Source organism: Erythrobacter sanguineus, assembly GCF_900143235.1.
Taxonomy (GTDB): Bacteria; Pseudomonadota; Alphaproteobacteria; order Sphingomonadales; family Sphingomonadaceae; genus Erythrobacter; species Erythrobacter sanguineus.
In genome coordinates this window covers 1-56466 of sequence record NZ_FRDF01000001.1, presented here as the reverse complement: position 1 = coordinate 56466, position 56466 = coordinate 1, and the positions used below count along the sequence as shown (strand labels likewise).

The window sequence follows — 56466 nt, the reverse complement described above, 5'->3', positions numbered from 1 at the left end:
CGGCCGGCCCTGCAATCCGCCTTGCCATCGGGCTGGAGGACGCGGACGACCTGATCGCCGATCTTGCCGAGGCGCTCGCCGGGAAGGAGACTCCATGATCATCGCCGCCGTCTCCCAGTCCGCCTCCCAGGCCATCATGCCGGACAGCGATGCGGATCCCGCCGCCGCCGAAGCGACACCTTCGCCCACGCCCGACCCGTCACCTTCACCTTCACCCCAGCCTGCCGCGACCGAGCCGGTCGAAGCGGTCGAAGCCGCCGACAAGCTGAGGGAAGGCGTAGCCGCGCAAAGCCAGACGGCCGGGGCGTTCCTCGAACAGCTCGATGGAATCGCGGTCGAAGTCGGACAGATCCGCGTGTCGCTGTTCGATTCGCTGCTGGTGGTCGCGGTCATCCTGCTGACCATCGCCGCCGCGATACTGCTGAACCGCCTCGGGCGCCGGGTGATCCGCAGCGTCGACCGGTTCGACAGCACCCAGAAGCTGCTGTCGGAAAAGATCCTGTCGATCATCATCTGGGCCGCCGCCTTCTTCATCGGGATTGACCTGCTCGGTATCGATCTGACCGCGCTCGCTTTTTTCGGCGGCGCCTTTGGCCTTGCGATCGGCTTCGGCTTGCAGAAAACCTTCGGCAACCTGATCGCCGGGATCATCCTGCTGATGGACAAGTCGATCAAGCCCGGCGACGTCATCGCGGTGGCTGACATGGCTGGCAACCAGACCTTCGGCCAGATCCGCAAGATCGGCATCCGGGCCGTATCGGTCACCACCCGTGACGAACGCGAATACCTGATTCCCAACGAAAACCTGATGATAAATCAGGTCGAAAACTGGTCCTACTCCTCCAAGAAGGTGCGGATGCAGGTGCATGTCGGGGTCAGCTATAATGCCGATATGGACCTCGCCGAGGAACTGATGCTCAAGGCCGCGACGCAGGCACAGCGCGTGCTCAACACGCCCCCGCCAACGGTGTGGATGAGCGAGTATGGCGACAACTCGGTCAATTTCACCATCCATTGCTGGATCGTCGATCCCGAAGAAGGGGTCGGCAATGTCCGCAGCGCGGTGCTCAAGAACCTGTGGTGGCTGTTCAAGGAACACGGGATCGAGATCCCGTTCCCGCAACGCGACATCAACCTGCGCGACAATGCGCAGGTTCAGGCGCTAATCGCGGCGCTTGATCGCGACGGGTCACGCTAACGCATGGAGCAGCCACTGTGCCGGTTCGCCCCGGCGAAGCGCCAACAGCCAAGGCGCAATAGTTCCGCTTGTGACAAGGCAAAGCATTCTCGCTGGCACGGGCGGGCGGCTTGGCCCATCTGCCCGGTCATGCAGCAGACTGGCACCATTTTTCTCGTCGGCGCAGGGCCGGGTCCGGCAGACCTGCTGACCTTGCGCGCCGCCCGCCTGATCGAGCGCGCCGAAGTCATCGTGCATGATGGGCTGGTCGGTCCCGATATCCTCGCCCTCGCCCGTCCGGATGCGCGGCTGATCTCGGTCGCCAAGCAACGCGCGCGCCACACCCTGCCGCAGGATGATATCAATGCGCTGCTGGTGCGCGAAGCCTTGGCCGGCCGTGATGTCGTGCGGCTGAAGGGCGGCGATCCGTTTATCTTCGGGCGCGGCGGCGAGGAGGCCGAGGCTGCGCGCGCGGCGGGCGTTCCGGTCAATATCGTCCCCGGCATCAGCGCCGCCAATGGCGCAGCTGCGGCAAGCGGCATTGCGCTGACCCACCGCGACGCGTCGAGCATCGTCAGCTTTGTCGCCGGGCAGTGCAAGGGGCTCGCCGAACAGGACTGGTCGGGCCTTGCGGGCAAGGGGCGCACGCTGGTGATCTACATGGGCGTGTCCACCGCGCCGCAGATTGCCGATAAGCTGATGGCCGATGGCCTTGCACCCGACATGCCCATCGCCGTGATCGAGAACGCCGCCCGCCCGGAAATGCGGGTGCTGCGCGGATTGCTCGCGGGCCTGCCCGATCTGGTCGCGCGTGAGGCGGTCAAGAGCCCCGCGCTGATCGTGATCGGCGAAGTGACCGCACGCCTCCAGCGTCATCCTGACGCAAGTCAGGATCGGGTCGAGCTTGGTGCCTTGTTGGCAGCGGTCCCGGGTCAAGCCCGGGATGACGGAGTTATCGGACGATGAAAATCCTTACCGGCAATGACCTGCGTTCGGGTGCGGTAACATGGTGGAACGGCACCGGCTGGTCGCTGTTCGTCGATGATGCCGTTGATGTGGGCGACGAGGTTGAAGAAATCCTCGCCCGCGAAGTCGCCACGCGCCGCGTCAACGTGCCTTACGCGATCGAAGCCAGCATCGACGCAAGCGGCCATGTGCGGCCTGCACATATCAAGGACCGGGTGCGTGCACTCGGCCCGACCGTGCGGCGCGATCTTGCCGTGCCGACTGCCGACAAGACCGGCTGGGACTGGGTGATCTGATGTATCAATACGACCAATATGACCAAGCCATGGTCGATGCGCGGGTGGAAGAATTCCGCGATCAGGCCCGCCGCCGACTTGAAGGCAAGCTGACCGAGGACCAGTTCAAGCCGCTGCGGCTGATGAACGGCCTCTACCTCCAGCTTCATGCCTATATGCTGCGCGTGGCGATCCCCTATGGCACGCTCAACGCGCGCCAGATGGAGACGCTGGCCGACATCGCCGAGAAATATGATCGCGGCTATGGTCATTTCACCACCCGCCAGAACATCCAGTACAACTGGATCAAGCTGGAGGATGCCGCCGATATCCTCGCCGACCTCGCCAAGGTCGAGATGCACGCGATCCAGACCAGCGGCAATTGCATCCGCAACATCAGTAGCGATCACTTTGCAGGCGCGGCCGCCGATGAGGTGGTGGACCCCCGCCCTTATGCCGAACTGCTGCGCCAGTGGTCGAGCTTTCACCCCGAATTCACCTATCTGCCGCGCAAGTTCAAGATCGCGGTGATTGCTTCGGCAAATGACCGCGCAGCGATGCGGCTGCACGATATCGGCATCCGGATCGTTTCGCGTGAGGGAAAAATCGGCGCGGAATTCTACGCCGGGGGCGGCATGGGGCGCACCCCGATGATAGCGCCCATGATCCGCGACTTCGTGCCGCTGGATCAACTGATCACCTATGCCGAGGCCGCATTGCGGGTCTACAACCGCTATGGTCGGCGCGACAACAAGTACAAGGCGCGGATCAAGATCCTCGTCCATGAACTGGGCGCAGCGGAATATACCCGCCAGGTCGAGGAAGAATTCGCCCATATGCTGAGCGTGGGGGTGGAACCGCCGCTTGCCGAGCTGGAGCGCATCCGGACCCATTTCAGCGATCCGGCATTCGTCGATGGCCCCAAGACGATCGACCGTTCCAACCCCGATTTCGCCTTGTGGGTGGATCGCAACACCCATCGCCACAAGCATGATGCCCATGTTTCCGCCGTCATCAGCCTGAAGCCGGTTGGCGGCATTCCCGGCGATGCGACCGCCGACCAGATGCGGCTGGTGGCACGGCTCGCGAAGCAATACAGCTTTGACGAACTGCGCGTGATGCACACCCAGAACCTGTTGCTGCCGCATGTCCGCATTGCCGATCTTCACGCCCTGTGGAGTGCACTCGACGCAGCGGGCCTCGGTGCGCCCAACACGGACACGATCGAGGATATCATCGCCTGCCCCGGGCTGGATTACTGCAGCTTGGCCAATGCCCGCTCGATCCCGCTTGCCCAGCGCATTTCGGAACGCTTCGCACAGGCGGGCCGCACCGAAGTGGTGGGCGAATTGAAGCTGAAAATCTCCGGCTGCATCAATGCCTGCGGTCACCACCACGCGGGCCATATCGGCATCCTTGGCGTCGACAAGAAAGGCACCGAGAATTACCAGCTTTCATTGGGCGGGTCGGAGGCCGAGGACGTCAGCCTCGCCAAGATCACCGGCCCCGGCTTTGACGAGGACGGCGTAATCGCCGCGGTCGAGAAGGTCACCGACGTCTACCTCGCCACCCGCGCCGATGGCGAGCGCTTCCTCGACACCTATCGCCGCATCGGCATGGAGCCGTTCAAGGAGGCATTGTATGGTTGAAACCGGCCTCAGGACCGCCGCCCGCACGACGATGGTTCTACTTTTCAACAACATGGCCGCAGGCAACAATGGCCTGCAAGGAGGCCGAAATGGCGGATAATCTCGGCACGTCGCCCGACGAGGTGCAGTTCCGCTTTCGCGATGACGAACCCGTCGATCACGGCACGGTAACGGTCGATGCCGCGCTCGATCAGACCAACGCGACCGCCGTTCGTATCGAACCGGGCGATGATGCGCGGGCGTTGCTGCCCTTTCTTGAACGGCTGGCGCTGGTCGAGGTCAATTTCCCGGCCTTTGGCGACGGGCGCGGATATTCCTCCGCCCGGATCCTGCGCGAAGCGGGCTATGTTGGCGAATTGCGCGCGGTGGGCGATGTGCTGATCGATCAATTGAACCACATGCGCCGCTGCGGCTTTGATAGCTTCGCCCCCGACAACCGCCTCGATGAAGAAGACGCGCTGCGCGCCTTTGCCACCTGGGACAATGTCTATCAGCGGGCCGCAGATCCCGGTCAGTCTGGGCGCCGCACCATCGCAGAGCAGCGCCATGAAGCCTGAAGCGACCAAGACGACAGGCGATCGCACCCGCGATGCGCTCGACCTCGCGCCGCGTTTTACCGAGCATGACGCCTTGCGGCTCAACCGCATGTTCCGCGGTTCTTCGACGCAGGAAATGCTCGAAGCGGTGATCAGGGGCGATCTGGCGGGCGATCTGGCCGTGGTTTCCAGCTTCGGGGCCGAAAGCGCGGTGCTGCTGCATCTGGTTGCCAGCGTCGACCCCGCGATCCCCGTGCTGTTCCTCGACACAGGCAAGCATTTTGCCGAAACCATGGCCTATCGCGACACGCTGGCGCGCCGGCTGGGCCTCAATCTGGTGGTGCTGACCCCTGATGCCGATGATCTGGCGAAGCGGGACGAAAACGGCCTCAGGTGGTCCTTTGACCCCGATGGTTGCTGCGACCTGCGCAAGGTCAAACCGCTCGAAAAGGCGCTGGCAAGCTATGATGCCAGCTTTACCGGGCGCAAGGCGTTCCAGTCGTCGACCCGTGCCAACCTGCCGCGCTTCGAGGTCGATACCTCGGACACGCAGGGGCGGCTGAAAATCAACCCGCTGATCGATTGGTCGGCGGGCGATATCAACGCCTGGTTCGAAGCTCATGATCTGCCGCGCCACCCGCTGATCGCAGCGGGCTATCCCTCGATCGGCTGTTCGCCCTGCACCACGCAGGTCGCACCCGGAGAAGACCCGCGTTCGGGCCGGTGGAAAGGCTGGGACAAGACCGAATGCGGTATCCACAAGCCGGGCGAGGAGCCGTTCCTCTAGGCCGTGCGCGCTCCTGCGAAAGCACGATCCCAAGGGCCGCGCGAGAAATCCTGCTGTCGCAGGAAATCCTGATCACGGCATTCTGGAGCGGCTTCTGCCGATTCTGAGCCATCCCGACGGAGCCGATTTTGGTCTACTGCAAGAAGGCGAAGCGCAGGAATATGTCGATATTTCCAGCTTCGCTGACGCGGCAGTGGGCCAAAAGCGGCCCGCCCCGCAGAGATTGCAGGGCAATCGGGATGGCTCAGAATCGGCGGAAACCGCTCTAAAGCCACCCTTCGCGCCGGTACCATTCGGCGGTGGCCTTCAGACCATCCTCGCCTGCGATGACCGGTTGCCAGATGCCCGGCGGTACCTTGCGATCAAAGCGCGACACCCAGTTGGGGTGGCACATATAACCAACCCGGTCGGCGGTGAGCCTGGCCTCGTTACCGCGCAGCAGCCGGTCGGCGCCGGCGGCGGCATCGAGCACTGCGCGCGGCAGGTGCGGAGCGAAGACGCCCCGCCTGCCCACCGCACGGCCGATTGCCTGTGCCAGTTCCTTGTGACCCCACCCGCCTTCGCGCCCATCGTCAGGCTCGTAGATCTGCTTGCGCATGGGTGCAGCATTGCTTGTCATGGCGATCAGCAGATCGGCAAGATCGGCAGCATGGATGATGGATGTCGCTCCGCCCGGCGGCAGCGGCACCACGCCCCATTTCGCGGCGCGGAACAGGTCGAGCATGTCGACATCGCGCGGCCCATAAACCGCTGGCGGTCGCACCATCGTCCAGTCGAGCCCGCTGGCTTCAACCACGGTCTCAGCGCGGGCCTTGGAGGCGCCATAGGCCGACAGCTTCGGTTCACGCGCGGAAAGCGAGGAGACGAAGACCAGCCGCCGCGCGCCGCCCGATCGCATCGCCTCAACCACCCGCGCCGTGCCGGTGACATTGGCGCCTTCGAACTGCGCCGGGTCAGGCGTGTTGGTGAGCCCCGCGATATGCACCACCGCATCCGCGCCCGCGCACAAGGCTTTCAGCGCAAGCCCGTCGGCCAGATCTCCGCGCATCCATTCGACACCTTCGCGCGGCGCCTGATCGCGCCGCGCCAGCGCGCGCACGTCATGCCCCGCTGCCAAGGCCGCATCCAGCACCGCGCTGCCGACAAAGCCGGTCGCCCCGGTGATCGCCAACAGGCTCACAGCAGCACCAGGTGATCCCGGTGAATCACGCAGGCGCGCGGCAGGTGGCCAAGCCGTTCTGCCACTTCGTCACTGCGCAATCCCTTGATCGCATCGCATTCGTCCCAGTCATATTCGATCATGCCCTTGGCGATCATCTTGCCATCCGGCCCTTCAACCTTGATCACATCGCCGCGCTCGAACTCGCCAAAGACCCCGATGATTCCGGCCGCGAGGATGCTCTTGCCGTCATGCAGCGCGGTGACGCAGCCTTGATCGACCCGGATCGAACCGTTGAAGCGAAGGCGCCCTCCGATCCAGCTTTTCCACGCATTATCATCGCGCTTGGGCAGGAACAGGGTGCCCCGGTTGGCGGCCATTGCACAGGCAATCGGCAGGTCGTCCACCCCCTTGATGATGGCCAGCGCAATGCCCGCGCGCTCGGCAATCTCGGCGGCAAGAAGTTTCGAGGTCATCCCGCCCGAACCCTTGCCCGAAGACGACTTGCCGCTTGCCATCTGGTGGATTTCCTCGGTCACGCCGCGCACTTCGGGCAGGAATTCGGCCTCGGGGTGAGCGGGATCACGATCATACAGGCCCTCGACATCAGTCAGCAACAGAATGCCTTGCGCCGAGGCGGCCTGCGCCACCCGGGCGGCCAGCCGGTCATTATCGCCGAAGCGGATCTCGGATGTGGCGATCGAATCATTCTCGTTGATGATCGGCACCGCCCCGCGCGCAAGCAATTCGCGCAGCGTCTCCGAAGCGTTGAGATAGCGCCTGCGTCCTTCGAGATCGTCAAGCGTCAACAGCATCTGTCCGGCAACAAGACCATGTTCGGCCAGCAGCTGCGCCCAGGTGGCGATCAGGAACACCTGCCCGACCGAGGCCGCCGCCTGCGCATGGGCAAGCGACTCACGCCCGCCGCCCGGCAGGCCCAGCATCGCGGCGCCAAGCGCCACCGAACCTGAACACACGACGATAATTTCCTGCCCGCGTTCGCGCGCACCGGCGACCTCGCTGGCCACGCTGCGCAGCCAGTCGTGGCGCAGTTCGCCATCACCATGGACAAGCAGCGCCGATCCCAGCTTGATGACAAGGCGCGGGCATTTTTCGATATCGCGGAAGTCGAGCAGATTCTCGATTTTCATGGGTATCCCCGGGTGTTTCTCGTGTTGGTGCGGCGATCACCACACGCCATCGCGCGTCACTCAGCCGCGCGTCAGAGCGGTGACCACTCGCCCGCGCCACCGTCCTTTTCGTCCACGTCCTCGACGGCGGCAGCCTTGGTTTCGGTGGACGTGCGATCCGGTAGATAAGCGAGCACGGCGTCAAGAAGTTCCGGAATGCCAGCCCCGGTCGCGCCCGACACGGCGAAGACCTTGTCGGCGCCGGCAGCAAGCAGTTCCTCGCGGAAGCCTTCGACCAGTTCCGCATCGGCCAGATCGAGCTTGTTGAGCGCCACCAACCGCGGCTTGTGTTCCAGGTCGGCCCCGTAGGCCGCGAGCTCTTCCTCGACGACGCGCATGGCTTCGGCGGGATCGGCATCCTCGGTGCCGGTGATGTCGACCAGATGGATCAACACCCGGCAACGTTCGATATGGCCGAGGAAACGGTCCCCGATCCCTGCGCCTTCAGCCGCGCCTTCGATCAGGCCGGGAATGTCGGCCAGCACGAATTCGCGGCCCTTGTGGCGCACCACGCCGAGCTTTGGCACCAGCGTGGTGAAGGCATAATCCCCGACCTTGGCCTGGGCATTGCTGACCGCGTTGATGAAGGTTGATTTGCCGGCATTGGGCAGGCCGACAAGGCCCACGTCGGCAAGCAGTTTAAGCCGCAGCCACACCCACAGCTCTTCGCCTGGCAGGCCCGGCTGGTGCTGCCGCGGAGCGCGGTTGGTCGAGGTTTTGTAGGACGCATTGCCGCGCCCGCCCATCCCGCCTTCAAGGAACACGATCCGCTGGCCGACTTCGGTGAAATCGGCGAGCACCTCTTCCTTGTCGTCCGACAGGATCTGCGTGCCGACCGGCACCTTGATGACTAGCGGCTTGGCCGATGCACCGGTGCGGTCCTTGCCCATGCCGTGGCCGCCGCGCGGGGCCTTGAAATGCTGGGTATAGCGGAAATCGATCAGGGTGTTGAGGCCGGGGACGGCTTCGAACACGATATCGCCGCCGCGCCCGCCATTGCCGCCGTCAGGGCCGCCGTATTCCACGTACATCTCACGCCGGAAGCTGACGGCCCCGGGGCCACCTCCGCCGGACTTCAGATAGATCTTGGCTTGGTCGAGGAAATGCATGAGCGCCGCTTAGGCAATTCCGCGCCCAAAGGCGAGCCTTTGCGCATTACAACTGCGCGATGAAAGGAGCGAGGTGATCCGGCACGGCGTCAGGTGAGTGGAGAATGGCGGCCAGGACCGCTGCGGATTCGACCAGCCGGGGGCCGGGGCGGTTGAACAGATGGTGGCCATCCACCGCAAACACCCTTGCTTCGCGCACCGCGCGCAGGCCCCGCCATGCCGGGCTGGCCAGCAGCGTACGCGCCTCGGGCAGGGTCTGGGCAAGCTGATAGCCACACGGCATCAACGCGATCACATCGGGATCAGCGGCCTCCACGGCCCCGGCCTCGATCCAGTGCGAATGCACACCGCGCGCGGCCAGCAGCGGCTTGCCGCCTGCCGCCGTCACCAGTTCGGGCACCCAGTTGCCCGCGACCATCAGCGGATCAATCCACTCGACCGCCAGCAAGCTTGGGGCGCGGCCAGCGGGCGGCGCCAGCGCGGCGAGACCCGCGCGCATCGCCTCCGCGGCAGGCGCGGCACGGTCTGGCACGCCGGCCGCTTCGGCCACCCGCGCAAGATCGCCCAGCACGTCAGCCAGATCGTCCGGCGCGAGCGAGACCAGCCGGGGCGGCGTGCCGACCCATTGGGCCAGCGCCTCTTCAAGATCTCCGGGCGTCACCGCGCAGACGGCGCACTGCGCCTGCGTCAGGATGACATCGGGCCTGAGCGCGCGCAGCAGCGCGGCGTCGACATCATAGACCGACAGGCCGTTTTCGACGATGGCCTTCACCCGGTCCTCGATCGCGCGCGACGACAGGCCCTTTTCAAGCTTGGTCGAGGTGCAAACCGGCAGCTGCGCGACAGAGGGCGGGAAGTCGCATTCATGCGAGCGCCCGACCAGATTGCCCTCCAGCCCCAGCGCCACCGCGATTTCGGTGGCGCTGGGGAGCAGGGAGACGATCCGCAAATCCGCGCTCATGGCGTCTTTGCCGATGCCGCAAGGGCCACGGTGCGCTCAAGCACCTGCCAGCCGAGCCACAGCCCGGCGAACCACAGCGCATCATTGATCGCCACCAGCGCGACAATGCCGGGCGCGAACATGGCAAGGTCGCCAAAGGCCAGCGCATAGGCAAAAATGCTCAACTCAAAGGCGGCAAAGCCAGCAAGGAAGGCCAGCAGCGGCCCGCCTCCGCTTGCCACCCGTCGCGCGGCGACGCAGGCGGCAAGGCTGCCCGCCAGCAGTGACAGCCCGGCGGCGAAAGTCGGCGCGTCCCTCGCAAAGCCCATGACGCCAAAGCCCAGCACCTGATTGCCGAGCCAGCACAGCACCAACGCCAGCAGCGCACGCCGTATCGGTAAAGCCAGTACGGCGATGGTGGCAATGGCGGCAAACGGCATCATGCAAGCAAGCACCAGCGTACCGCTCAGCGTGGTTGCGGCCAGCACCGCTGGCAGCGCGCGCTGCGCGGGTGAGTTGGATTGATCTGTCATCATGTGTCCTCCCCTCAGAACCGCGCCTCGACACCCACAACCGCGCTGCGGCCGGGGGAGACAAAGCTGAACACCTGCTCGTATTCCTTGCCCAGCAGGTTCTCGACCCGGGCGAAGGCGCTGATCCCCTCGGCCAGCCTTGCGCGGGCATTGAGGTTGACCAGCGTGTAGTCGTTCAACTGCACCCTGACCGGCACGAAGCTGGGATCGGTGAAGGCATCGTCCAGCGCTGCGCCATTATGACGCACCACCAGCGTCGCCGAGGCCGCATCGTCCGGCGCCGACCACGTCAGCGCCATGCTGGCGATATGTTCGGGGCGGCGCACTTCCTCGCGGTCGTCTTCCTCGGCATCGAGGTAGGAATAGGCCGCATCAAGGCTCCACTGTGGGCCGATCCGGGCCGCCAGCGACACTTCGATCCCGCGCTGCTGGCTGGTCGTGGCGCGGTTGCCCGGAGTGGCGATGAAAGCAGGCGGCGGGAAGGCGGTGAAGATCTCGCCCTCCAGTTCGCTGTCGAACCAGGTGACGGAAAGACGCGCGGCGTCGCCGATGTCCTGATCGATACCCACTTCCCAGCCTGTGGACTTCTCCGGCCGCAACGCGTCATTGCCGATGAAGCGGCCATCGACAAAGCCGAACAGTTCGAAAAAGCCGGGGTTCTTGACGCCCGATCCCGCCGCAGCGCGCAGCCGGGTGGTGTCGGTAACGCGGTAACCAGCACCAAACCGGAAGGTGGTGGCATCGGCAAAGCGATCATTGATATCGTGGCGCAGCGCCGCCGACAGGTCGAAAACTTCGCCGGAATAGCGATATTCCCCGACGAAGCCGACCTGCTCGATCTCCCGCCGTCCGGTAAAGGCAAAGCCGCCCGGCGTGGTGTTGCGGAAGCCCTCCTGCTCGTAATCGGTGGCAAAGGTCAGGTTGTGCGCATCAGCGAGGCGGAAAGCGGTGACGTAGGAGGCCTTGATCCGGTTCCCCTCGCTGCTGTTCGAAGGGCCAAAAGCGCCGAAGGTGTCGCGGGTGATATCGGCAACCTGTGCTGAAAGATCATGCGTCCAGCGTCCTTCCAGCGTCTCCGCCCGGACGCCAATCAGCGCATAGGCCGCGTCGTTGACGAAGCGCGAGCCGGGGCTGTCGATCACGAAGCCGAAGGTGGGATTGGCGGCGTTGAAATCCTGATCGTTGAACTGCCCCTCGGTGCGGATGAAGCGGGCGGCGGCGCGCAGGGTAAGACCATCTGCCACCTCGATATTGCCCTTGCCCGAAAGGGTGTAGCTGTCGCGGCCAATGTCGCGCACGCCGCCGCGCGCATTGGGCTGGCCGTCTGTGCTGACGGCGACGGCAGAAAGCGCCGCGTCCCACGTGTCACCCGCCGCGCCATAACGCAGTGCGCCGTTGATGGTGCCTTGCGTGCCGCCCTCGATCCGCGCGGCAAAGCCGGGAACGCTGCGCCCGCTGGCGCTTTCATAGACGATCACACCGCCGATTGCATCGGGGCCGTAAAGCGCCGATTGCGGCCCCCGCAGCACTTCCACCCGCGCGCCGACCTCGGCCTGCAGCGTGCCGATGTCGAACTCGCCCGCAAACGGATCGGACACCTCGATCCCGTCGACCAGCACCAGCACGTGATTGGCCTCGCTCCCGCGCAGGCGGATCTGGGTTTGCCCGGCTACGCCTGCCACCGCCACGCCGGGGACATCGCGCAATACATCGGCGATGTCGCGGGTCTGGCGCTGTTCGAGCTGTTCGGCGGTGATGACCAGCGCCGATCCGGTATAATCGGCCAGCCTGATCGAAGGCGCACGGCTGGCGGCGACCAGGATCCCGTTCTCGTTCTCGGGCGCACGGCTATCCTCGGCATGGGCCTGCGCGTGCGCCATCAGCGCCGCACCCGCGACGCTGTACCACAATGTCAAATTTCTCACGGATTCCTCTCGTCATCAGCAACATGATGGCCGCGTGGGAAATGTCCCCCACAGCCCAGCGATGTCGCTCACAACGAAAGTCTGTTTCCGCGCCTGACCAATCCCTGAGCCAAGCAAAGAGCGACACGCCCCGGTCGGTCTCCTGGCTCACGGATCAGCGCATGTGGTGCTCACCTTCCCAGAGCGTCGCCGCCCCAGTGGCTGCCCCCTTTGGAGGGGCGCACACCGCATACTCACCGCTTACAGTTGCAGGGACAGCTGCGGAATCAAACCGCATTCCCGTTACCTTGGCGCGTTTTGTGGTTAGGCGCTCGCGTCGGCGAGCGCAATATCGCGGATTTTTTGTTTTCGCCATCAGACGCCGGGCGCAGCGCGTCCGCGCTGCTTGGCTTTCGCGCCATAAGGCGGGGCGGCCAGTCGGCCTTGCGACCCTGCGGGCCGAACATCTTTTCTCACGTCTCGCGCTGTAACGGCCCGCAGGGCCGCAAGCGCGACCGCGCGTCGCCGCTTATTCGGCGAAGCCAAGCGGGCCGGATGGCCCGCGCATGGCGTCTGAAGGCGAAAACAAGAAAACGTCTGGTGGAGCCGAGGGGGATCGAACCCCTGACCTCGTCATTGCGAACGACGCGCTCTCCCATCTGAGCTACGGCCCCGTTCCAGGTTGGCCCGCACCGCGCGCCGACCGAACGAGGCCGCGCATTAGCGAGAAGCGCGAACCCGTGCAACGGGGATTTTGCGCGCGCGGCACGCTCGCCCCGCCCGCACCTTTTGGCCTATTGTTGCCCCGGTTCGGGGTCGGGCTGTTCGGCAAGCGGCTGCAACACCGGCTGCGAGGTCACGTTCTCGTTCACCGGGATCACCGGCACGGCCACGCCCGTTTCGGGGTCGATGACGGTCTGCACATCACTCCCCTGCGCGGCCATATCCATCACGCTGGGCACCGGCATGCCGCTGGCGCGGGCCTGCTGCACCACCACCCAGCCGGGCTGCGAGGAACCGTACATCGTGCCCCATTTGGCGTCCCATTCGGCCGAGGCCTGCTGATAGGCTTCGTATTCGTCGAAGAAGGTCTCGAACGGCATAAGCAACCCGTCGAAACTGGTCCTTGCGAAGCTCAGCGGATCGGCCGGCGGCGCGGCCAGTGAACGGTTCGACATGTCGAGCGCGGCGCGGCAGAACCCGGCGCGCGCAGCGGGCAGCGCAAAGAAATTATAGACCTGCGTGGTCAACGCGTCGCGCGCGACGATGGCCTCGCGCCGGGTTTTGAAGCGGCGCGAATATTCGCGCTCGATGCGATCATTGACCGCATTCAAAGGCCGCACATTATTGGTCAGGAAGGCACGATAGCCATCCAGGATCGGCTCGTATTCCGGCGCAAGACAATTGAGCGCGGCAACATTCCAAGCCGAGCGCAGGTGCCACACCAGATGATCATCGCTGAGGCCGGTATTGACAGTCAGGCGCCGTCCGTCTGGCCCGCGTTCGGGCACTTGCATGACATAATGCGCCCCGCCCGGAGGCAGCGGCCGATAGGGGACGGCTTCGACCACGGGCGGCGGCGGCGGCGGAGGGGGCGGCGGAGGGGGCGGCGGAGGTGTTGCGCAGGCCGCAAGCAGCGCCGATCCCATCGCAACCGCAGTGATCGTCAGGCCAAAAGGCGTGCGCCGCATCGTCAGGTCATCGGGTATGCCATCGGGCGCAATGACCGCGGAAGATGATGATTGTTGCGGTGGTGCCACGCTCATGATGGTGTCAATCTCTCCTGCTAGGGATATCTGTTGGCTGAAGCGGTTCGGCATAGCCCCCACCGGATTGCTCCAGCCTGAAGCCTGCTCGATAGCTGTGTCGGATGACAAAGCAAATGCCCGGAGCCTGTGGATAGGCCCCGGGCATCCGACATTTCAACACCTGCGTAAGGCCGATGGCCTTGCGGCAGCGCGATGACCCGCGCCGCTTACTCCCGGTTTCCGAGGAACTGGAGCAGGAACATGAACATGTTGATGAAGTCGAGATACAGGCTCAGCGCGCCCATGATTACGGCCTTGCCCATGAACTCGGTCCCGCGCAGTTGGTCATACTGCATCTTCAGCCGCTGCGTGTCATAGGCGGTCAGGCCGGCAAAGATCAGCACGCCGAGGCCGCTGATTACGAAGGCCATCGCGCCCGACTGCAAGAACAGGTTGACCACACTGGCGATGATCAGGCCGATCACCCCCATGATCAGGAAGCTGCCCATGCCCGACAGGTCCTTCTTGGTGGTGTAGCCCCACAGGCTCAGCCCGGCAAAGGCGCCCGCTGTCGCGAAGAAGGTCACCGCAATCGATTCGCCCGTGTAAACGAGGAAGATCGTGGACAGCGACAGGCCCATAACGATGGCATAGGCCCAGAAAAGGATGTTCAGCGTGGACTGGCTCATCTTGTGCAAGCCAAAGCTCATCGCCAACACGAAGCCGAGCGGCGCGAGCATCACCAGCCAGATCAGCGGGCTGCCTGCCATCGCCGCAGCAAAACCGCTGCTGGCAGCAACCAGCGCGACGATCCCGGTCAGCAACACCGCCGAAGCCATGTAATTGTAGATCGAGAGCATGTACTTGCGCAGGCCCTCGTCATAACGGCCGGCGACATCGCCCCCGGCGCGCGGCACGGAGCCGAAGCGCTGCGCATTGCGCGAAGTGTCTTTCCAGTCAGCCATTGTGAAACCCTTAGTCTCAAGAAAGGAACGCGAAACGCCGCGTTCTCCATGGATGGGAATATCGGGCTTTCGGACGAGCTTTTCAAGCGAAACCGGATTGCAAAGCGCGCATCCCGTTAAGTTTTTATCACGTTAAGATTAACGCGCGTTCAGATTAGGCGCCTTTTGCCAGTTCCGCACCCTTGTCACGCGTGGCGCGCAGGGTTTCCACCAGCAGGCGGTGGAGCGCTGCGCCCTCGTCAAGCACGTTCAATCCTTCGCGGGTCATGCCGCCGGGGCTGGCCACGCGATCGGCCAGATCGCCGGGGCCCGCGTCCGATGCCGCCGCCAGCGACGAAGCACCATCGACCGTGGCAAGCGCCAGCTGTTCGGCGGCCGCGCGATCCAGCCCGAGTTCGGTCGCAGCTCCCGCCAGCGCGTCGATGAAGCGATAGACAAAGCCCGGCCCCGATCCGGCCAGCGCGGTGACAAGATCGAAGCGCGCCTCGTCATCGAGCCAGATCGCGGTACCGAGAATGTCGTAAAGCGTCAGACAATCATTGCGCGCGCCTTCATCAAGCCCGGCCTCTTGCAGGATCACCGGCGATTTGTTGATGCGCGCGGCAAGATTGGGCATCACCCGCACATGGCCTCTGGCTTGCGGAAATGCAGCGGCAAGCTGCGCGCAGGTAATGCCGGCCAGCAGCGAACACACCGTCACGCTCTCTCCCGTCAGCCCCTGAAGACCGGGTGCAAGGCTGCGCAACTGCTGCGGTTTGAAGCCCAGCATCACCGCATCATGCGCACCCGCCGCCTCGGCCTCGGCGGCCTCGCGGTAGAGAATGACCCCCGCCGGTGCTTCAGGCAATGCAGGATCGAGAATGGCGAAGCGCGCCGGATCCTCGCCCGCTGCCAGCCATCCGGCGAGCATCGCTCCGCCCATATTGCCGCAACCGATAATGAGAAGCTGATTGATCATGAAAATCCACCCGTCCGGGCTGAGCCTGTCGCAGCCCCGTCCTCACTTGCGACCTGCGGAAACAGAAAAGGGCAGCCCGGCGATTGCACCGCCTGCGCGGCACCCGGGTGGACGGGATAGCAGATGTTGGGCCTTAGCCTTTCAGGCCTCGCCCGCCGCGTCAACCATCGCCGCTTCCAGCGCGGCGCGCGGGGTCTTGTCACCCCACAGCACGAACTGGAAGGCCGGGTAGAAGCGGTCGCATTCGTCGATCGCGCATTCGACCAGTGCCTGCGCCATGTCGAGCGAGAGCCGCCCGTCCTCGCCCAGCAGCGCGCCGTGGCGGTAAAGCAGCACATCGCCATTCGACCAGATGTCGAAATGGCCGAGCCACATCTGTTCGTTGACAAGACACAGCAGTTCATAGGCCGCGCCGCGCTTGTCCTCGGTCACGCGGATATCGGGCAGGCACAGGAATTGCAGCACCCGGTCCTCGGCCCGCCAGATCGCGCGCAGCTGGTAATTGGCCCAACTGCCCTGAACCTCGCCGCTCATTTCGTCGTCCGAGACCATCTCGCACGGCCAGCCGCGCGCCTCGAACAGAGCCGCGAGCATCTCTACCGGTGCGGCATCGTCCTCGGCGGAATAATCCATCGGGCGCGGCTTCATCGACCGGGAGCCCGGCAGAGGAGCCGGAGGACGAAGCGGGGGGGCAGGGATGCAATCATCGGCGGCACGAATGGACGCCCAAGGGGCGGCTTGGCAATGCAAGGCAAAAGGGCAATTGGGGAGAACCTGCCTTGCTTGTTCAAAGCCTGTGCAAAGAAAGTGGTGGAGAGCCGCGAGAAATTATTTAACAATCTGTATTTCTTCACCTTCCGGGCTAACATAAAGGAAGGTATCGACCCCCTTGCCCTTCAGCTCGCGGACCATTGCCTGGGCCTTCTCCCGGCTGTCTACCGGCCCTGCCAACAGGCGATGCGCTTCGCCCCAGGGGGTGGTGTGGGGCTTGAACCGGGTCAGCAGATCGCCGCCGCTGCGCGACAGGCGGCGCCAATCGAAGCCTAGCGCGTCAACCTTCCTGCCGGTCGCCACTTGCACCCACACGCGGCTGGGATGCACCGGTTTCGCAGGCTCCTTCGGCTTGGGAGGTGGCGGCGGTGCCTCGCGCTTGATGGCGATTCGCGACAGGTCGACCGCATCCGCGCCGATCCGTGGACCGGGCAAGGCATCATCGCCCAGATCGGCGAAGGCATCGGCGACACGCAGCGGCGCGGACACGGGCTGCGATGGGACAGGAACGGGCGGAGGCGGCGGCGCAGCGGTAACCGTGGCCACGACCGGCAGCGGGACCGGGGCAGGCATCACGGCAGGCGTGGAAGCAGGCACCGATGCGGGAACGGGAGCAGGCGTGGGAGTGGGAGTGAGTGTGGGCGCGGGTGCTGGATTGTCGTTCCTGCCCAGCGGTTCGCCGGCAGGCTCAAGCCGGCGGTCAACCTTTGATTCGGCGGCAAGGCGCGCGAGTCGCGGATCGTCACGCCCGATATCGGCGGCACGCGGAAATATCCCGAGATTGGCCGCCGCTGCCTGCTGCGCCGGCGTGAGGCGCGGCATATAGGCCAGATAGGGCGTGATCCGGCTCGACAGGTCGCGCGGCATCACCTGATCAGTGATCGCCGCAGCGCGTTCCTGATCGCCAAGAATCGCCAGACCGAAAGCGCGCGCGCGAAACGCGGCCACGTCGCGCTTGTCCAGCAGCGGGCGCAAGGCCTCTTCAAAGCGCACCCGATTGCCCGAAATCGCATGGCTTACCGCAAGCCTGCGACGCGCCTCCTCATTGCCGGGATCGAGTTCCATCACGCGGGCATAGGCGGCCTGGGCCGCCGGCTGATCGCCGACCAGATCGAAGGCGAGCGCCTGATCGGACAGCACCTCACGATCGGGAACGCCTGCTGCACGCGCCCGGTCGAACTGCGGAATGGCTTCAGCCGGACGGCCCGAGCGCAAATAGACCGTGCCAAGTCCGAGCGCGACCCGCGGATGACCCGGTTCGATATCTGCCGCCCGCCCGAAGAAACCGACCGCCGCTTCCAGATCATCGACGCCCATCGCAGCGGTGCCGGCCTCGACCAGTGCATCGAGTTCGCGCGGCGTCCGGGCCAGCGCCACCAGCGCGCGGTTCAACCGCTGGACTTCCTCGCTCGGCAACGGCTGCACGACCTCGCGTGAGACCATTTCCTGCGCGGCGGCCGGGAACGGGACGAATGCGGTCGCAGCGCAGGCGGCGAACAAGGACGACAGGGCAAGACGGGCGCGCTTCACATCGCGTGACCTAGCGCGCCACAGCGGCATTGCCAGAGGCGCACGGTCCAGAGCGCGGCGAACAGCACCGCAAGCGCGCCGGGCCGCGACACGGACGAAACCGGACGGGTTTACTGGTTGCGGTTGCGATCGAGGAAGCGCGGGATGCTGAGCGCGGGGCTATCATCGCCCTCGCCATCATCGTCGTCCTCATCATCACTGCGCGCAGTGCTGCGCGAAAGATTGGCCATGCGCTCGAACAGGGTGCTGCCGCCGCCGGCCGCGCCGCCTGCGCCGCCGCCATCACCATCGGCTCCACCGCCAAGCAACGCCCGGCGACGATTCCCGCCGAGCCGCGCCTCGACCGGGCGATCGTCCGCAGCAAGCCTGTCGGCGCTGGCAAGCAGATCATCCTGCACCGGATCAGATTCGGGTGCAGGCTCAGGCTCAGGGGCACTGGCATCCTCGTAATCGGCATATTCGCTGGTCAGGTCGAGCGCGTCCTCGTCGTCGCCCTCCGCCGCTTCAGCATTTCCGAAACCGCCATCATCGGAGATGCGCAGCCCTGCCAGCGGATCGACGATCCCGTCGACGTCGTCCTCATATTCGTCGCCCATTTCGTCTCCGGCCTGCATGCCGGTAAGATCGAACGGCGCCGAAGCATCATACTCTTCCTCGTCCGCCTCATCACCGGCTTCGTCCGAGCCGTCCATCTCCGGTGGCGTAAGCGTGAAGCCGGCGGAACCTAGCGAAGCGAGGCCAAGCGACGGGGAATCGGACGCTTCAGCGCCGGGTTCGGGCGCCGGCTCGGCGAGTGGCGCGGCGTCCACCGCATCTTCAGGCGCAAGTTCGCTCAGGCCGTCATCTTCGGACAATTCCAGCACCGGACGCTTGGGCGCGCGCGACAAGCCGAGCGATGCAGACTGCGGACGCTCGGCTGCACCCACCGCGCTCTGATCGATGCCGGTGGCCACCACCGAAACGCGGATCTTGCCCTTGAGATCAGGGTTGAAGGCGCTGCCCCAGATGATGTTGGCGTCTTCGTCCACCAGTTCGCGGATGTGATTGGCGGCTTCGTCGACTTCGAGCAGGCGCATGTCCTCGCCGCCGATGATCGAGATGATCACGCCCTTGGCCCCCGCCATCGACACGCCATCAAGCAGCGGGTTGGCGATTGCCTGTTCGGCAGCATCAAGCGCGCGGTTCTCGCCCTCGCCCTCGCCGGTGCCCATCATGGCCTTGCCCATTTCGCTCATGACCGAGCGCACGTCGGCAAAGTCGAGATTGATCAGGCCCGGCATCACCATCAGATCGGTGATCGATCGCACGCCCTGCTGCAGCACTTCGTCGGCCAGCTGGAACGCTTCCTTGAAGGTGGTTTCGGCCTTGGCCACCAGGAACAGGTTCTGGTTGGGAATGACGATCAGCGTATCGACATGGTTCTGGAGTTCGGCGATCCCGGATTCGGCGGCACGCATGCGCCGCGTGCCTTCGAACAGGAACGGCTTGGTGACGACGCCGACGGTCAGAACGCCCATCCGGCGCGCGGCCTCGGCGATGACGGGCGCAGCGCCCGTGCCGGTGCCCCCGCCCATGCCGGCGGCGATGAAGCACATGTTGACGCCTTCAAGCGCCTTTTCGATGTCGGCCACGGTTTCTTCCGCCGCGCCCTTGCCCACTTCGGGTCGCGCCCCCGCGCCCAGCCCGCCGGTAATGTCCGGGCCAAGCTGGATGCGCTTTTCCGCTGGCGATGTGCTCAGCGCCTGCGCATCGGTGTTGGCGACGATGAATTCGACGCCCTCGATCTCGGCCTCGATCATGTTGGCGATCGCGTTGCCGCCCGCCCCGCCGACGCCGATCACGGTAATGCGCGGACGCAGGTCATCCGTGGCGGCAGGTCCGATATTGATGCTCATCAGCTTGTCCTCCAGCGCGGGATTTCAGGCTTTCAGCCCTTCTCCTGCCGTCTTCTTACCTCTGTGACATAATCATCGGCCACATTTTATAGGGCATGAGTCCTTATCCACAGGCCTTGCCCCGTCAGAAATTCTCCTTGAGCGCCCGGAACAGCCGCGTGGCAAGCGCCATCGCCCCGCCTTCGCGCGATGCGCTGCGATAACGCGCCGTCTGCCCGCCGCCAACGGCGCGGATATCAACCGGGTCTTCGGCCGCATAAAGGCACAGGCCCGCCAGCGTTGCAAAGCCGGGCGCGTGGTGTGCCTCGGGCATTCCGGGAAGCTGTGGCGGGCGGCCAAGCCGAACGGGTTGCCCCAGCGCGCCCTGCATGAAATCGGCCAGCCCGGCCAGCTCTGCGCCCCCTCCGGTCAGCACCACCTGACCGGCGCTGGAACCGGAAAAACCCATTTCCTTCAAAGCCTTGCCGATTTGTCCGGTAAGCACCGCGAGTTGCTGGGTCACCACCGAGACCAGTTCAGCCCGAACGATGCGGTTCTTGTCATCCGCCCCGCGCGCCAAGGGGCCGGTGGCGGCATCTTCGGGGGCATCATTGGGGCCATTGACCGGGATCAGCTCGCGGTGATCGGCCGGGCTGGCAATCGCCGAACCCGCCACGCATTTCAGCCGCTCGGCCTGCGAACGGCGGATCCCGAAACCGCTGGCGATTGCATCGGTGATGTCGGCCGAGCCCATCGGCACCGCCTGCAAGCCCAGCAGCATCCCGCCCGCGAAGACGGCGACATTGGTAACGTCGGCGCCGATTTCGACCAGCGCAACGCCCAGTTCGCGCTCTTCGAGCGTCAGGCAGGCATGGCCCGCTGCCAGCGGCGCTGCGACCACGCCCTCAACCGAAAGGTGCGCGTTCTGTACTGCCTCGGTCAGATTGCGCACCGGCGCGCCATCGGCCAGCATGACATGGATATCCACGCCCAGTCGTTCGGCATGGAGCCCGCGCGGATTGGCCACGCCATGCGCCCCGTCGAGCGTGTAATGCGCAGGCTGGGCGTGCAGCACGGTGCGCCCGTCGGGCTGGATCATGGCCTGCGCCTCGATCAGCAGCTGCTCGACATCCTCGTCCTCGATCCGCCGCCCGCCGATCTCGATGTCGACCGAGGCGACATTGCTGGCGAGGCCTGCCCCGGCGCAGGCGATCCAAACGCTGCGCACGCTGGTGTTCGCGCTCTTCTCAGCGCGTTCGACCGCGTCGCGGATGGCATGGCTCGCCGCGTCCATGTCGGTAACATAGCCGCGCTTGATCCCGGCGCTCTTGCGATGGCCGGACCCCAGCACCTCCAGCTCACCAGCCTCGGTCTCGCCCATGATCATCGCCGAGATGCGGAACGAGCCGATATTGACCGCGCCGAAGGTCCGCGCAAAGCGGCGGGGAGCGGCACCGCGCGAGGCCATTACAGCGCGCCTCCGGCCCTGGCCGCAGCCTTGGCCGCGGCACCGCCATCATCGGGCAGTCGCATGTAAAGCCGCGGGGGTGATCGCATGTCGAACGCCAGCACCTTGCCCCCCAGCAGCCGGTTCTGGCCGTCGAGCTGGGCGAACTTGACCAGCGCGGTCGCCGCCTCGATCTCGCCTTCGGGCAAGGCCAGCAATTGTGCGGTGCGGAAGGTCAGGTTCCAGCGGCGGTTGCCGACCCATTCGGCGCTTTCGACCTGCGGGCTCAGGGCCGGCGCGGCGGCGAGCAGCTTTTCAAGCTGCCGGGCCTGCTGGCCGGCACCCGGCCCGGCAAGCCGCAGCATCCCCTTGGCCTTGTCCGGGGCGACAGTTTCCAGCTCCTCCCCGCCGGCATCGATCAGCACCAGCCGATCGGGCTTTTCCAGCACGGCATGGGGCGTGCGCTCAACAATATCGATGGCCAGCGTGTGCGGCAGCTGGATCGAAACCCGCGCATCCTTGACCCAGGGCAAGGTCATCAGCTCGGCGCGCAGGGCGGTGACATCGACGTCGGGCATGGCCCGTTCGCGCTGCGAGAGGACGCGGGCATAGACCAGCCGTTCGTCCATGCGATTGGTGCCGGTGACGCGCACATTGCGCACTTCGAACCCGGCGTCGGCGGCAATCCGCGCGACCTGCGCTTCGGCCATGGCCGGCACGCCTGCAAGGCTGGCGATGATGAAGGCCAGCCCCACCGCCCCGCCGATGATGATGGCAAGCCAGATGCGGCTCCACTGTTCCTCGGTGAACGGGAGCAGGCCCATCAGCCAGTCAATGAAACCGCTGGCGCGCCCCTGCGCCTTGCGAGCGGTAACCGCGCGGCTCTGCGCCTTGGTGGCGCGGCGCACGCCGGTGGTGGAGCTACGCCTGATCTGCTGCGCCATGCGCGCCCCCTTTCGCCTGTTTGCCTGCGTGAACCCTGAGCGCCTCTGCCACCAGCATTTCGACCAGATCGGCATAGGCAATGCCGCAAGCCGCCGCCTGTTCGGGCACGAGACTGAGCGGGGTCATGCCTGGCTGGGTGTTGGTTTCCAGCACGAACAACCCGGCCTCGCCCGCTTCATCATCCCAGCGGAAGTCTGTGCGGCTGGTGCCGTGGCAGCCCAGCACCTGATGCGCCTTGACCGCATATTGTTCGCACAAGGCCGTAATTTCGGGCGGGAGCTTGGCCGGAAAGACGTGGAGCGTGCGGCCTTCGGTATATTTGTGCTCGTAATCGTAGAAACCGTTGTCGATCACCAGTTCAGTGACCCCGAGCGCGCGCGGGCCATCAGCGCCGTCGATTACGGCGGTGGTGAGTTCGCGGCCCCTGATGAAGGGTTCGGCCAGCAGTTCGGCAAATTCCTGCCACGGACCTTTGGCATCGGGGCTGATCGGGTTGCCGACATTGCCGTTCTCGGTGACGATGGCGACACCGACGGAAGAACCTTCGTTAACCGGCTTCAGCACATAGGGGCGCGGCAGGGGGTCGCGTTCGTAGAGTTCTGCGCGGGTCACAATCCGCCCACCGGGCATCGGGATACCGTGGGGCACCAGCGCCTGCTTGGTCAGTTGCTTGTCAATCGCGATCACCGAGGTGGCGAGGCCCGAATGGGTATAGGCCAGCCCCATCAGGTCGAGCATCCCCTGCACTGTCCCGTCCTCTCCCGGAACGCCGTGAAGCGCGTTGAACACGACATCGGGCTTGGCCTCATGCAGACGCAGCGCCACATCGCGGGTCATGTCGATCCGGGTGACGCGGTGGCCCTTGCTTTCCAGCGCATCGGCTACGCCTGTGCCGCTGGAAAGCGACACTGCGCGCTCATTCGCCCAGCCGCCCATCAGGACCGCGACGTGGAGGGCTTTGCGATCAGTCATTGAATTTTCCGTCTGTGCACCCCTGCGAAAGCAGGAATCCATTCCCCTGCGCTGCGATCCGGGCTCCTGCTAGCGCCGGAGCGCACGGAAGGTCGATAGGCATCACGGCCGCCCCACCCGCTGGATTTCCCATTCGAGGCTGACGCCGGTCGCGGCATAGACCTTGTCGCGCACCAGTTCGCCCAGCCCTTCGATATCGGCGCTGGTGGCGGTGCCAGTGTTGATCAGGAAATTGGTGTGTTTCTCGCTAACCTGCGCCCCGCCCAGTGTCAGCCCGCGGCAACCGGCGGCGTCCACCAATTCCCACGCCTTCTTGCCCTCAGGGTTCTTGAAGGTCGATCCGCCGGTCTTGGTGCGCAGCGGCTGGCTGACTTCGCGCGCGGCGGCGATGCGGTCCATTTCCGCGCCGATGTCCGCCGGATCACCGGGATGCCCCACGAAGCGTGCGGACACCACAATAGCCCCTTCGGGCAGGGCGGAATGGCGATAGCTGAATTCCAGTTCCGCCGCCGACAGCGTGACCAGCGCGCCTTCGGGCAGGATCACAGCGCAGTCGATCAGCACATCGGCCACCTCGCGCCCGTAAGCCCCGCCGTTCATCCGCACGAACCCGCCGACCGTGCCGGGAATGCCGCGCAGGAATTCCAGCCCCGCAATGCCATTGTCGCGCGCGACCGAGGCGACCAGAATGCCGCTCGCCCCGCCGCCGCAGGTGATTTCGTTCTCGCCGGTGATTGCGACGCCCGAAAATGCCTTGCCCAGCCGCACCACCACGCCCGGCACCCCGCCATCGCGCACGATCATGTTCGAGCCAAGGCCCAGCGCCATCACCGGGATTTCCCCGCCGAGCCGTTCAAGGAACGCCTTGAGGTCTTCCAGATCGGCCGGTTCGAACAGCCAGTCGGCCGGGCCGCCGGTCTTGAACCAGGTATAGGGCGCAAGCGGCGCCTTGCAGGTCAGTTTGCCGCGAATGCCTTCAAGCGGGATTGGCGCGGATACGGCCCCTTCGACCGCGCAGGTCGGGGCCGCGCCATCATCGAATGCGTAACCATCGCCGGGCTGATCCATGGCCTTCACGCCCCCCGTTGCCCGGCAATCGCCTGCCCAAGGCCGGCCGCCCAGCGGGTGATATCGCCCGCGCCGAGGCACACCACCATATCGCCCGCTTCCAGTTCGCTCGCCAGCACCTCTGCCAGCGCTTCGGCGCCCGCGATCTCGCGCGCTGCGCGGTGCCCGCGCGCCTTCATGCCCGCCACCAACGCAGCGTGATCAACGCCCGGCAGCGGATCTTCGCCCGCTGAATAGACCGGCGCGACATAGGCGATGTCGGCATCGTCAAAGCACGACTGGAAGGCATCCATCAGATCATTGAGGCGTGAATAGCGGTGCGGCTGGGCAACCGCGATCACCCTGCCCTGCGACCCGGCGACCGCCTCGCGCGCCGCTGAAAGCACGGCGCGGATTTCAACCGGGTGATGGGCGTAATCATCAATGATGGTTGCCTCACCCCCATCCAGCGCGACCGTGCCGACCTTGGTGAAGCGCCGCCGCACACCGCCAAAGCGCGCAAAGCCGGTGCGGATCACCGCATCGCTGCAACCCATCTCCACCGCCACGGCAATTGCCGCGAGCGCATTCTGGACATTGTGGCGCCCCGGCATCGGCAGGTGCACGCCTTCGATCCGGCGATCTTCAAGTCCCCGCTGGCGCACGATCACATCGAAGGTGTTGCCGCCTTCGCCGCTGCGGACGTTGACCCCGCAGATATCGGCCTGCAACGAGAAGCCGTAGGTCACCACCTTGCGATCACGCACCTGGCAGATCACGGCCTGCACTTCCGCGTGATCGATGCACAATATCGCCGCGCCGTAGAACGGGACGTTGTGGATGAATTCCACGAACGCTTTCTTCACCCCGTCGAAATCGCCGTAGTGATCGAGGTGTTCGGGATCAATATTGGTGACCACCGCGATGGTGCCGTCGAGCCTCAGGAAGCTGCCGTCGCTTTCGTCTGCTTCGACCACCATCCAGTCGGAATCGCCCAGCCGCGCGTTCGAGCCATATTGTTCGATGATCCCGCCATTGATGACGGTGGGATCAATCCCGCCGGCATCGAGCAGCGTCGCGATCATGCTGGTGGTGGTGGTCTTGCCATGGGTGCCTGCCACCGCGACGGTGGATTTGAGCCGCATCAGTTCGGCCAGCATCTCGGCCCGGCGCACCACGGGAATGCGGGCCTCCAAGGCGGCGGCGACTTCGGGATTGGTGCGGCGCACGGCGGTGGAGGTGACGACCACGGCGGTGCCTTCGACATTCTCGCGCGCGTGGCCGATATGCACCGTGATCCCGCGCGCGCGCAGGCGTTCGACGCTCGGACTTTCGGCGATGTCGGACCCTTGCACCGTGTAGCCGAGATTGCGCATCACCTCGGCAATGCCGGACATGCCGATCCCGCCGATGCCGACGAAGTGGATCGTGCCGATATCGGTGCCGACACCTTTCATGCGCCCACCTGATCCTCGGCAACCATGCCGCGGGCAGCCTTGCGGGTCGAGGTTTGCGGACGAGCAGCGGTCTGGGCGACGCGCGGGCTTGCCTCGCCCACGCGGATCACGTCCATCAGATCGATCCCGCTCATGCTCTCGACCAGATCGGCCAGATCCTTCGCCGCATCGGGCCGTCCGCAATTGAAGGCGCAATGCGCGGCATTGGCAAGGCTGCCCGGGTTCATCGCCATTGCCTGGATCTGCTTGGCGAGTTCCTTGGGCTGGAACGCGTCCTGCCGGATCATCCGCGCGCCGCCCGCCTTGACCATCTCGCGCGTGTTGACCGCCTGATGATCGTCGGTCGCAATCGGCAGCGGGATCAGGATTGCCGGACGGCCAACAGCGGTCAGTTCGGCAATGGTCGAAGCGCCTGCGCGCCCGATGAACAGGTGCGCGTCCGCCAGCCGTTCGTGCATGTCTTCAAAATAGGTGCCGAGTTCGGCCGGAATATCATGTTCGGCATAGCGCTGACGCACGGAATCCAGATCTTCGGCGCGGCATTGCTGGGTCACCTGCAACCGCTGGCGCAGTGCGGGCGGCAGCATGGCGAGACCATCCGGGACAACTTCCGACAACACCCGCGCGCCCTGACTGCCGCCGGTTACCAGCACGCGCAGCAGGCCTTCCTCGGTAAAGGCGGGGAAATCCTGTTCGCGCAGGGTCAGAACCTCGGGCCGCACGGGATTGCCGGTAAGATGCAGCTTGGCCGCGTGCCTGGGTTTCAGCCGGTCAACCTTGGCATAGGAGGTCGCAATCGCATCAACCCTTCCGCTGAGCAGCCGGTTGACCCGGCCCAGCACCGCGTTCTGTTCATGGATCACGCTGGGCAAGCCCGCAGATGTCGCCGCCAGCAACGCGGGCAACGCGGGATAGCCGCCAAAGCCGATGATGGCGCTGGGCTCGAACGCGTCGAACAGGCGCAGCGCCATGCGCCGCCCTTCCACGACGGCGGCCATCCCTTTGGGCCAGCCGAGCGGGTTCTTGCCGAACCGTCCGGCGGGCAGGACATGGGCGGTGAGAAAATCGGGCTTGCCCGGAATATTGGCGCCGCGATCATCTGTGATCAGCGCCACATGATGCCCGCGTGCATGCAGTTCTACCGCCAGCGCAAAGGCCGGGATCAGGTGACCGCCGGTGCCGCCTGCGGCCAGCACATAATGGCGCGAGGCGCCGGTGCGGGTCTCGCTGGTCATGGGCGTTCCTCCTTGCGTTCGATCAGGTCGCGCAATCCCCCCGCCTCGCGGGCGAGGAACGGATTACGCCGCGTGATCGCCAGCAATAGCCCAAGCGTGAAGCACACCGCCAGTGTCGATGATCCGCCATAGGAGATCAACGGCAAGGTCATCCCCTTGGACGGGAACAGCTTGAGGTTGACGAGGATGTTGATGAAGGCCTGCCCGCCGAACTGGGTGATTAGACCGACGCCCGCCAACAGCGCGAACAGATTGTCTTCGCCCACCATCCGCATCAAGGCGCGGATCACCACCGCGCCGTAAAGCACCACGATCAGCGCGCAGACCATCAGGCCGAATTCCTCACCGATGACCGAGAAGATGTAATCCGTGTGCGCCTCGGGCAGGTTCATCTTGCGGATGCCGAGCCACAGCCCGCTGCCAGTCCACCCGCCCGCAAGCAGGGTGCGCTGGGCGAGATCGACCTGATCGAAGGCGGTGCCGCCGCCCAGAAAGCTGTCGATCCGGTGGCGGGCATTGTCATAGAACATGTAAGCCAGCGCCAGCGCCGCGCCCCCCGCCGCCGCCAGCCCCGCGATGCGCTGCCACGCCATGCCCGCTAGCAACACCATCACCAGCCAGATCCCGCCGAACAGGATCGCATCGCCAAGGTTCGGCTGAAGCATCAACAACCCCGCCACCAACGCCATCAGGCCGGTGACCAAAGCAATCACCGGGAGGTTGGAATCGCGCAGCTTCCAGCTCAGCACCCAGGCGCAGATGATCGCGAAGCCAGGTTTCAGGAATTCGGACGGCTGCAACGACGTGCCGACATTGATCCAGCGCCGCGCGCCGTTCTTCTCCTCGCCGATGATCGGCACCACGAACAATAGCGCCAGCATGATCGCGCCCACCAGAATGCCCAGCCGCCGGGCAGAATCGCGCGACAGGAACGAAATCCCCACCATCACGGCAAGGCCCATCACCTGAAACACGATATGCCGCTTGAAGAACATGAATTCATCAAGCTGGACCTTGGTCGTGGAAAGCTGATCAGCGCTGGCGGGTGATGCGGCCGCGACAGCCAGCATCCCTATCGCCATCAGCAGCACGATCAGCCCCAACAACACCTTGTCGATCTCGCGCCACCAGATCCGCACGCTGTCCTGCCAGCGGCGCTGGATTGTCGCAGGCGGGAGATAGGTGCCCGAAGCAGCGCGCGCAGGGGTCCAGACCGAGCTCATGGCAGGATGCTCCGGCCAGTCACGTCAGTGTCACAGCCGGTCATTGCGCCGACCATCTGGCGGAAATGGGTGCCGCGCTTTTCGTAATCGCGGAACTGGTCGTAGCTGGCGCAGGCCGGTGAAAGCAGCACGATATCACCCGGGCGGGCCGCATCGCGCGCACGGCGCACCGCCTCGCTGATCAATTCGCAGCGTTCGGTGCGCACCTGCCCTTCGAGCAGATCGGCAAACATCGGACCGGCCTCGCCCACGGTATAGGCAGCCGCAACATTGCCGAGGTGATCCGCGCAGGCACCCAGGCCTTCCTCCTTGGGCAGCCCGCCGCAGATCCAGTGGATGCGCGCTGCGCCGTGATTGATTGCCGGATCAGGCGGAAAGGCGGCCAGCGCAGGGGCTGCAGAGGCGGTGTTGGTGGCCTTGCTGTCATTGATATAGATAACCCCGGCCGCCTCGCAGATGCGTTCCATCCGGTGCGGCAGACCGGGATAGCTCGCAAGCCCGCGTGCGATCTGATCATCGGAAAGCCCGAGTTGGCGGCAGATTGCCGCCGCAACCGCAGCATTCTGGGCATTATGCGGCCCGGCAAGCGAGGGCGATCGCCCATCGGCCAGCCCTGCCCCGGCGAGATCAGCAGTCCTTACCCGCGCCACAGGCCTGCCCTCGTCTTCCAGCCGCGCGGCGATGGTGCGGGTCGGCGCGTCCTCGTCGCAGATCAGCGCCAGCCCGTTTTGCTGCATCGCGAACAACCGCGTCTTGGCGGCGGCATAGGCATCAAAGCTGGCATAGCGATCAAGGTGGTCAGCGGTAATATTGGTCAGCGCCGCAATGTCGCAATCGAGCGTGAAGGTGAGATCGATCTGGAAGCTCGACAGTTCGAGCACATAAACGCCCCCTTCGGGCAAAGGCTCCTGCGCAAGGATCGGATCGCCGATATTGCCGCCCATCACGCTCGGCACGCCCGCAGTCTGGAGGATGTGATGCACCAGCGCGGTGGTGGTCGATTTCCCGTTGGTGCCGGTAATCCCGACCACCCGGTGCGCAGGCAGATCGGCGCGGGCCATGGCGAACAGCTCGATATCGCCGATCATCGGCAGGCCATATTGCCATGTGTGCGGTGCGATGGGATGGGTGTTGAGCGGCACGCCGGGGGAGACGACGACACCGGCAAATCCCGTCAGATCAAGCTCCAGTGGGTCGATCAGGCGGCACCGCCCTTCGAACGGCGCGCGCGCGACATCCTGCCGATCCCACGCGATCACTTCCGCCCCGCTTGCCAGCAGCGCCTCAGCCGCAGCCGCGCCCGAACGGGCCAGCCCCAGCACCGCAAAGAGTTTCCCGGCAAAGGCGGAGGAGGTAATCATCCGCTAAAGCCTACCTCAGCTTCAGCGTGGCAAGGCCGATCAGCGCCAGCACCATGGCGATGATCCAGAACCGGATCACGACCTTGCTCTCGCTCCAGCCGAGCTGTTCGAAATGGTGGTGGATCGGGGCCATGCGGAACACCCGCCTGCCCGTCCGCTTGAACCAGAACACCTGCACGATCACGCTGACCGCTTCCAGCACGAACAATCCACCGACAATCGCCAGCACGACTTCGTGATGGCTCGCGACCGCAATCGCACCCAGTGCACCGCCCAGCGCCAGCGACCCGGTATCGCCCATGAACACAGCGGCAGGCGGCGCGTTGAACCACAGGAAGGCCAGCCCTGCCCCCATGATCGCTCCGCAGAAGATCGCCAGTTCCCCCGCCCCGCGGACATGCGGAATGCCGAGATATTCGCTGAAATCCGCGCGCCCCACCAGATAGGCGATGATTGCAAACGTGCCCGCCGCAATGATCACCGGCATGATCGCAAGCCCATCAAGCCCGTCGGTCAGGTTCACCGCATTGCCCGCGCCCACGATCACGAAGGCGGCAAAGACATAATAGAACGGCCCCAGCGGGATGCTGACACCCGACAGGAAGGGGAGATAGAGATTGGTGTTGATCTGGCTGACGATCAGCCACGCGGCGATGCCCGCCACCACGAACTCCAGCGCGAGCCGCACCCGGCCCGGAACGCCTGCATGGCTGTTCTTCGAAACCTTGTCATAATCATCAAGGAAACCGATGAAACCAAATCCGATTGTCACCGCAAGGCAAGCCCAGACGAAGGGGCTCGACAGGTCCATCCACAACAGCAGCGACAGTGTCAGCGCGGTCAGGATCATCAACCCGCCCATGGTCGGCGTGCCGCGTTTGGCAAAGTGCGATTGCGGCCCGTCCTCGCGTATCGGCTGGCCCTTGCCCTGCCGCACGCGCAACAGGTTGATGAAGCGCGGCCCGATCAGAAGGCCGATGACGAGCGCCGTCATCAGCGTCGCGCCCGCACGGAAGGTCTGGTAGCGAACCAGATTGAGGGCGCCCTCGAAGCCCAGCCATTCGGCAAGCAGATAGAGCATTCAGTCGTTCCTCGCTCCGGCCTCAGCCTCCCGCTGCGGCAGGACCGTTTTCAGTAAAATGTGACACCAGCCTGCCCAGACCGACCGAATTGGAGCCTTTGACCAGCACCGCATCCCCCATGGCAAGACCGAATTGCCCGAGCAATGCGATGGCTTCGGCAGGTGTTCCGCAATGCGCGAAGGTGATGGCCTTGCCAAGCGGATTGCCCGACGCTTTCCCCAGTTCCTCGGCCAGCGCTTCCATCTCCGCGCCGACCAGAATCGCATAGCTCACCCCTGCCTCGGCGAGCGGTTCGACCAGCTGGCGGTGGAAGGCATCGGAAAAATCGCCCAGTTCCTTCATGCTGCCCAGCACCGCGATGCGGCGGATCGCACTGGTCGCGGCCAGCGCCTTCAGCGTGGCGCGCATTGATGCAGGGTTGGCGTTGTAGCTTTCATCGATCAGCAAGGCCTCACCACCTGCCACCGCAATCCGGTGGCGCGCGCCGCGGCCCTTGAGCCCGCCCATTTCGGCAAGCGCCAGTCCGGCGCTGGCCAGATCGCCACCTGCCGCGCGCACCGCTGCCATCACGCCCAGCGAATTGACGATCCAGTGCTCACCCGGCTCGGCGACATGGTAGCAGATGCGCCGATCGCCGAGATCGGCGGTGACCAGCGCCCCGCCATCTGCCGCCGGGATCGCATCAAGCAGCCGCACATCGGCGCCCGCGCTGCGCCCGAAAGTGACGATCCTTGCGCCGCAATCCTGCGCATGGCCGATCAACCGCTCGGCCCATTCGCTGTCGGCGGGTATGATCGCGGTGCCGCCCGGCACGAGGCCCGTGAAGATCCGCGCCTTTTCATCCGCAATCGCCTCAAGGCTGCCGAGGTTCTCGATATGCGCGGGCGCGATGGTGGTGATCAGCGCGACATGCGGGCGCGCATGCTGGCTGAGCGGGGCGATTTCGCCCTGATGGTTCATCCCCATCTCGAACACGCCGAACTTCGCCCGCGCCGGCATCCGTGCAAGGCTCAGCGGCACGCCGACATGGTTGTTGTAGCTGCGCACCGAACGATGCGCCGCGCCGCGGCTGGCACGGTCAAGACAGGCAAAGATCGCCTCTTTCACGCCGGTCTTGCCGACCGATCCGGTGATCCCGATGCGCACCGCCTCAGACCGGTCGCGCGCCGCATGGGCAAGGTCGTGCAGCGCCTGCGTGGTATCGGCGACCAACACGTGCGGGTAATCGACCGGGCGATCGACAATCGCGGCAACCGCCCCCTTTTCAAAGGCCTGGGCGATGAACTTGTGACCATCCATCGCCTCGCCCTGCAATGCGATGAAGACATCGCCGGGCTTCACATCGCGCGAATCCATCTCGATGCCGGAGGCCTGGAAATCATGGCTGGCCGTACCTTGGCACGCCGCAGAGATCGCAGCCGCGCTCCACAGCGCCAGCGGCAAGCTGTCGCGCGCGGTGACGGGCCATGCGCGCAGCAAAGGGTGCATGAAGGGGTTCGGGGCGTTCATGAAGGGGTGCTCCCGGCGCATTGACGCGCCACTTCGACGTCATCGAAAGCTTCGATCCGCATGGTGTCTCCTGCGCCAGAAATCTGGCCCTGTTCGTGGCCCTTGCCGGCGATCAGCACGATATCCCTTGTGCCCGCTTCGGCAATGGCAGCGGCGATGGCTTTGCGCCGGTCGCCGATTTCACGCGCCTTCCCGCCTGCGCCGGCAAGGATCGCGGCGCGGATGGCAGCCGGATCCTCACTGCGCGGGTTGTCATCCGTGATGATGACGATATCGGCAGCGCGCGCTGCGACTTCGCCCATCTGCGACCGCTTGCCGGTGTCGCGGTCCCCGCCCGCGCCGAAAACCGCGATCAGCCGGCCACCTGCCGCCACATGCGGGCGCAAGGCGGCAATCGCGGCCTCCAGCGCGTCAGGCGTGTGGGCATAATCGACATAGGCGGGCGCTCCGGTCGGATTGATCGCCGCGCGTTCGAGCCGCCCGCGCACCGGCTGGAGCCGGGTGAGCGCATCGAACACCGCGCCTGTCCCCACCCCCGTTACCATCGCAAGGCCTGCCGCAACCAGTGCATTGGCGGCCTGATAGGCCCCGATCAGCGGCAGGTTCACCTTGCGAACCTGCCCGTCATATTCGATCGTCAAGGTCTGGCCGAGCTGGCCCGGCTCGCGCGCGGCGAGACGCAGGAAGCTGCCGCCTTCGCCTACGGTCAGCACCTTCAATCCGCGCGCATCGGCCTCGGCGATGGCGCGCGCTGTCCATTGCGACCCGTCGCCCCCGTCCCAGATCACCGCCGGGCTGCCGGGCGCCACCACTTCGGTGAACAGCCGCATCTTGGCCGCGAAATAGGCCTCCATCGTGCCGTGATAGTCGAGGTGATCGCGGCTGAAATTGGTGAAGGCGCTGGCCGCGACCTTCAGCCCTTCATTGCGATATTGCGACAGGCCATGGCTGGAAGCCTCATAGGCGACATGCGTCACGCCCTCGCGCGCCAGCCCGCTCATATTGGCCAGAAAGGTCACGATATCGGGCGTGGTGAGCCCGGTCGAAACGCTGCCATCGGGCGTGGTCACGCCAAGCGTGCCGATGCTGGCCGCACGCTCGCCGCCCATGCGCCAGATCTGGCGGGTCATCTCGACGGTCGAGGTCTTGCCATTGGTGCCGGTGACCGCGACGATGATCGGCGGGACAGGGCTGAAGAACCCGGCCGCCGCCCTTGCGAAGGCCTGACGGGGCTCGGCATCGGCGATATGCAGTGCGCCTTCGACCCTCGCCTCGGGCCGCGCCACCACCGCGACAGCCCCTGCATCCACAGCCGCGGCAATAAAGTCCTCGCCGTTGAACCTTGCGCCCCTGAACGCGCCGAACACCGTGCCGGGGGCGACCTTGCGGTGATCGATCGCAAAGCCGGTCACCGCAACCTCGCCAGCCCCCTCAATCGCAAGGCCCGCACGCTCCAGCAGATCGGCGAGCCGCATCAGTGCTTGTCCACCAGGTAGCGCAGGTCGGAAATGTCGACATCGCGGCGTTCGTCGGGGTGGATGCCCAGCATCGGGCCGATGCGCGGCACCAGCCGGCCCACCACCGGCGCGGCGGTAAATGCGGCGGTGCGCTGATAGGAACTGGCAACCGTGCCCTTGGGTTCGTCCACCACGATAACCACAACATAGCGCGGCGCATCAAGCGGGAAGGCAGCGGCAAAGGACGACACTAGCGTGGTCTTCTTGTACACGCCGCCCGCGTTCTTTTCGGCCGACCCGGTCTTGCCGCCGACGCGGTAGCCGGGGGCATCGGCGCTGCGCCCGGTGCCGTAGAGCGAGATCATCCGCAGCATCTGGCGCATCCGCGACGAGGTCGATTCCTTGAACACCCGCCGCCCGCGCGGAACATCGGCCGGTTCAAGCTTCATCAAGGTGGCCGGACGCCAGATCCCGCCATTGACCATCGCCGCATAGGCGCTGGCGAGATGCAGCGGGGTAACCGCAAGACCGTGGCCGTAGCTTACCGTCATGTTGGTGATGCGGCTCCAATTGCCACGTGGAAACAGCGGCTTGCCGCGCGCGGGCAATTCGATGAAGGGGCGGGCATCCATGCCCAGATCAATCATGGCGCGGCGCAGACGTTCCGGGCCGAGTTCGTCGGCCACCCGCGCGGTGACGGTGTTGGAGGAATAGACCAGCGCCTGCGGCACGTTGAGCGTGGCCCCCTTGGGCTTCAGATCCTTGATCGTGGCGCGCCCGATCTGCACCGGTTCGGCGTTCCACGCCCGGCCCAGATCGCGCACCACGCCTGCATCCATCGCCGCCGCCACGCTCAGCGGTTTGAAGGTCGATCCGAGTTCATAGACCCCGTTGGTGACGCGGTTGAAGACGTTCTTCGCACCGCTCGCGCCTGCGACATTGGGATCGAATTCGGGCAGGCTGGCCATCGCCATCACTTCGCCGCTATCGACATCGAGCACAATGCCAGCCGCGCCGATGGCGTTGGTTTCCAGCATCCCGCGGCGCAATTCATCCTCAAGCGCGCCCTGCACCCGCACATCGAGCGAGAGCGCCACTGGCTCACCGCGCAGATCGGGGTCGGACAGCCGCGCATCGAGCACCTGTTCCATGCCCAGCTTGCCGCCCTCGTCCTCGACCACATAGCCCAGCGCATGGGCGGCCAGCGTGCCTTGCGGATAGTGGCGGTCGGTCTCGCGCGGGATTTCCAGCGCAACCTCGCCCAGGGCGAACACCTTGTTGGCCTCTTCAGGCAGGATGCGGCGGCGCAGGTAGCCCGCTCGGCCCGAGGCAAGGCGGGCCGCCATGCGGGTTTCGTCGATATCGGGGAAAATCGCCTTCAAATCGCGCGCCACATTCTCGGGCGAACGCACCAGCGGCGAGCCCTTGTCGCCCATCGCGGAGGGATCGAACCACAGCGCATAGGCCGGAAAGGCCCGCGCTAGCGGCACGCCGTTGCGATCGGTGATCTCCCCGCGCGGAGGCAGTAGGGCGTCGGCAAGGCTGGTGCGTTCGGGCGCGTTGCCGACCAGCCCGAGCGAGGCGATCCGGACCAGCGCGATGAGGATCAGCAGCACAAAGCCGAGCGCAATCCACAGCACCCGGAAACGGGCGGTCCACAACATCTGCGCGCGCAGGTTGATGCGCTGGACCCGCCCAGCAGGGATGGAGGTGGCAGGGATGGAGGGGACGGCCGCAGCGGCAGCCATCATGCTCATTCGCCCATAGCCTTGGCGCTGACCGCCTTGGCGCTCATGGTCTGGGCCTGCGCGGTGCGGATCGGCGAAGCTTCAATCAGAAAATCGCCAAAGGCTTCGGTGAAGACTTGCCCTGCATCCTGCTCGCTGACGGCCGAAGCGAGCGTGACCGGCACGCCTGAAAGCGGCGAGCGCATCGGCCCGGCATCGGCGCGTGGGCTGTCGCCGTCCGCGGCAATATCGGCGCGGGCCAGGCGGATCGGCGCGGGCGCATCGGGGGCACGACGCTGGCCGAGGCTGGCAAGCTGGCGTTCCCCATCAAGGAACTGATCGGCGCGCGGAGCCTGATAGCCGAATTCGACCGCGTTCCACGCAGCCAGCTGGCGCTGGCTGCCACGGGTTTCGAATTCTGTTTCAAGCAATAGCGTCTCGCGCTCAAGCGCGAGGATCTGACGTTCGGCCAGCAGCACCTGGCTTTTCACCGCGTGAACCTTGAAACTGAGGATCGTCACCAGCGCAAGGCACACCGCCAGCACCGCCATCCACCCCAGCGAACGCGCCTGAATGCCGGTAATCATGCCGCCATGCTCCTTGTCGGGGCGCCGGTGCGGATCGCATGACGCAGGGTGGAAGACCGCGCGCGCGGGTTGCGCAGCGTCTCGGCCTCGGACGGGCGAACACCCTTCGAGACCCGGGTGAAGGTCGGCGGCGGACCGGGGATTTCGCCCGGCAGGTGGCGCGATACAGAGCGCCCCGCGCCCGAGGCTTCGCGCAGGAAATGCTTGACGATGCGGTCTTCAAGGCTGTGGAAACTGACCACCGCCAGCACGCCCTCAGGAGCCAGCAGCGCCTCGGCGGCGGCCAGCCCGGCTTCAAGTTCGCCCAACTCGTCGTTCACATGGATGCGCACCGCCTGAAAGGTGCGGGTGGCCGGGTCTTTCTTGTCGTGCGGTTTATAGCCCAATGCGCGGCGCACCACGCGGGCGAGTTCCCCCGTGGTCACCAGCGGACGCGCGGCGATGATGGCGCGGGCGACACGGCGCGACTGGCGTTCCTCGCCATAGCGGTACAGCACGTTGGCAATCGCTTCTTCTTCGGCGGTGTTGAGGAAATCGGCGGCGCTTTCACCCGACTGGCTCATCCGCATGTCGAGCGGGCCGTCATGCATGAAGGCAAAGCCCCGCTCACCTTGGTCAAGCTGCATCGAGGAAACCCCGATATCCATCACCACCGCATCGACCTGCGTAATGCCGAACGCGGCCAGTTCGTCGCGCATCTGCGAAAAACGCGCCGGGTGGAGCGCAAGGCGGCCATCGAAACGCGCCACCATGGCCTGCCCGGCCGCAATCGCATCGGGATCGCGGTCAAAGGCGTGAACGCTCGCGCCCGCTTCAAGCAGCGCAGCGGTATAACCGCCCGCGCCGAAGGTGGCATCGATGATGATCATGCCGGGGCGCGGGGCGATGGCGGCGATGACTTCATCCAGCAACACCGGGATATGGGGCGCATCCTGCATCACGCCGCCCCTTTGTTTGCGGCGGCGACCAGCTTGGCACAGCTGGCCTGCGCGCCCTTCCATTCCGGGCCCATCCGCATCAGTTCTTCCGGGTTCCAGACGAAGAAGAAATCGCCCGCACCCTGAAAATACAAGCCTTCGCCAACCTTGCCGAGATCGCGCAGGTGTTCAGGCATGACGAAGCGTCCCGAATCGTCGAACGGCATCTGCTCAAAGCCGAACAATTGCTGGGCGCGCACTTCGCGGTCGAATTCGTTGAGGCCAAGGCGGATCGCGCGCTCTTCCTCGCGGTCGAGCTGGGCGTGAAGCTGCGCCTTGCGCGACAGGCCGAAGCCGACAAGGCAATCAAAGCGGTCATGCGCGGCAAGGCACAGGATGCGGTTGCCTTCGGAGCTTTCCTTCACCGCCTTGCGCAAGGCAGAAGGCAGGACAAAGCGGCCCTTGTCGCCAGCGGGCGAGTAGGCTTGGCCACTATATCCTCCAAAACCCGACACCTGGCCGATCCCCTCCTTGCCCCAGCGCGGCCAGCTCTGCGCGAGACCGACGCCATCCCCCGACATGCCTTCCCCGTCACCGCAAGCGCACGAGCGCCAGCGGCGCGCCGGCTCCACCAGCCGAACACGTTGCAAACAGGCATGTTTGATGGATTGCGGTATTATCGGGGAAGCAAGCGGGATGGAAGGGATTTTTACGGGAAATCGCGGGAAAAATTGGCAATCATCTGTTTTTTAATAATTTAACTTTCTTCAGAACCATTCTGATTCCCGCGAACCTGCGCAAGCAGCCCTCCGAAATGGCCGGATTTATGCGCATTCCCGCGATTTTCCCGGCTCTGCCCGGCCCGAATCCGGCCCCGAATCCCCGCTATCCCGTGATTTCCCCGGATGGCGCCTGATCGAAAGCGGCGCCCAGCAGTCGCGCAAGCGCCGCGCCGTCCTCGCCCGCCAGTTCGGCATGTTCGAATAGCGCTGCATCGGCGATCAGCGTGACCTGCCCCTTGCCCACCCGGCAGGTGGCGATGGCATCCTGCGCGGCGAGCACGCAATCCGCCCTTGCCGGATCTGCGATGGCGATGCGCCCCGGCAATGCCAGCGGTATCTCATCACCCGCAAAAGGCGCAGCGATGACCGCCAGCGGCTGCGCCTCGTGAAACCGGATCGCCAGCCCCCAGCGTTCGACCACCGGCGGGATCAGCGCGCTATCGACCGGGCGGCGCGGATCACCCAGTGGCAGATCGTAATCGCCCGTCAGCGCCGGATCGAGCGCCAGCAGCAATCGTCCGCCCGCGCGCACCCAGTCGTCAAGCGCGACATTATCGGCGGGCGACAGCCCCCGTGGCTGGATCACCGCAAGCCGCGTGATACCCGCCAGCGGATCGGTTTCCGGCGCATTCGGGGCCAGCGCGGGAATGGCCGAAAGCGTGTCGAGCGGGACCAGAACGTGACGGGTCTCGATCAGTTGGCGCTGCCACGGCGGGGGTGACTGGCCTGCGGCAATATCCGCCATCGCGGCATCGGCTTGCCAGTAAAGCGGCAGGCTGGTCATCAGCCCCAGGTCCGGCCGCGCAGCCGCAGCGGTTTCGGCAGGAGCGCCGCAGCCTGCCAGCATCAGCAGCGCGCCAGCCAGCAGCGCGCAGGCCCTATTGCAGCGGCGCATCGTCCGGCGCTGGGTTCGGCGGCGGCACATCAAGCGGCACCGCTGGCGCAGCGCTCGGCTCAGCGGCGATATCAGGCACCACCCCGGCATCGGCGAGCGGATTGGCCTTGGTCGGTGCAGGGGTGGGCTCGGTGGTGGGCGCGGCTTCGGGAACGGCGGCTTCCTCGGTGATGTCGGCCTGACTGCCGATGATGCTGGCAAGGCCGACCAGCAGCACCATCGCCGCAATCCCGAAAACTCCGACCTGCAGGCGCTGGATCGCTTCCTGCCGGGCCTGTTTGGCCGGGGTCGCGCCCTGCGGCTCGGCCAGCATGTCGACCGGACCGGAATCCTCGCTGCGCGCGACCGAGTACAGACTGCGCTGGGCCATGAAACGCAGCCTCGCCAGCATCGACGCGGCTGTCATGCTGTGCCAGCCTGTTGCCGTTCGAGCCAGTCGAACACCGGCAGATCACGGGCGCTGAGCCATTCGGGATTGTAGAGCGTGGAAAGATAACGAAAGCCGGTATCGCACAGGATCGTGGCGACCTGCGGATTGGTCCGCCCTTCGGCCACCAACTCCTTGCCCAGCGTCACCGCGCCCGCCACATTGATGCCCGATGACAGGCCAAGGCACAGGCCTTCTTCCTTGAGCAGCCGGGCGACCCACATCATCCCTTCTTCATCGCTGATGCGATATTGCGTATCGATCGGCGCACCCTCGAGATTGGCGGTGATGCGCCCCTGCCCGATCCCTTCGGCGACCGAGGAACCTTCGGCCTTCAATTCGCCGTGGGCGTAGTAATTGTACAGCGCCGCACCGTGCGGATCGGTCAGCGCGATGCGGATATTGTCGTCCATCGCCTTGAGGCCCAGACCCACGCCAGCAATCGTCCCGCCGGTGCCGGCCGCGCAGGTGAAGCCATCAACCTTGCCGCCCAGCTGTTCCCAGATTTCGGGCGCGGTGCCTTCGATATGGGCGCGGCGGTTGGCGATATTGTCGAACTGGTTGGCCCACACGGCACCCGGCGTTTCCTCGGCCAGCCGGCGCGAGGTGTGGACGAAGTGGCCGGGATTGGCGAATTTGGTCGGCGGCACCAGCACCAGCTCCGCGCCCAGCGCGCGCAGCGTGTCCATCTTCTCCTTGGACTGGTTGTCGGGCATGACGATGATGGTCTTGTAACCCCGCGCATTCGCCACCAGCGCGATGCCGATACCGGTGTTGCCCGCGGTGCCTTCAACCACCGTGCCGCCGGGGAGCAATTCGCCGCGGTCTTCCGCATCGCGGATGATCCACAGGGCCGCGCGGTCTTTCACCGATGATCCGGGGTTGGCGAATTCGCACTTGCCCCAGATGTCGCAGCCAGCCGCCGCGCTTGGCCCTGCAAGGCGCACGATCGGGGTATTGCCGATAAGCGCGAGCGTGTCGCCAAAAGGCCGGGTAATGTTCATGAGCACAGAGTTAGGCGCTCACGCGCCGCGCCGCAATGTCCAAGACGCACCCACCCCCGCCCTCCAGCGAACGGGGGGAGTCACAAATCAATCTTCCGGAGCGATGGTGACGTGCAGTCCGTCAAGATCGGCGGTCAAGGGAATCTGGCACGACAGGCGGCTGGTCGGGGCGCGATGATCGGAGGATTCGAGCAGATCATCCTCGTCCTCGCTCATGGCCGGCAGCTTGTCGGCAAAGGCGGCATCGACGTGGATGTGGCAGGTCGCGCACGAACAGCACCCGCCGCACAGCGCCAGCAGCTCGTCAAAGCCATTGTCGCGGATCGCTTCCATCACGGTCAGGCCGTCATCGACGCTGATCTCGCTGGTTTCGCCTTCGCGATTGGTGACGACCATTCTGGGCATGGGCTCGGCTTCCTTTTTGGCTGTTGCGCGCAAGAACCTGCGCTGGGAGAGTGGTTGTCGCGCTGCTAAGGCACTCTGCGTGCCAAGGCAAGTTAAGGAAAGTGGCAGTGGGCCTGACGGCGAAAAAATTGCGCGAAGACCTCGATGCGCTCAGCCGCCGCGAACCGCGGCTGGTGCAGGAACTGGCGCGCATCGGCTATCCGGAGCCGCGCATCCGCCCGCCCGGCTTCAAGACGCTGCTGCGCACCATCATCGGCCAGCAGGTCTCGGTCGCGGCGGCCTCGTCGATGTGGGCCAGGCTTGAGGCGGAACTGGGCGCCGACTTCACCCCCGCCTGCCTGCTGGCCCGCGATTTCGACACCCTGCGCGCCTGCGGGCTCTCACGCCAGAAACAGGGCTATGCCCGGTCCTTGTGCGAGTTGGTCGAGGCAGAGGCGCTGGATTTCGATACCCTGCCCGCCGACGACGAGGCCGCGATCGCGCTGCTCACCCGGATCAAGGGCATCGGGCGCTGGTCGGCGGAAATCTACCTGCTGTTTGCCGAAGGCCGCCCCGATATCTGGCCTGCGGGCGATCTGGCGGTTCAGGAAGGGGTGAAGCGGTTGCTCGAACTGCCCGAACGCCCGGCAGAAAAGGCCACCCGCGCGTTGGCAGAACCGTGGGCCCCGCAGCGCGGCAGCATGGCGATATTTGCGTGGCACTACTACGCCAACCCGGCGCTGTAAGCTGGCCCGTGGCTTGAATGGCGCAATCTGGTGTCTTAAGTGCGCAATACAGAAATCCGGACCGCAAAGGCCCGACAGGAGAGACACCATGGTTACCCCCAATATGGTCACCCCCAACCGTTTCATCCGCCTGCTGGGCTGCGGCGTTGCTGCCGCCGCACTTGCCCTGCCGGGGCTGACGACTGCAAAACCCGCCACCGCCCAAACCACCACCAACGGAGCTGCAATGACCACACAAGCCGAGGCCGCCCCTCTGATCCCGCGCGATGCGCTGTTCGGCAACCCGACCCGCGCGGCGGGCCAGATCAGCCCGAATGGCGAGTGGCTGAGCTGGCTCGCGCCGAGGGACGGCGTGCTCAACATCTGGATCGCACCGGCAGGCAACCCCGATGCCGCCCGCGCAATGACCAGTGCCACCGACCGCCCGATCCGCCAGCATTTCTGGTCGCCGGATTCTCGCGCGGTGATGTATATTCAGGACAAGGGCGGGGATGAGAATTACCTGCTTTACCGCGTCGACGTGACAAGCGGCGAGGAAACCACCGTCACCCCGTTCGAAAACACCCGGATCGAAATCGTCGGATCATCGAACACGATCAAGGACAAGCTGCTGCTGGGCATCAACAATCGTGACCCCCAGTGGCACGATGTCCACCTGCTCGATCTGGCCACGGGCGAACTGACGCTGGTGCTGGAAAACAACGCCTATGCCGGGTTCATGGCCGATGACAGCCTGACCTTGCGCATGGCGATGCAGCAGAACGAAGCTGGCGGGACGGACTATTTCCGCGTGGAGGATGGCACGGTCGAGGGCGAGCCGTTCGAAACCACGGACATGGAGGATTCGCTGACCACCGCCCCTGCCGGCTACACCACCGACGGCGACACGCTTTACTGGATCGACAGCCGCGGGCGCAACACTGCGGCGCTGTTCGCCCAGGACACCGCGACAGGCGAAAGGCGCCTGATCGCCGAGGATGACAAGGCCGATATCGGCAACACCTTGCGCGATCCCCAGACCGGCGAGATCGAGGCCTATGCGGTCAATTACCTCAAGACCGAATGGACCGCGACCGATCCCGCAACCCGCGCCTCGCTCGGCTGGCTGGGCGAGCGGCTTGATGGCGAATTCGGCATCAACAGCCGCACCGATGATGACAGCGTCTGGATCATCTGGAACGACCCGCTGACAAAGCCGACAGCGACCTACATCTACGACCGCAAGGCGCAGACGCTCTCCCCGTTCTATGTCTCGCGGCCTGAGCTTGAAGGCATGCCGCTGCAACCGATGCACGGGATCGAGATCGCCAGCCGCGACGGGTTGACCCTGCCATCCTACCTGACCTTGCCGCCCGGCAGCGATGCGGATGGCGATGCGCGCCCGGACAGCCCCGTGCCGATGGTGCTGCTGGTGCATGGCGGGCCATGGGCGCGCGATGGTTACGGCTTCAATTCGATCCACCAGATGCTCGCCAACCGCGGCTACGGCGTGCTCAGCGTGAATTTCCGCGGCTCGACCGGGTTCGGCAAGGACTTCCTCAATGCCGCCAACAAGCAATGGGGTCTGAAGATGCACGACGACCTGATCGATGCGGTCGACTGGGCCGTCGATCAGGGCATCGCGCAAGCCGACAAGGTGGCGATCATGGGCGGATCATACGGCGGCTATGCCACGCTGGCGGGCCTCACCTTCACGCCCGAAACCTTCGCTTGCGGGGTGGATATCGTCGGGCCTTCCAACCTCGAAACCCTGCTTTCCACGATCCCGCCCTACTGGGCGCCGATGGTGAAGATCTTCCACGAACGCATGGGCGATCCGGGCACAGAAGAAGGCCGCGCGCTGCTGCAGGCGGCCAGCCCGCTCTACAAGGCAGACAGGATCACCAAGCCGCTGCTGATCGCACAAGGGGCCAATGATCCGCGGGTGAAGCAGGCCGAAAGCGACCAGATCGTCGGCGCGATGAAATCGGCAGGGATCCCGGTGACCTATGTGCTTTATCCCGATGAAGGCCACGGCTTTGCCAAGCCGGCCAACAACATCGCCTTTTTTGCGATTGCCGAAAACTTCCTGGCCGAATGCATCGGCGGGCGGGCCGAACCGCTGGGCGATGCGCTGGAGTCTTCGAGCGCACAGATCATCGAGGGCGATGAATATGTGAAAGGGATGGAAGCGGCGGCGGGCGGATAGGCCCGCCCACCCTCATTCTGCCTGCTGACAAGTGCGTCCGCCCGCTCTAGACGGGTTTCAAATCGCAATCGAGAGAGGGGATCACATGGTTCAGCACGGGACAGATCGGCGCAGCATCTTCATCACCGGCGGCGCGTCCGGCATCGGGCGCGCGGTCGCCCGCCATTTCGCGACACAGGGCTGGTTCGTCGGCATTGCCGATGTCAATGTCGAAGGGATGGAGGATACCCTTGGCCTGATCGAGGGCGGGTTCAAATACATGCACCGATTGGATGTGCGCGACCGAAAGGCATGGGACGAGGCGCTGGCCGCGTTCCACACCGCTGCGGGCGCGCGGATCGATGCCGTGGTGAACAATGCGGGGATCGGCACCGGCGGTTCGCTTTCGGAACTCGACCCCGAAGAGATCGACCGCTGCCTCGATATCAATCTGAAAGGCGTGCTCTATGGCGCGCAGGCGGCCTATCCCTATCTGCAAAAGACCGCGCCGGGATCGGCGCTGATCAACATCGCAAGCGCCGCAGGGATAGCCGGGTCGGCGGGGATGAGCGTCTATTGCGCCACCAAGTTCGGGGTGCGGGCCGTGTCCGAAAGCCTTGATGCAGAATGGGCGCCCGACAAGATCACCGTCGCCTCTATCTGCCCCTCCTTCATCGAGACCCCGCTGCTGGACGGCATGGGAAATCGCAAATCGAACGAACAGATCCGCGACCGGGTGCGCGCTGCCGGGCTGGAAATCACGCCGGTCGAGGAAGTCGCCAAAGCGGTGTGGGACGCGGTCCACGGCGACAAGCTCGACTATTTCGTCGGCAAGACGTCAAAATCGATGGCCTTTGCCAAGCGCTGGATGCCGGGCAAGGTGCGCAAGCAATTGCGCGGCAGTTCAGGGCCTTTGGGGCGGTAAGATAAGTGTCTTTGTCCGCATCGCATCCGCGATGCGAAATCCTTGCTCATGCTGGCTGCGCCAGCGTCGCTGCGGGCGGCCGGTCGGCCTTGCGGCGCTTCGGGCCGTACCTGCGCGACTGGCTGAAACGGTCGCACAAGCGACCGCAAGCGCGACCGCGCGCCCGCAGCGAAGCGGCCTTCAGGCCGCGTGAGCGAGGATACCGCAGGCCGGAGGGCGTGCGAAATCACTAAAGCGCATCAATCGCGCGCGCCAGCTTGGCGTCGCGGTGGGACAAGCCGCCGTTGCTTCCGGCGTCATGCGTGGTCAGCGTGACTTCGACCTTGGCATAGACGTTGAACCATTCGGGGTGGTGATCCTGCGCCTCGGCCTGCAGGGCGACCCGGCTCATGAAGCCCCAGGCTTCGGAGAAATCCTTGAACTGGAAGGTACGGGTGATCGCCTTGCCATCGCGCGCGAGGCTCCAGTCGGGATGATCGGCCAGCAGCTGGTCGATTTCCTTCGCGTCGAGTTCGGGGACGGCCATGGGGGATTTCCTTCCGGTTGAGAGGTGCGTCGGATCGCTTGTTTGCGCGGCCCCTTTTCCCTAACGCTGCGGGCCAATGCAAGCCTTGTCCCCCGTCCTGTCTGCGCATGATCTCGCCTGCCGGCGGGGCGACCGGCTGCTGTTCCGGCGGTTGTCCTTCACGCTTGGGGCGGGCGCGGCGTGCCATGTCACCGGGGCGAACGGTGCGGGCAAGACGACGCTGATCCGCGCGCTGGCCGGGCTGACGATGCCCTACGCTGGCGAGGTGCGGCGCGAGGGCGCGCTCGGCCTGCTGGATGAACGCACAGGGCTGGATCCCGACCTGCCTCTGGGCCGCGCGCTGGCGTTCTGGTTTGCGCTGGACGGGGTGGTCGAGGCTGACGCGATCATGACGCGGCTGCGGCTCGATGCGCTGGCCGAAGTGCCGGTGCGTTACCTGTCCACCGGCCAGAAGAAACGCGCCGCGCTGGCCCGGATGGTGGGGCAGCAGGCGCCGATCTGGCTGCTCGACGAGCCATTGTCGGGCCTCGACACGGCGTCGCAGGGGCTGGTCAGCGCACTGGTGCGTGAGCATTGCACAGGCGGCGGCATCGCGCTGATCGCATCGCACCAGCCATTGAATGTGCCGGGGATGACCAGTTTGGCCATCGAGGATTATGCGCCCGCCGATCAGGACGAGGACGCATGATCGCCGCCCTCATCCGCCGCGATCTGGCGCAGTTCTTCCCCTTCACGGGAAGCGGCGCCGCGCTGCCGGTGGTGTTCTTTGTCGCCGTCGCCATGCTGTTTCCCTTCGCGGTCGGGCCGGATGCCAACCTGATGGCGCGCACCGGCGGCGGCGTGGTGTGGATCGCGGCGCTGCTGGCGGCGATTTTGCCGCTGGAAAAGCTGGTCGCGCGCGATATCGAGCTTGGCTTCTTCGACCAGTTGAAGCTGCGGGGCATGGCGGAGGAAGCGATGATGGCGGTGCGGCTGGTCGCGCACTGGCTTAGCTTCGGCCCGCCGCTGGTGCTGGCGACCTTTCCCGCCGCCGCGCTGCTGAAGATCGAGGGCGAGACGTTTCAGATTTTGCTTCTGGGCCTCATCGCAGGCACCCCCGGCCTCGCTGCCATCGGCTTGATGATCGCCGCGCTCACCGCGTCCCTGCGCGCAGGCGCGGCGCTTTCGGGCCTCCTCCTCATCCCGCTCGCCCTGCCGATCCTCATTTTCGGAGCCGGCTCGCTCGCCCGTCAGGATCAAGTCAGCCTCGGCTTCGTTGCAGCCATAAGCCTAGCGCTGGTGGCACTCGCTCCTTTTGCCGCAGGCGCCGCGATCCGGGCGGCAAGGGAGAATTAGGGGAGAACTGGTGCGCGCACCTGAAAGCCACGTCAGAGCCAACACATTGATGGGCAATATCGCGCTGGGGCTGCTGGGCTTCACGCTGTTCGCCTTCGCGCTGAAGGCGATTGCGCAGCCGGAGGTGCAGGCGCGCTATACGCCGCTGGTGGTGTTCCACGCGGTGAGCATGGTGGCGTGGCTGACCCTGCTCGCCAGCCAGAGCTTCCTCGCAGCCCGCTTCAAACTGGCCGCCCACCGCGCAACAGGCCGCGCCTCGATTGCGCTGGTGGGCGCGATGCTGGTGAGCGGGACGGTGATTTCTTGGCGGATAGGGCAAGAATTGGGCCGCCCCGAAGTGACGGTGGTAAACCTCGCGGCCTTCGCGACCTTCGTGCCCCTCTATTTCGCCGCCCTGCACTTCGCGCGCAGCCGCGACATTGCTGCCCACCGGCAGGCGATGCTGATCGCGACCTTGGCCCTGATGACCCCCGCCTATGCCCGCGTGGTGCAGGTGCTGGGCCTGCCCGATCCCGTCGCGATTGCGGTGCAAGTGCCGATCACGGTGCTGGTGTCGGCGGGCTATGACTGGGTGCTGCACGGGCGGGTGACCAAGCCGGTGCTGGCGATGCTGGGGTTTTCCGTGGGGCTTGTGGTGGTGATGAGCGCGGTGTTGGCGGTTCTTTTCCTCTGACCTAACCGTCTCCCCGGCCTTGACCCGGGGCCCCGCTTCTTCAATTCAGGATACCGTCAAAGAGATCACGCCAGTCCGGATTACCTTTCTCGACTAGCGCAAACTTCCAATCGCGCCGCCAGCGTTTCACCCGCTTTTCCTGATCCATCGCTTCCTGCATGGTCGGGAGAAGCTCTGCCCAAACCAGCCGGGTCAGACCATATTCGGCGCAGAATTTCGAGCCTTGTCCGTCGCGATGCTGGGCCATGCGAAAAGCCAGATCAGCGGTCGATCCGACATAGATCGTCCCACGATAACGGTCGGCCATGATGTAGAGCCAGCCGCCCTGCTTTTCCCGCTCCATCAGCGGAGGAAGAAAGGAAGCGGGGCCCCGGATCAAGCCCGGGGAGGCGGAGAGGGATCAATCTTCCAGATCCCCAATCGGGGGCAATTGTGTCCCGCAAAATGGGCAGAAACTGATTTCGATATCGCTGGAAGCAAACGCGGCACGGCCATCACGAACAGGCAACCCGTATCTGCCTCTAACCTCAAGGATCATTGCATCGGGGCAAGCCTTGCGATTGGCGTGCTTGTCGCAAATGATCGTCTGATTCAGCCGAAACCGTTCGCAACAAAAATCACACGTAAGGCGGGCAATCGCGCCCGGTCGGGCTCTTGGTGAAAATCTCGTTCCCCGTCTCGGTAATCGCAATCGAATGCTCGAACTGCGCCGACAGACTCTTGTCCCGCGTCACCGCCGTCCAGCCGTCGCCCAGCACCTTGGCCCATGGCTTGCCGAGGTTGATCATCGGTTCGATGGTGAAGAACATTCCCGGCTTCAGCTCCGGACCGGTGCCAGCCTTGGCGGCGTGGACGACTTCGGGGGCGTCGTGGAACAGGCGGCCCAAGCCATGCCCGCAAAACTCGCGCACCACCCCGTAACGAAACTGGTTGGCGTGGGCTTCAATCGCAGCACCGATATCGCCCAGCCGCGCGCCGGGCTGTGCGGCCTGAATACCCAGCATCAGGCATTCATAGGTCACCTCGACCAGCTTCTTCGCCTTCAGCGAAGGCTCACCTGCAAAGAACATCCGCGACGTATCGCCGTGCCAGCCATCGACCAGCGGGGTGACGTCGATGTTGAGAATGTCGCCATCCTTCAGCACCTTGTCGCCCGGAATACCGTGGCAGATCACGTGGTTGATCGAGATGCAGCTTGAATGCGCATAGCCGCGATAGCCCAAGGTAGCGGGGATCGCGCCTGCATCCAGCATCATGGTGCGCACGGCATCATCAATGCTGCCGGTGGTGACCCCGGGCTTTACCAGATCAGCACAGGCATCAAGAATGTCTGCGGCAAGGCGGCCAGCCTTGCGCATTGCATCGAAGCCATCGGGCCCATGCAGCTTGATCGTGCCGTCGCGGTAGACGGTCTGATCGCCGTCAACGAGTTGGTATTCATGCATGGCCGCCACATAGCGAGGCCTTGCGCAAATTGCTACGTCTGGCGCAATATCATCCCGATGCGAAGCTGCCAATCTTTCGCGTGACAAGCGCCATGCCGCGATTATGGAAGCGGCATGAACGATCCCAAAGCACTGATCCAGCCTGATCGCGGCGCTGATGCAACTGCCATTCACCTCGTCAACAAGGACGGTTTTGCCGCCTTCGCCAAAGGCCTTTCCGCTGGTCAGCGCGCCAGCCTTGCGGGGCAGAAATTCGAAGGCGGCGGCTATCAGGTCGGGATCGTGCCGGACGGGGATTCGTGGTTCGCGGTGGGCGGTGTGGCCGATCCCGAGAGCCTGTCGAGCTGGTGCCTCGCCAAGCTGGCCGAGGAACTGCCTGAAGGAAGCTACCGGCTCGCCAATGCGGAACCCGGCCCGGCAATGTTCGGCTGGATCACCGGCCAATACCGCTTCAATCGCTATCGCAGCGAGAATAAGGCGCAAGGCCCTCGCATCCTGCTGACCGCGCAGGTCGGACAGATCGATGCCGTGACCGCCGAGGCCGAGGCCGAGTGCCGCTTGCGCGATCTCGTCAACACCCCCGCCGAAGACATGGGCCCCGCCGCGCTTGAGGCGGAGTGCGAACGCCTCTCCAAGGCGCACAAGGCGGAATTGACCGTGGTGCGCGGCGATGCGCTGGAACAGGGCTACCCCATGGTTCACGCGGTCGGGCGGGCAGCGGCGCGGCATCATGCGCCGCGCCTGATGCACCTGACATGGGGCGATCCGGCGCACCCGGTGCTGGCGGTGGTGGGCAAGGGCGTGTGCTTTGACACCGGCGGGCTGGATATGAAGCCTTCGGCGGGCATGCGGCTGATGAAGAAGGACATGGGCGGCGCGGCGCACGCGCTGGCGCTGGCGGGCCTTATCATGGGCGCAGGTCTGAAAGTGCGGCTGCATCTGCTGATCCCGGCGGTGGAGAACGCCATTTCGGGCAGCGCCTTTCGTCCCGGCGATGTGCTGTCCAGCCGCAACGGGCTGACGGTGGAGATCCACAACACCGATGCCGAAGGCCGCCTGATCCTTGGCGACGCGCTGACCCGCGCGAGCGAGGAAAACCCCGATCTGATCGTCGATTTTGCGACGCTGACCGGCGCGGCGCGGGTCGCGCTCGGCCCCGATCTGCCCGCCATGATGGCGCGGCACGATGAAACGGCGGATGCGTTTCTGGCGGCGGGCAAGGCGCATGACGACAACCCCTGGCGCCTGCCCCTGCCCGAAGCTTACCGCGAATATCTGTCATCCGACATCGCCGACATGACCAATGCCCCGTCCAACCCCTTTGCCGGGGCGAGCGTTGCCGGATTGTTTCTCGACCGGTTCGTGGAAGAGGGGATCGACTGGGTGCATTTCGATACCTTCGCCTGGAACCCCACCCCCCGCCCTGGCCGCACGCGTGGCGGGCGCGGACTGGGTCTGCGCGCATCGTGGCACGCGATCCGGGCCCGCTATGGCGCGTGACCCCAAAGGCAGCGCGCTTGCCCCCCGGCGCGCTTGCGGCTAACGGGCCTGCCACGCCGGCACCGGGAAGAGCGCGGGCAGGCCAAGAGATTTGACGGAACGCAGATGAGCGGCGCGACGCGCGACAACAGGGAATATGCCGTACCGGCGGGCGTGCTGGGTCTGAAAGGCCCGGTCGAAAAGCCTGCGCCCGGCACGCTGCCGCTGCGCGGTGATCTGGCGCATGTCGCGCTCGCCGGGACGCATCTCGCCGCGCATTACGTGATTCCGCATCAACGCCTGGTGGGCGCGGCGGGGGCAGGCCTGCGGCTGGCCTCACGCGATGACAGCGAAGTCTTCATCCAGCTTGCCCCCGGCAGCCGGTTCGAACTGCTCGATGTGGCAGGCGAATGGGCGTGGGGCGGCCCGGGCCCGCAAGGCCCGAGCGGCTGGTGCCGGGCGAGCGAACTCGCGCCGGAAAGCGCCTGAGCCATGACGACCCGCCTGTTCATCGATGGTGCTGCCGGCACAACCGGTCTCGAAATCCGCGAGCGTTTGCAGGGGCGTAGCGAGTTCGACCTGATCGTTCTGGACGATGCCCAGCGCAAGGACGAAGCCGCCCGCCGCGATGCTTTGCACGCCGCGGATATCGCGATCCTGTGCCTGCCGGACGAGGCCGCGAAAGAGGCTGTGAAGCTGGCCGAAGGCTCCGGCACCCGCATCATCGACGCCTCCAGCGCGCACCGCGTCGCCGAGGGCTGGACCTATGGTTTTCCCGAACTGATCGGCCGCGACAAAATCGCCAATGCCCAGTTCATAAGCAATCCGGGGTGTTATCCGACCGGGTTTCTTGCATTGGTCGCGCCGCTGGTGCGCGCCGGGATGCTGTCCGCCGACTGGCCCTACACCGTCAACGCGGTGAGCGGTTATTCGGGCGGCGGCAATGCACTGATCGACCGTTTCGAGCAGAATACGGACATCGCCTTTCGCGCCTACGGCTTGCAGCTGGGCCACAAGCATCTGGCGGAAATGCAAGCCTATGCGGGTCTTGCCTGCCAGCCGGTGTTCTCGCCCAGCGTGATCCCTGCGCATCGCGGTATGGTGGTCGACGTGCCGCTTGCGCTCGGTGCCATGCCCAATCCACCGCAGATCGACACGATGCGCGAGACGCTGGCGACCTTCTGTTCCGATGGGCAGGTGATCGTCACGCACGGTCCTCACCAGCCGCCCGGCGAATTGCTACTCGGCGCAGCGAGCGCACCGTGGGACGGCATGGAGCTGTTCGTGTTCGGCAATGCCGATGGCACGCAAGCCCGCCTCGTCGCCCGGCTCGACAACCTCGGCAAGGGCGCGTCGGGGGCGGCGATCCAGAACCTCAACATCATGTGCGGACTGCCGGAGACCACTGGATTGCGGCTGTAACCGAAGGCTCTGGGCGGCACTCTCTGCCTAAAATTTAGGCAATGAGCGTCCATACGCTGTGCACCATTGCGCAGCGCACCATAATCTTGCTACCCGCACTCCCAAGGCGAAAGACATGCCTTGTCCGGAATCATCTCGCGGCAAGGATTGTTCAACCCGGCAACAGGTGCGCTTGGCACGATTCTTGTTTAATTTTTGTCAGGAATCCGGTCAGCCGCGGATGGGGACAACGTGAAAAAGATCGAAGCGATCATCAAACCCTTCAAGCTCGACGAAGTGAAGGAGGCGCTGCATGAAATCGGCGTGTCCGGAATCACCGTGACTGAGGCTAAGGGGTTTGGCCGCCAGAAGGGCCATACCGAGCTTTATCGCGGCGCCGAATATGTCGTCGATTTCCTGCCCAAGGTAAAACTTGAGGTCGTCGTCACCGACGATCAGGCCACGCGCGTGGTCGAGGCGATTGCCGCCGCCGCGCAGACCGGGCGCATCGGCGACGGCAAGATCTTCGTTACCGCCATCGAAAGCGCGCTGCGCATCCGCACCGGCGAAACCAACGACGACGCAATCTGATCAACCACCCTCTCCTGCCTGCCCCGAATTGATTGACCACGGGCGGGTCGGCCATGACAATTCTCGGAGGCTAAATACCAATGTCGAAAGCGAAAGACGTCCTCAAGCAGATCAAGGACGAGGAAATCGAGTGGGTGGACCTGCGTTTCACCGATCCCAAGGGCAAGTGGCAGCACCTCACCATGGTCGCCAGCATCATGGGGGAAGACGAGCTTGAAGACGGATTGATGTTCGATGGTTCGTCGATCGCCGGCTGGAAGGTCATCAACGAATCCGACATGATCCTGAAGCCCGATCTCACCGAAACATGGATCGATCCCTTCAGCGCCTCGCCGATGATGATCATCAATTGCGACATCGTCGAGCCTTCGACCGGCGACTGGTATTCGCGCGACCCGCGCACCACGGCCAAGCGCGCCGAAGCCTATCTGAAATCGACCGGGCTTGGTGACACCGTCTATGTCGGCCCCGAAGCCGAATTCTTCATGTTCGACGATGTGCGCTTCGAAGACGGCTATGCCGGATCGGGCTTCGCGATCGATGATATCGAACTGCCGGGCAACAGCTCCAAGGAATACGAAACCGGCAACATGGGCCACCGCCCGCGTGCCAAGGGCGGTTACTTCCCGGTCGCGCCGGTCGACAGCGCCGTCGACATTCGCGGCGAGATGGTCACCACCATGCTCGAAATGGGCCTGCCCTGCGACAAGCACCACCACGAAGTCGCCGCTGCCCAGCACGAATTGGGCTTGACCTTCGGCACGCTGGTACAGACCGCCGACCGGATGCAGATCTACAAGTATGTCGTGCACCAGGTCGCCCATGCCTATGGCAAGACCGCAACCTTCATGCCCAAGCCGATCAAGGACGATAACGGATCGGGGATGCACACCCACATTTCGATCTGGAAAGAAGGCAAGCCGATGTTTGCCGGCAACGAATATGCCGGACTGTCGGAAATGTGCCTCTATTTCATCGGCGGCGTGATCAAGCATGCCAAGGCACTGAACGCCTTCACCAACCCGACCACCAACAGCTACAAGCGGCTGGTGCCGGGCTTCGAAGCGCCGGTGCTGCTGGCCTATTCGGCGCGCAACCGTTCGGCATCGTGCCGCATTCCTTACGGCGCGGGCGACAAGGCCAAGCGGGTGGAATTCCGGTTCCCCGATGCGATGGCCAACCCCTATCTGTGCTATTCGGCGCTGCTGATGGCGGGTCTCGACGGGATCGAAAACAAGATCCACCCGGGCGAGGCGATGGACAAGAACCTGTATGATCTGCCCCCGGCTGAACTGGCCGAAGTGCCGACCGTGTGCGGTTCCTTGCGCGAAGCACTCGAATCGCTCACGGCGGACTACGAGTTCCTGATCAAGGGCGACGTGTTCACCAAGGATCAGATCGAAGCCTATGCCGAGCTGAAGTGGGAAGAGGTGATGCGCACCGAAACCACCCCGTGCCCGGTCGAGTTCGACATGTATTACTCGATGTAACGAGCTTGGGGGCGATCCAGCCCCCAGCGCTCAGACAAGACCGCAAGGGCCGTCCGGGAAACCGGGCGGCCTTTTGCGTGGCATCACAGACGCTTCATGCACAAAGGCAGCTTTCGCCCGCTTTTGGACGCGGCCGTGCGAAGGTTTAATGACGGTTAGTGGGTGGGGAGCAGACACCTTGTTTCCCCGTCATCCCAGCGAAAGCTGGGATCGCTGGCGGTCAGTTGATCTGCTCGAAAAGGTCACCCCATTCAGGGTTGCTCTTTTCAATCTGCTCGATCTTTCATGCGTGCTTCCATGCCTTCATCGCTTTTTCTCGGGCGATGGCGGCGACGATCTCGGCATGAGGCTCCGCATAGACCAGTCGGTCAAGGCCATACCGACGGCAGAAGGCGGAACCCTTGCCTTGCTTGTGTTGCAAGATCCGGGCGGGCAGGTCGGCGGTGACGCCGATATACAGAACGCCGCCGCGTTTGTTGGTCATGATGTAGACCCAGCCGCCGATTGCCGTGAGCTAGCACGAGGGCGAGAGCGATCCCAGCTTTCGCTGGGATGACGGTAAAGTCCGTTCCGGGGTCGCTTGCTGAATGGCAGGTTTTGGCTGCCGGGTCGCTGAAGCCGCCATACCGCTTGTGGCATTGCGTATCGCTGCCGGTGATGCGCAGCTGCGCGGGAACAGCGGGCTTGGCCCCCCTTGTGCACGCTGTGTTTGACCATGCCAAACCATTCGGCAATATCCCGGACCATAAGCGACAGATGGAGAGCTGGAATGAAATTTTGGGTGTTTGCGGCCATGTACCTTTCAGGGATTGCCGCATCGGCACTTGCCGAGCAGGGTCAGATCGCTGCCGGCAGCCCGGCTGGGCAGACGTTCAGTTCGCAAGACGTGTTCGCGCTCGAATATGCTGACACCCCGCGGATTTCTCCCGATGGCCGATACGTTCTTTATACCCGCCGTTCCAACGATATCATGACCGACCGCACCCGGGGCGCATTGTGGCTGGCCGCGCTCGATGGCTCCAGCAACCGGCTCGTGCAAACCGATGCCTCAGGAGGCGAATGGTCTCCGCTGGGCGACCGCATTGCCTACACCGATACCGATGAGCAAGGGCGCGCCGCGGTATTTGTCCGCTGGATGGACAGCGGCCAGATCGAGCGAGTGGCCGCGATGCCAAGCGGGATCTCCAACCTTGCCTGGTCGCCCGATGGGCAATGGCTGGCATTTACCAGCCGCGTTGCTGCCGACACCGCGCCGCTCGCCAAAGCACCCAAAAAGCCCGCGGGTGCCATGTGGGCCGAACCGTTCAAATTCATCGACCATGCGCGCTATCGCCGCGACGGTCAGGGTTTTGTCGATGTCACCTTCAGCCATGTATTCGTGGCCCCCGCCAGCGGGGGCACGCCCCGGCAGCTGACCACTGGGGATTTCGACCATAGCGGCCCGCTGGCATGGACCAGCGATGGCGGCTCGATCCTCGCCAGTTCCAACCGGAACAAGGGGTGGGAACTTGAGACAGTGGAAGGCGACATCTGGGAGCTTGGGGTAACCACGGCCTTCATGCGTCAGGTTACCTCGGCAGGCGGTTCGGAAAGCGCGCCGGTGATCTCGCCTGACGGCAAGAGCGTTGCATTCGTGTGCCAGCCCAATGTCAAACGGCCCGTCTGGCAGGTGGATCTGTGCGTTACCACGCTCGGCGGTGGCGCAGTGCGCAATCTCACCGAAAGTCTGGACCGGGAAATCGGCGATATCCGCTGGGCCGGCCGGCACATCTATTTTAGCTATGATGACAGGGGTTTGCGCAAGGTGGCGCGGGTTGCGCCCTCGGGCGGGCCGATCGAAACGGTGCTGGAGGAGCTTGGCGGCACTTCGCTCGGCCGTCCTTATCTCAGCGGCGCATATGATGTATCGGCCAGCGGCGCTCTTGCATGGACGCAGGGGCGCCCCGATCGCCCGGCCGATCTCTTCACGCAAAGCGGCAAGCAGGCCCGTCAGCTTACGCGCCTCAATGAAGACCTGCTGGCTCACCGCCAATTGGGCGAAGTTCACCGCATCACTTATGCCAGCTCATATGACGGGACCGAGATCGAAGGCTGGTACATCACGCCGCCCAATTTCGATCCGGAGAAGAAATATCCTCTCGTGCTCGAAATTCACGGCGGCCCGCACCTGTCATACGGCCCGCATTTTTCCGCCGAGTTGCAACGCTATGCAGCCGAGGGCTACGTCGTGTTTTACGACAACCATCGCGGCAGCACTGGCTATGGCGAAGCGTTCGGCTTGCTGCTGGAAGGCAAATATTCCAGCCCGGATGATGCCGCAGATCACCTGAGCGGGGTCGACGCCATGATCGCCGCAGGTTTTATCGACGAAAAGAACCTCTTTGTAACCGGCGGCTCGGCTGGCGGGATCGCCACGGCATATCTGGTCGGGCTCACCGACAGGTTTAATGCAGCAGTGGCGGCCAAGCCGATCATCAACTGGCTGTCGAAACCCTTGAGTGCGGATAGCTACATCTCGCAGCTCCGCCACCAGTTCCCCGCCTTGCCCTGGGAAGATCCCATGCATTATTGGCAACGCTCGCCGCTCAGTCTGGTGGGCAATGTCAGCACACCCACCATGCTGATGACGGGCGAGCTCGACCAGCGCACACCCATTTCCGAGAGCGAGCAGTTCTATCAGGCTCTGAAGCTGCGCGGGATCGACACTGCTCTGGTGCGCGTGCCCGGCAGCTATCACGGGATTGCCGCACGCCCCTCGCGGCTGATTGCCAAGGTCGACAATATCCTGGCCTGGTTCGAGCGTTACAAAGTGCCCGGCACGGCGCCGCAAGATCCGCCGCGATGACCATGGAAAGCTGGAACCGTGGCTGGCTTCAGAGAGCCTGAAGCCAGAACGGCCAATATCGAAAGACGTCGCAGCCGCTGCTGACGCCAGCGGCTGCAGCTGGTTTGAGAGGTTCCGCTGCTGGCCCAAAAACGGCGGAAGCCGCCCCGCAGCTTTCGGGATCGCGGATCGGCCCTGCTTTTGGCCGATGATGGGTGGGGAGCGGACACCTTGTTTCCCCGTCATCCCAGCGAAAGCTGGGATCGCTGGCGGTCAGTTGATCTGCTCGAAAAGTTTACCCCATTCAGGGTTGCTCTTTTCAATCTGCTCGATCT

General features: G+C 64.8%; 54 protein-coding genes, 1 tRNA gene, 1 pseudogene and 1 riboswitch (1 of these 57 only partly in view). Of the genes and pseudogenes, 19 read left to right on the top strand and 37 right to left on the bottom strand.

All coding sequences use genetic code 11. The annotated features are described in order from the left end of the window. The 7 genes from metC to BUA05_RS00250 form a co-directional block, all read left to right on the top strand. A protein-coding gene (gene metC / locus BUA05_RS00280; RefSeq protein ID WP_072672670.1) for a cystathionine beta-lyase crosses the window boundary here: on the top strand, positions 1–98 show its final stretch. Its footprint begins 1099 nt before the window's first position; the window shows 98 of its 1197 coding nt (coding positions 1100–1197); the start codon falls outside the window, past its left edge; the stop codon is at positions 96–98. Then, positions 95–1198: a mechanosensitive ion channel family protein gene (locus BUA05_RS00275; RefSeq protein ID WP_245790029.1), complete on the top strand. Its 1104-nt coding sequence runs from the start codon at positions 95–97 to the stop codon at positions 1196–1198. Before metC ends, BUA05_RS00275 begins: the two co-directional genes overlap by 4 nt. A 129-nt stretch (positions 1199–1327) precedes the next feature. Next, positions 1328–2143, top strand: coding sequence for a uroporphyrinogen-III C-methyltransferase (cobA, locus tag BUA05_RS00270; RefSeq protein ID WP_072672669.1), 816 nt, complete (start codon positions 1328–1330; stop codon positions 2141–2143). Further along, the gene (locus tag BUA05_RS00265; protein WP_072672668.1) at positions 2140–2439 is read left to right on the top strand and encodes a DUF2849 domain-containing protein; all 300 of its coding nucleotides are present in this window, start codon (positions 2140–2142) and stop codon (positions 2437–2439) included. Before cobA ends, BUA05_RS00265 begins: the two co-directional genes overlap by 4 nt. Next, the gene (locus tag BUA05_RS00260) at positions 2439–4067 is read left to right on the top strand and encodes a nitrite/sulfite reductase (RefSeq protein WP_072672667.1); all 1629 of its coding nucleotides are present in this window, start codon (positions 2439–2441) and stop codon (positions 4065–4067) included. Before BUA05_RS00265 ends, BUA05_RS00260 begins: the two co-directional genes overlap by 1 nt. A gap of 89 nt (positions 4068–4156) precedes the next feature. Next, complete coding sequence (locus BUA05_RS00255; RefSeq protein ID WP_072672851.1) at positions 4157–4624, top strand: DUF934 domain-containing protein; 468 nt, start codon at positions 4157–4159, stop codon at positions 4622–4624. Beyond that, positions 4614–5390, top strand: coding sequence for a phosphoadenylyl-sulfate reductase (locus tag BUA05_RS00250; RefSeq protein ID WP_072672666.1), 777 nt, complete (start codon positions 4614–4616; stop codon positions 5388–5390). Before BUA05_RS00255 ends, BUA05_RS00250 begins: the two co-directional genes overlap by 11 nt. Before the next feature lie 265 nt (positions 5391–5655). Here the strand turns inward: BUA05_RS00250 and BUA05_RS00245 are convergent, their stop codons facing one another. The 32 genes from BUA05_RS00245 to BUA05_RS00090 form a co-directional block, all read right to left on the bottom strand. After that, entirely contained in the window at positions 5656–6570 is a 915-nt protein-coding gene (locus BUA05_RS00245) for an NAD-dependent epimerase/dehydratase family protein (RefSeq protein WP_072672665.1), read from the bottom strand. Then, a complete protein-coding gene (gene proB, locus BUA05_RS00240) occupies positions 6567–7700 on the bottom strand; it encodes a glutamate 5-kinase (protein ID WP_072672664.1) in 1134 nt (377 codons plus the stop codon). The genes BUA05_RS00245 and proB overlap by 4 nt, the downstream gene beginning before the upstream one ends. 71 nt (positions 7701–7771) lie before the next feature. Beyond that, positions 7772–8848 (bottom strand): GTPase ObgE, encoded by a 1077-nt coding sequence (gene obgE / locus BUA05_RS00235; protein ID WP_072672663.1) that lies wholly within the window; start codon positions 8846–8848, stop codon positions 7772–7774. Positions 8849–8894: 46 nt separating this feature from the next. Then, the gene (locus tag BUA05_RS00230) at positions 8895–9809 is read right to left on the bottom strand and encodes an ABC transporter substrate-binding protein (RefSeq protein WP_072672662.1); all 915 of its coding nucleotides are present in this window, start codon (positions 9807–9809) and stop codon (positions 8895–8897) included. Further along, on the bottom strand, positions 9806–10324 hold the full coding sequence (locus BUA05_RS00225) for a hypothetical protein (protein ID WP_072672661.1): 519 nt from the start codon (positions 10322–10324) through the stop codon (positions 9806–9808). The genes BUA05_RS00230 and BUA05_RS00225 overlap by 4 nt, the downstream gene beginning before the upstream one ends. Positions 10325–10335: 11 nt before the next feature. Continuing rightward, the gene (locus BUA05_RS00220; RefSeq protein ID WP_425429496.1) at positions 10336–12246 is read right to left on the bottom strand and encodes a TonB-dependent receptor plug domain-containing protein; all 1911 of its coding nucleotides are present in this window, start codon (positions 12244–12246) and stop codon (positions 10336–10338) included. A 115-nt stretch (positions 12247–12361) separates the two neighbouring features. Further along, positions 12362–12551, bottom strand: a riboswitch (cobalamin riboswitch). A gap of 272 nt (positions 12552–12823) precedes the next feature. Then, positions 12824–12899, bottom strand: a tRNA-Ala gene (locus BUA05_RS00215). Positions 12900–13019: 120 nt separating this feature from the next. Beyond that, the gene (locus BUA05_RS00210) at positions 13020–13991 is read right to left on the bottom strand and encodes a hypothetical protein (RefSeq protein WP_084662380.1); all 972 of its coding nucleotides are present in this window, start codon (positions 13989–13991) and stop codon (positions 13020–13022) included. Between the two features lie 209 nt (positions 13992–14200). Then, positions 14201–14938 (bottom strand): Bax inhibitor-1/YccA family protein, encoded by a 738-nt coding sequence (locus tag BUA05_RS00205; RefSeq protein WP_072672659.1) that lies wholly within the window; start codon positions 14936–14938, stop codon positions 14201–14203. A 154-nt stretch (positions 14939–15092) separates the two neighbouring features. After that, on the bottom strand, positions 15093–15896 hold the full coding sequence (locus tag BUA05_RS00200; RefSeq protein ID WP_072672658.1) for a pyrroline-5-carboxylate reductase family protein: 804 nt from the start codon (positions 15894–15896) through the stop codon (positions 15093–15095). Positions 15897–16037: 141 nt separating this feature from the next. Then, positions 16038–16544, bottom strand: a complete 507-nt coding sequence (locus tag BUA05_RS00195; protein WP_072672657.1) for a type III secretion system chaperone family protein — start codon at positions 16542–16544, stop codon at positions 16038–16040. 180 nt (positions 16545–16724) lie between these two features. After that, on the bottom strand, positions 16725–18197 hold the full coding sequence (locus tag BUA05_RS00190) for an SPOR domain-containing protein (protein WP_245790027.1): 1473 nt from the start codon (positions 18195–18197) through the stop codon (positions 16725–16727). Positions 18198–18307: 110 nt separating this feature from the next. After that, positions 18308–20092, bottom strand: a complete 1785-nt coding sequence (ftsZ, locus tag BUA05_RS00185) for a cell division protein FtsZ (RefSeq protein WP_072672656.1) — start codon at positions 20090–20092, stop codon at positions 18308–18310. Positions 20093–20216: 124 nt separating this feature from the next. Then, entirely contained in the window at positions 20217–21539 is a 1323-nt protein-coding gene (gene ftsA, locus BUA05_RS00180; protein WP_072672655.1) for a cell division protein FtsA, read from the bottom strand. After that, positions 21539–22462, bottom strand: a complete 924-nt coding sequence (locus BUA05_RS00175) for a cell division protein FtsQ/DivIB (RefSeq protein WP_072672654.1) — start codon at positions 22460–22462, stop codon at positions 21539–21541. The genes ftsA and BUA05_RS00175 overlap by 1 nt, the downstream gene beginning before the upstream one ends. Beyond that, positions 22440–23435, bottom strand: a complete 996-nt coding sequence (locus tag BUA05_RS00170) for a D-alanine--D-alanine ligase (RefSeq protein ID WP_072672653.1) — start codon at positions 23433–23435, stop codon at positions 22440–22442. Before BUA05_RS00170 ends, BUA05_RS00175 begins: the two co-directional genes overlap by 23 nt. 102 nt (positions 23436–23537) lie before the next feature. Then, positions 23538–24503: a UDP-N-acetylmuramate dehydrogenase gene (gene murB, locus BUA05_RS00165; protein ID WP_084662378.1), complete on the bottom strand. Its 966-nt coding sequence runs from the start codon at positions 24501–24503 to the stop codon at positions 23538–23540. Between the two features lie 5 nt (positions 24504–24508). Continuing rightward, the gene (murC, locus tag BUA05_RS00160; RefSeq protein ID WP_072672652.1) at positions 24509–25939 is read right to left on the bottom strand and encodes a UDP-N-acetylmuramate--L-alanine ligase; all 1431 of its coding nucleotides are present in this window, start codon (positions 25937–25939) and stop codon (positions 24509–24511) included. Beyond that, positions 25936–27174, bottom strand: a complete 1239-nt coding sequence (gene murG, locus BUA05_RS00155) for an undecaprenyldiphospho-muramoylpentapeptide beta-N-acetylglucosaminyltransferase (protein ID WP_072672651.1) — start codon at positions 27172–27174, stop codon at positions 25936–25938. Before murG ends, murC begins: the two co-directional genes overlap by 4 nt. Then, the gene (locus BUA05_RS00150; RefSeq protein ID WP_072672650.1) at positions 27171–28397 is read right to left on the bottom strand and encodes an FtsW/RodA/SpoVE family cell cycle protein; all 1227 of its coding nucleotides are present in this window, start codon (positions 28395–28397) and stop codon (positions 27171–27173) included. The genes murG and BUA05_RS00150 overlap by 4 nt, the downstream gene beginning before the upstream one ends. After that, positions 28394–29758, bottom strand: coding sequence for a UDP-N-acetylmuramoyl-L-alanine--D-glutamate ligase (gene murD, locus BUA05_RS00145; protein WP_072672649.1), 1365 nt, complete (start codon positions 29756–29758; stop codon positions 28394–28396). Before murD ends, BUA05_RS00150 begins: the two co-directional genes overlap by 4 nt. Positions 29759–29768: 10 nt before the next feature. Next, positions 29769–30839 carry a phospho-N-acetylmuramoyl-pentapeptide-transferase gene (gene mraY / locus BUA05_RS00140; protein ID WP_072672648.1) on the bottom strand — a complete coding sequence of 357 codons (1071 nt, stop codon included), beginning with the start codon at positions 30837–30839 and terminating at the stop codon, positions 29769–29771. 22 nt (positions 30840–30861) lie between these two features. Beyond that, positions 30862–32349, bottom strand: coding sequence for a UDP-N-acetylmuramoyl-tripeptide--D-alanyl-D-alanine ligase (locus BUA05_RS00135; RefSeq protein ID WP_245790026.1), 1488 nt, complete (start codon positions 32347–32349; stop codon positions 30862–30864). After that, positions 32346–33824, bottom strand: a complete 1479-nt coding sequence (locus tag BUA05_RS00130; RefSeq protein ID WP_072672647.1) for a UDP-N-acetylmuramoyl-L-alanyl-D-glutamate--2,6-diaminopimelate ligase — start codon at positions 33822–33824, stop codon at positions 32346–32348. Before BUA05_RS00130 ends, BUA05_RS00135 begins: the two co-directional genes overlap by 4 nt. After that, on the bottom strand, positions 33824–35557 hold the full coding sequence (locus tag BUA05_RS00125) for a peptidoglycan D,D-transpeptidase FtsI family protein (RefSeq protein WP_084662377.1): 1734 nt from the start codon (positions 35555–35557) through the stop codon (positions 33824–33826). Before BUA05_RS00125 ends, BUA05_RS00130 begins: the two co-directional genes overlap by 1 nt. 2 nt (positions 35558–35559) lie before the next feature. Beyond that, complete coding sequence (locus tag BUA05_RS00120) at positions 35560–36120, bottom strand: hypothetical protein (RefSeq protein ID WP_072672645.1); 561 nt, start codon at positions 36118–36120, stop codon at positions 35560–35562. Further along, a complete protein-coding gene (rsmH, locus tag BUA05_RS00115) occupies positions 36117–37058 on the bottom strand; it encodes a 16S rRNA (cytosine(1402)-N(4))-methyltransferase RsmH (protein WP_072672644.1) in 942 nt (313 codons plus the stop codon). Before rsmH ends, BUA05_RS00120 begins: the two co-directional genes overlap by 4 nt. Beyond that, positions 37058–37618, bottom strand: coding sequence for a division/cell wall cluster transcriptional repressor MraZ (locus BUA05_RS00110; protein ID WP_245790025.1), 561 nt, complete (start codon positions 37616–37618; stop codon positions 37058–37060). The genes rsmH and BUA05_RS00110 overlap by 1 nt, the downstream gene beginning before the upstream one ends. Before the next feature lie 304 nt (positions 37619–37922). Beyond that, positions 37923–38714, bottom strand: coding sequence for a DUF4350 domain-containing protein (locus BUA05_RS00105; protein WP_072672643.1), 792 nt, complete (start codon positions 38712–38714; stop codon positions 37923–37925). Continuing rightward, positions 38698–39120, bottom strand: a complete 423-nt coding sequence (locus BUA05_RS00100; protein ID WP_072672642.1) for a hypothetical protein — start codon at positions 39118–39120, stop codon at positions 38698–38700. Before BUA05_RS00100 ends, BUA05_RS00105 begins: the two co-directional genes overlap by 17 nt. Further along, complete coding sequence (locus BUA05_RS00095) at positions 39117–40145, bottom strand: cysteine synthase A (RefSeq protein WP_072672641.1); 1029 nt, start codon at positions 40143–40145, stop codon at positions 39117–39119. The genes BUA05_RS00100 and BUA05_RS00095 overlap by 4 nt, the downstream gene beginning before the upstream one ends. Before the next feature lie 87 nt (positions 40146–40232). Next, a complete protein-coding gene (locus BUA05_RS00090) occupies positions 40233–40550 on the bottom strand; it encodes a 2Fe-2S iron-sulfur cluster-binding protein (RefSeq protein WP_072672640.1) in 318 nt (105 codons plus the stop codon). Positions 40551–40657: 107 nt separating this feature from the next. Here BUA05_RS00090 and BUA05_RS00085 point away from each other — a divergent pair, with 107 nt between their 5' ends. From BUA05_RS00085 to BUA05_RS00075, 3 genes are all read left to right on the top strand, one after another. After that, positions 40658–41275, top strand: a complete 618-nt coding sequence (locus BUA05_RS00085) for a DNA-3-methyladenine glycosylase family protein (protein ID WP_072672639.1) — start codon at positions 40658–40660, stop codon at positions 41273–41275. An 88-nt stretch (positions 41276–41363) separates the two neighbouring features. Further along, positions 41364–43463 carry a S9 family peptidase gene (locus tag BUA05_RS00080; RefSeq protein WP_342742083.1) on the top strand — a complete coding sequence of 700 codons (2100 nt, stop codon included), beginning with the start codon at positions 41364–41366 and terminating at the stop codon, positions 43461–43463. Positions 43464–43548: 85 nt separating this feature from the next. Continuing rightward, positions 43549–44367 (top strand): SDR family oxidoreductase, encoded by an 819-nt coding sequence (locus BUA05_RS00075; protein WP_072672638.1) that lies wholly within the window; start codon positions 43549–43551, stop codon positions 44365–44367. Between the two features lie 229 nt (positions 44368–44596). On the opposite strand, the gene BUA05_RS00070 is transcribed toward BUA05_RS00075, so the two are convergent. Next, a complete protein-coding gene (locus tag BUA05_RS00070) occupies positions 44597–44893 on the bottom strand; it encodes a 4a-hydroxytetrahydrobiopterin dehydratase (RefSeq protein ID WP_072672637.1) in 297 nt (98 codons plus the stop codon). A 76-nt stretch (positions 44894–44969) separates the two neighbouring features. On the opposite strand from BUA05_RS00070, the gene ccmA reads away from it, so the two are divergent. The 3 genes from ccmA to BUA05_RS00055 are packed head-to-tail and all read left to right on the top strand — an operon-like array spanning position 44970 to position 46901. Next, positions 44970–45581, top strand: a complete 612-nt coding sequence (gene ccmA, locus BUA05_RS00065; protein WP_072672636.1) for a heme ABC exporter ATP-binding protein CcmA — start codon at positions 44970–44972, stop codon at positions 45579–45581. Next, positions 45578–46228 (top strand): heme exporter protein CcmB, encoded by a 651-nt coding sequence (locus tag BUA05_RS00060; RefSeq protein WP_072672635.1) that lies wholly within the window; start codon positions 45578–45580, stop codon positions 46226–46228. The genes ccmA and BUA05_RS00060 overlap by 4 nt, the downstream gene beginning before the upstream one ends. A 10-nt stretch (positions 46229–46238) precedes the next feature. Then, positions 46239–46901, top strand: a complete 663-nt coding sequence (locus BUA05_RS00055; RefSeq protein ID WP_245790024.1) for a hypothetical protein — start codon at positions 46239–46241, stop codon at positions 46899–46901. A 40-nt stretch (positions 46902–46941) separates the two neighbouring features. Here the strand turns inward: BUA05_RS00055 and BUA05_RS00050 are convergent, their stop codons facing one another. Genes BUA05_RS00050 through map form a run of 3 tightly spaced genes read right to left on the bottom strand, consistent with a single transcriptional unit; the run spans position 46942 to position 48346 of the window. After that, entirely contained in the window at positions 46942–47244 is a 303-nt protein-coding gene (locus tag BUA05_RS00050; RefSeq protein ID WP_072672633.1) for a GIY-YIG nuclease family protein, read from the bottom strand. Positions 47245–47301: 57 nt separating this feature from the next. Then, entirely contained in the window at positions 47302–47592 is a 291-nt protein-coding gene (locus BUA05_RS15080; protein WP_425429495.1) for a DUF6980 family protein, read from the bottom strand. Next, complete coding sequence (gene map / locus BUA05_RS00040) at positions 47519–48346, bottom strand: type I methionyl aminopeptidase (protein ID WP_072672632.1); 828 nt, start codon at positions 48344–48346, stop codon at positions 47519–47521. Before map ends, BUA05_RS15080 begins: the two co-directional genes overlap by 74 nt. Positions 48347–48460: 114 nt before the next feature. Here map and BUA05_RS00035 point away from each other — a divergent pair, with 114 nt between their 5' ends. The 5 genes from BUA05_RS00035 to glnA all read left to right on the top strand — a co-directional run bounded on the left by BUA05_RS00035 (position 48461) and on the right by glnA (position 53307). Beyond that, a complete protein-coding gene (locus BUA05_RS00035; protein WP_072672631.1) occupies positions 48461–49846 on the top strand; it encodes a leucyl aminopeptidase family protein in 1386 nt (461 codons plus the stop codon). A gap of 105 nt (positions 49847–49951) precedes the next feature. Continuing rightward, the gene (locus tag BUA05_RS00030) at positions 49952–50314 is read left to right on the top strand and encodes a hypothetical protein (RefSeq protein WP_072672630.1); all 363 of its coding nucleotides are present in this window, start codon (positions 49952–49954) and stop codon (positions 50312–50314) included. A gap of 3 nt (positions 50315–50317) precedes the next feature. Next, positions 50318–51247, top strand: a complete 930-nt coding sequence (argC, locus tag BUA05_RS00025; RefSeq protein WP_072672629.1) for an N-acetyl-gamma-glutamyl-phosphate reductase — start codon at positions 50318–50320, stop codon at positions 51245–51247. Positions 51248–51478: 231 nt separating this feature from the next. Beyond that, a complete protein-coding gene (locus BUA05_RS00020; RefSeq protein ID WP_072672628.1) occupies positions 51479–51817 on the top strand; it encodes a P-II family nitrogen regulator in 339 nt (112 codons plus the stop codon). Positions 51818–51897: 80 nt separating this feature from the next. Beyond that, positions 51898–53307, top strand: a complete 1410-nt coding sequence (gene glnA, locus BUA05_RS00015; protein WP_072672627.1) for a type I glutamate--ammonia ligase — start codon at positions 51898–51900, stop codon at positions 53305–53307. Positions 53308–53593: 286 nt separating this feature from the next. On the opposite strand, the pseudogene BUA05_RS00010 reads toward glnA, so the two are convergent. Beyond that, positions 53594–53812: pseudogene (locus tag BUA05_RS00010) on the bottom strand (GIY-YIG nuclease family protein); the annotation flags it as partial. Between the two features lie 264 nt (positions 53813–54076). Here BUA05_RS00010 and BUA05_RS00005 point away from each other — a divergent pair. Next, complete coding sequence (locus BUA05_RS00005) at positions 54077–56152, top strand: S9 family peptidase (RefSeq protein WP_211277599.1); 2076 nt, start codon at positions 54077–54079, stop codon at positions 56150–56152. The last annotated feature ends 314 nt before the right edge of the window (positions 56153–56466 follow it).

What these genes read in the sequence shown, in the direction of transcription:
- BUA05_RS00275 (WP_245790029.1), top strand. Translation starts at nt 95, where the DNA reads ATGATCATCGCCGCCGTCTCCCAGTCCGCCTCCCAGGCCATCATGCCG.
- cobA (WP_072672669.1), top strand. Translation starts at nt 1,328, where the DNA reads ATGCAGCAGACTGGCACCATTTTTCTCGTCGGCGCAGGGCCGGGTCCG.
- BUA05_RS00265 (WP_072672668.1), top strand. Translation starts at nt 2,140, where the DNA reads ATGAAAATCCTTACCGGCAATGACCTGCGTTCGGGTGCGGTAACATGG.
- BUA05_RS00260 (WP_072672667.1), top strand. Translation starts at nt 2,439, where the DNA reads ATGTATCAATACGACCAATATGACCAAGCCATGGTCGATGCGCGGGTG.
- BUA05_RS00255 (WP_072672851.1), top strand. Translation starts at nt 4,157, where the DNA reads ATGGCGGATAATCTCGGCACGTCGCCCGACGAGGTGCAGTTCCGCTTT.
- BUA05_RS00250 (WP_072672666.1), top strand. Translation starts at nt 4,614, where the DNA reads ATGAAGCCTGAAGCGACCAAGACGACAGGCGATCGCACCCGCGATGCG.
- proB (WP_072672664.1), bottom strand. Translation starts at nt 7,700, where the DNA reads ATGAAAATCGAGAATCTGCTCGACTTCCGCGATATCGAAAAATGCCCG.
- obgE (WP_072672663.1), bottom strand. Translation starts at nt 8,848, where the DNA reads ATGCATTTCCTCGACCAAGCCAAGATCTATCTGAAGTCCGGCGGAGGT.
- BUA05_RS00230 (WP_072672662.1), bottom strand. Translation starts at nt 9,809, where the DNA reads ATGAGCGCGGATTTGCGGATCGTCTCCCTGCTCCCCAGCGCCACCGAA.
- BUA05_RS00225 (WP_072672661.1), bottom strand. Translation starts at nt 10,324, where the DNA reads ATGATGACAGATCAATCCAACTCACCCGCGCAGCGCGCGCTGCCAGCG.
- BUA05_RS00210 (WP_084662380.1), bottom strand. Translation starts at nt 13,991, where the DNA reads ATGAGCGTGGCACCACCGCAACAATCATCATCTTCCGCGGTCATTGCG.
- BUA05_RS00205 (WP_072672659.1), bottom strand. Translation starts at nt 14,938, where the DNA reads ATGGCTGACTGGAAAGACACTTCGCGCAATGCGCAGCGCTTCGGCTCC.
- BUA05_RS00200 (WP_072672658.1), bottom strand. Translation starts at nt 15,896, where the DNA reads ATGATCAATCAGCTTCTCATTATCGGTTGCGGCAATATGGGCGGAGCG.
- BUA05_RS00195 (WP_072672657.1), bottom strand. Translation starts at nt 16,544, where the DNA reads ATGAAGCCGCGCCCGATGGATTATTCCGCCGAGGACGATGCCGCACCG.
- ftsZ (WP_072672656.1), bottom strand. Translation starts at nt 20,092, where the DNA reads ATGAGCATCAATATCGGACCTGCCGCCACGGATGACCTGCGTCCGCGC.
- ftsA (WP_072672655.1), bottom strand. Translation starts at nt 21,539, where the DNA reads ATGGCCTCGCGCGGTGCCGCTCCCCGCCGCTTTGCGCGGACCTTCGGC.
- BUA05_RS00175 (WP_072672654.1), bottom strand. Translation starts at nt 22,462, where the DNA reads ATGGCGCAGCAGATCAGGCGTAGCTCCACCACCGGCGTGCGCCGCGCC.
- BUA05_RS00170 (WP_072672653.1), bottom strand. Translation starts at nt 23,435, where the DNA reads ATGACTGATCGCAAAGCCCTCCACGTCGCGGTCCTGATGGGCGGCTGG.
- murB (WP_084662378.1), bottom strand. Translation starts at nt 24,503, where the DNA reads ATGGATCAGCCCGGCGATGGTTACGCATTCGATGATGGCGCGGCCCCG.
- murC (WP_072672652.1), bottom strand. Translation starts at nt 25,939, where the DNA reads ATGAAAGGTGTCGGCACCGATATCGGCACGATCCACTTCGTCGGCATC.
- murG (WP_072672651.1), bottom strand. Translation starts at nt 27,174, where the DNA reads ATGACCAGCGAGACCCGCACCGGCGCCTCGCGCCATTATGTGCTGGCC.
- BUA05_RS00150 (WP_072672650.1), bottom strand. Translation starts at nt 28,397, where the DNA reads ATGAGCTCGGTCTGGACCCCTGCGCGCGCTGCTTCGGGCACCTATCTC.
- murD (WP_072672649.1), bottom strand. Translation starts at nt 29,758, where the DNA reads ATGATTACCTCCTCCGCCTTTGCCGGGAAACTCTTTGCGGTGCTGGGG.
- mraY (WP_072672648.1), bottom strand. Translation starts at nt 30,839, where the DNA reads ATGCTCTATCTGCTTGCCGAATGGCTGGGCTTCGAGGGCGCCCTCAAT.
- BUA05_RS00135 (WP_245790026.1), bottom strand. Translation starts at nt 32,349, where the DNA reads ATGAACGCCCCGAACCCCTTCATGCACCCTTTGCTGCGCGCATGGCCC.
- BUA05_RS00130 (WP_072672647.1), bottom strand. Translation starts at nt 33,824, where the DNA reads ATGCGGCTCGCCGATCTGCTGGAGCGTGCGGGCCTTGCGATTGAGGGG.
- BUA05_RS00125 (WP_084662377.1), bottom strand. Translation starts at nt 35,557, where the DNA reads ATGATGGCTGCCGCTGCGGCCGTCCCCTCCATCCCTGCCACCTCCATC.
- BUA05_RS00120 (WP_072672645.1), bottom strand. Translation starts at nt 36,120, where the DNA reads ATGATTACCGGCATTCAGGCGCGTTCGCTGGGGTGGATGGCGGTGCTG.
- rsmH (WP_072672644.1), bottom strand. Translation starts at nt 37,058, where the DNA reads ATGCAGGATGCGCCCCATATCCCGGTGTTGCTGGATGAAGTCATCGCC.
- BUA05_RS00110 (WP_245790025.1), bottom strand. Translation starts at nt 37,618, where the DNA reads ATGTCGGGGGATGGCGTCGGTCTCGCGCAGAGCTGGCCGCGCTGGGGC.
- BUA05_RS00105 (WP_072672643.1), bottom strand. Translation starts at nt 38,714, where the DNA reads ATGCGCCGCTGCAATAGGGCCTGCGCGCTGCTGGCTGGCGCGCTGCTG.
- BUA05_RS00100 (WP_072672642.1), bottom strand. Translation starts at nt 39,120, where the DNA reads ATGACAGCCGCGTCGATGCTGGCGAGGCTGCGTTTCATGGCCCAGCGC.
- BUA05_RS00095 (WP_072672641.1), bottom strand. Translation starts at nt 40,145, where the DNA reads ATGAACATTACCCGGCCTTTTGGCGACACGCTCGCGCTTATCGGCAAT.
- BUA05_RS00090 (WP_072672640.1), bottom strand. Translation starts at nt 40,550, where the DNA reads ATGCCCAGAATGGTCGTCACCAATCGCGAAGGCGAAACCAGCGAGATC.
- BUA05_RS00080 (WP_342742083.1), top strand. Translation starts at nt 41,364, where the DNA reads ATGGTTACCCCCAATATGGTCACCCCCAACCGTTTCATCCGCCTGCTG.
- BUA05_RS00075 (WP_072672638.1), top strand. Translation starts at nt 43,549, where the DNA reads ATGGTTCAGCACGGGACAGATCGGCGCAGCATCTTCATCACCGGCGGC.
- BUA05_RS00070 (WP_072672637.1), bottom strand. Translation starts at nt 44,893, where the DNA reads ATGGCCGTCCCCGAACTCGACGCGAAGGAAATCGACCAGCTGCTGGCC.
- ccmA (WP_072672636.1), top strand. Translation starts at nt 44,970, where the DNA reads ATGCAAGCCTTGTCCCCCGTCCTGTCTGCGCATGATCTCGCCTGCCGG.
- BUA05_RS00060 (WP_072672635.1), top strand. Translation starts at nt 45,578, where the DNA reads ATGATCGCCGCCCTCATCCGCCGCGATCTGGCGCAGTTCTTCCCCTTC.
- BUA05_RS00050 (WP_072672633.1), bottom strand. Translation starts at nt 47,244, where the DNA reads ATGGAGCGGGAAAAGCAGGGCGGCTGGCTCTACATCATGGCCGACCGT.
- map (WP_072672632.1), bottom strand. Translation starts at nt 48,346, where the DNA reads ATGCATGAATACCAACTCGTTGACGGCGATCAGACCGTCTACCGCGAC.
- BUA05_RS00035 (WP_072672631.1), top strand. Translation starts at nt 48,461, where the DNA reads ATGAACGATCCCAAAGCACTGATCCAGCCTGATCGCGGCGCTGATGCA.
- BUA05_RS00030 (WP_072672630.1), top strand. Translation starts at nt 49,952, where the DNA reads ATGAGCGGCGCGACGCGCGACAACAGGGAATATGCCGTACCGGCGGGC.
- argC (WP_072672629.1), top strand. Translation starts at nt 50,318, where the DNA reads ATGACGACCCGCCTGTTCATCGATGGTGCTGCCGGCACAACCGGTCTC.
- glnA (WP_072672627.1), top strand. Translation starts at nt 51,898, where the DNA reads ATGTCGAAAGCGAAAGACGTCCTCAAGCAGATCAAGGACGAGGAAATC.
- BUA05_RS00005 (WP_211277599.1), top strand. Translation starts at nt 54,077, where the DNA reads ATGAAATTTTGGGTGTTTGCGGCCATGTACCTTTCAGGGATTGCCGCA.